Origin of the sequence: Terrimonas alba, from assembly GCF_042434975.1 — a bacterium.
Taxonomy (GTDB): domain Bacteria; phylum Bacteroidota; class Bacteroidia; order Chitinophagales; family Chitinophagaceae; genus Terrimonas_B; species Terrimonas_B alba.
Genome location: NZ_JBHMQM010000006.1, coordinates 62,021 through 117,626 on the forward strand (window position 1 = coordinate 62,021; position 55,606 = coordinate 117,626).

The following is a 55,606-nucleotide window of genomic DNA, read 5'->3' on the forward strand; positions in this document are numbered from 1 at the left end:
GACTGTTAGTAACCAGGCTTCGGATACTTACACATTTACTCCTTCAGCGGGTCAATGTGCCTTATCAGCTACATTTACGGTGACAGTAACGCCGAACGTTACACCGACATTTGGTTTTGGAACAACACTGAGTATTTGTGAAAATGGAACAGTACCAGCATTGACTGCTGCGTCTTCCAACGGAATCAATGGTACATGGAGCCCGGCAACAGTGAGCAACCAGGCTTCAGCTACTTATACATTTAGTCCCGATGCCGGTCAATGTGCATTGCCAGCAACATTTACTGTAACTGTCAATCCTATTGTTACCCCCATATTTGATATGGGTACAGCGCAGACAATTTGTTCCGGCAGCACTGCACCTTCGCTGCCTGCAACATCTTCCAATGGAATCACGGGGACATGGAATCCGGCAACAGCAGATAACCAAACTTCGGGTACGTATACCTTTACTCCCGATGCTGGTCAGTGCGCTGTGACTACGACATTCACGTTAACCGTTACGCCAAGTACAACGCCGCTATTCAGCATTGGTTCTTCTTTGACCATTTGCACCGGTGGCCCTGTGCCCAGCCTGCCAACCACATCGGACAATGGCATCAATGGAACATGGAACCCTGCCGTCATCGACAACCAGGCTTCGGGAACCTATGTGTTCACACCCGACGCCACACCGGAGCAATGTATCAATAAAGTGACGTTTACGGTTACTGTAAAATCAATTCTCACGCCAACATTTAGTTTTGGCACGTCACAAGCAATTTGTAACGGAGCAACAGCACCTGTGTTGCCAGCTACGTCTACGAATGGCATTACCGGTACATGGAACCCTGCTGTTGTCAGCAACCAATCATCAGGTGTTTATAAATTCACTCCGGCAGCGGGACAATGCGCTACGGCCAATACCACCTTCACGGTAACGGTTAACCCCGTACCAACAGTCAGTGTAATGAATGATACCACGGTCAATGATGGAAATCTTTTACCTGTGAACAACCTGGTGGGAACGCCTGCTGATGTCACGTATAAATGGATCAATTCCAACTCATCGATTGGTCTTGCAGCTACAGGTACGGGGAATATTCCAGCTTTCACCGCTATTAACAGGAGCAATGATCCGGTAACGTCAACAATTACTGTTACACCGGTGATCAATGGTTGTGCGGGTACGGATCAAACCTATCACATCACTGTTAAACCGCTGGACAAAGATGTGTTTGTCCCCAACGTATTCACTCCTAATAGAGATGGAAAGAATGATTTGCTATATGTGTATGGAAACTATATCGACAAACTGGATATGCGCATTTTCAATCAATGGGGTGAACAGGTAATGGTGATCAACAACCGTACTACAGGATGGGATGGCACCTATCGCGGAAAGCCCCAACCAGTCGGCGTTTATGTCTATGTCCTACAAGCAACCCTGGCTGATGGCCGGACGGTGAAACTGAAGGGATCAATTACATTAATGCGTTAATCATTTAAGACAATCATAAATAAATATAGAGACAATTGGCAACAAAAATTTTAAATAACAAGTATGCAGATCAGCATTGTCAATTGCTGAATGCTTTCGAATAAAACAGAGCATAGATGAAACGAACCGCATTTTTTACTGCTTTTGTCGTCATGGCATCTATTCACCAATCGGTTGCCCAGACAGATCCTCATTTTACGCAGAACTATACATACCCGATGTATATAAATCCAGCGATGACAGGTGGAAGTGATGGTGATTACCGGGCTTCTGCCATCTATCGCAGTCAATGGGGAAGCATCAGCAATCCTTATCGCACCACTGGCTTGTCGATTGATACCCGAACCAATAAAAATATTTCGCTGGGCCTTAACCTGCTCAACCAGTCAGCTGGTGATGGTGGATTTAATTATTTCAATGCTTATGCCAGTGTTGCCTATACCGGCGTCAAATTCGGAGTCAACAATAACCACCGCATTGTATTGGCGATGCAGGCAGGTGTCATCAACCGGCGGGTAGATCAAAGCAAATTTAAATGGGGCGAACAATGGAACCCGATCACGGGCTACAATGCTGCTAATTCTGTTTCTGAAAGTTTTGCTGCCACCTCCTCTACCACGTTAGACGTTGGCGCCGGAGCTTTGTATTATGATGCCACTCCCGGAAAAAAAGCAAACGCATTTGGTGGTATCTCATTTTATCATTTGAATAAGCCAAAAGATCCAATCATTTCATCACAAGATGTTGCACTCAATACCATCCCCTTGCGATATACCATTCACGGAGGATTGAGCTTTAATCTTACTGAACGTACCCGCATCATACCGCATGCGCTCTATATGCAACAGGGCAATGCAAAAGAACAAATGCTGGGAGTGTACGCTCAATACAATGTAAACGAAGAAACCGACCTGATGATCGGCGGCTATTACCGGGTAAAGGATGCTGTCGCTCCTTTTGTTGGTATTGATTGGAGAAATTTCCTGGTTGGACTTAGTTACGATATCAATACATCGAAGCTGGGTGCAATGACAAAAAATGCAAACAGCTTTGAGCTTAGCCTGTCTTATATCAAACGACAAGGCACTAAAAGCATTTTTGATTTTATCCGTTGTCCGAGATTATAGATGCACAACCTTTTTTTATCAAGCAGATCATGCATATGAATTTTTTATCGATACAAAAAAACAAACCGATACAATTGTCAACGGCTATATCGGGAAGTCTGTTACGTCAAGCCGGGCTGGCAGTCGTCCTGCTGCTACAATTGGTGAACGGATACGGGCAAACCAATAAGAACCTCCTGTTAGCCGACAAATATTTTGCTGCCGGCGATTTTTATACTGCAGCCAGTTTATATGAGCAATATTTAAATCGTGCAGTGAACCAAAAGTCCTACGGCGACTTTCCGTTGAATTCAAGAAAAGGAAAATCGGGTGCTGGCGGAGCAACAACGGATCGGTCTTCGATTCTTTTTAAGCAAGCAGAAAGTTACCGGCTCGCCAATTATTGGCAGCAGGCTGCGATGGCGTATAAAAAGTATTTTGAAGAAGACAGCTCGATGCACGGAAATGGTCTTTATTGGCTTGCTTTTTGCCAGCGAAGCCTGGGCAACTATACCGCTGCAGAAGAAAGTATAAACCGGTTCCTGCGCAATCATTCATCCGGCGATCCGCTGTACAACGATGCAATAACTGAACAACAACGATTGCAATTTGTAAAAACACAATTATCCAAACCCGATTCTTTGCTTTACAGCTTGCAAAAAATGAATACAGCCTTTGGTAAAGAAAAAGGCGCTTTTGCCATTATTGCAAGCAATGAGGATAAATTATTGTTGACAAGTACGAAACAAGACTCCGTGACTAAAACAGGTGTTGATCCCTTTCACAGCCGGTTGTTTAGCTCCACTCTTTCAATCGGAGGCATACAAAACCTGCAACCGGTCAGTATTGAAGGCCTTGATATGTCTTTGAGCCAGGGTACGGCAAGCATAAGTGCCGATGGCAATTATTTATATTTTACCCAATGGAAAAAAGAAAATGGCAAAACTGTTTCGGCCATTTATTATTCCAGGAGAAAAGAAAATGGTTGGGGACAACCTGTACAGCTTTCATCTATTAACTTATCAGGCTATAATAGTAAGCAGCCGTTTTGCACGGCCGATGGAAAGTATTTATTCTTTGCGTCAGACAGGCCAGGCGGTGCAGGTAATTTTGATATCTGGTGGGCAGTTTTACAGGCTGATGGCAATACAAACGAGCCAGCGAATGCCGGCAACACGTTAAATACGGCAGCAAATGAATTGGCCCCGTTCTATCATGAGCAGAGCAAAACATTGGTGTTTGCTTCTGACAGGAATGTTGGTATGGGCGGCTATGATCTGTATAGTGCAAAAGGTGCAACAACGCAATGGAGGAGTATTGAAAATATGGGCTATCCTGTCAACTCTTCCCGTGACGATTTGTACTTTTTCAATTCGCAAAAAATACCCTTGTTACAGTATGCTTTCTTTAGCTCTGACCGTGGTTCTGAATGCTGTCTTGAAGCGTATACGGTAAGCAAGACGGATAAAAAGCAATTTTTAAGTGGCGTTATCCGTGATTGCAGAAACAATGAGCCATTAGCTGATGCAACTGTTACCGTTGCAGACAACTCTGGTAAGCCTCTGCAATTAAAAACAGGTGTTGACGGAAGCTATCAATTCGAAATAAAAAATGAAAAGAGTAACTATCAACTGGCGATCAATAAAGATTTGTTCAAAGAGAAAACCAGTGGCATTTCCGCGGTGAAGAAAGATGACTCGAATTGGCAAAATGAAATTTATTATAATGCCGATATCTGCCTGGAGAAGAAATTAGTAATTAGACTTGAAACAGTAGTAACTATTTATTTTGATTTTGATCAAAGTAAATTAAAGAATCGGGGTATCACGCAATTGGATTCGATCTATAACGTTTTAATGCAAGACACTTCGGCGACCATCCAGATATCTGGTTATACCGATGGCCGCGGTTCGGTGGAGTATAACAAAAAGCTTTCTGACCGGAGAGCAAAAGCCTGCGCTGATTATCTTATCCAAAAAGGCCTCAGTGCTACGAGGATTAGCTTTGAATCATTTGGCGCCTGCTGTCCCGTTGAAATGGAATTGATCAACGGCAGGGACAATCCCGATGGACGTAGTATGAACCGAAGAGCATTAATAAATATTAGCAAAAACTAGTTTTATATTTTTGGTGGTTGATTTTAGGTTAAAGAGAGGCATCCTGGTTGGCATGCCTCTTCTGTTTATTTGATGTCCTTCCAATTAAACAGCCTTTATGGAGATCAGACTACCCTGTTCTCTCCCGGTGCTGATTTCCCGAAATCATCGAGGTTTTTCAGTGTGACCAGGGCAATTTGTGTTAAGGCCTCATCGGTTAAAAATCCCTGGTGGGCAGTAATCAATACATTGGGAAAACTCATTAATCGCATGATGGTATCATCTTCAATAATATTCTCGCTCAGGTCATGAAAAAACAATTTTTCTTCCTGTTCATACACGTCGATGCCTAAATAACCAAGCTGACCTGTTTTAAGCGCTTCGATAGCCGCAGGCGTATCGATCAATCCTCCCCTGCTGGTATTGATCAGCATAGCTCCCCGTTGCATGACTTGTAACGTTTGCTGGTTGATCAAATGTTTTGTTTGCTCAGTTAAGGGGCAATGCAGTGACACCACTTGGCTTTGCTGCAACAACTTTAATAAGGGTAAATATTCTACGCCATCTTTTTCCAGCTCTTTGTTGGCGATCAGATCAAAGGCTACAACTTTACATCCTAAGCCCATCATGATATGCGCAAAGCACTGGCCGATCTTGCCAGTCCCAATTATGCCGACTGTTTTTCCATATAAATCAAAACCAGTTAACCGGTTCAATGCAAAATTGCCTTCCCGCACCCGGTTATAGGCCTTATGTGTTTTTCGGTTTAGCGTCATGATGAGTGCTAAAGCATGTTCAGCCACAGCATGCGGCGAATAGGCGGGCACTCTTACTACTGCAATTGCATTTTCTTTTGCTACCGCTAAATCCACATTATTAAATCCGGCGCAACGCAGTGCAATAATTTTGATACCGGTTTTTGCCAATGCTTCTATAACCTGCTCATCCAGCCGGTCGTTTACAAATACGCAAACTGCGTCACAACCGTTGGCAAGGTTGACTGTTTGTTCGTTTAGTTGTGCATCAAAAAAAAGAATAGAATGCGATTTATTATAGCGGACAAAATATTCCCTGTCGTAAGGTTGTGTAGAAAAAAAAGCGATTTTCATTTGTTGACTTTGATAGGGTTGTTGTTGTTTCAGATGATGAATGTACTGAAGATTATTTTTTTATTATTTGGTAACTTAATAGTCCAAAAAATTACTGTATGAAAAGAAGAATAAAAACCGGAAGCTGTTTATTGGCTTTTGCCTTTGTTGTAATTAGTAATTGCCAGGCGCAACTCTTAACCGATATCAAAACACAATTGATAAAAGATTGGGAGCGGGCAAAAACTTATACCAATGAATATCTTGATGTCATGCCCGCTGACAAGTACTCATTGAAGGCCCATGACAGCACCAGGAGCTTTGCACAGCAAATGCTTCATATTGCACAAGCCAACGTTTTTTTGATGTCCAATGCCACGGATCAGCAGCCTCCTGTCTGGCTGATGTCAAACCCGGAAAAAAGTTCCTCTGCTCAGCAACGGGACTCGGTAAAATATTATGTGCAGAATAGCTATGACTTCTGCATTAATGCGATAAAGAACCTGGATGTCAGCAAGTGGACCGAGAAAAAAAGATCTTCATTTTTGAAGAAACCCGGTTCGCATTAATCAATAAAACTTTTGAACACCAGGGTCACCACCGGGGGCAAACTACTATTTATGTCAGGCTGGCCGGCATAAAACCACCAGAAGAAAAATTATTTTAAATTTAATAAAAGAAAGCCTCTGCCGATGGCAGAGGCCTTTCATAACAGTGGTATTCCTGTACGTTCACACCAAAATCACTTTAATTTTTTAAATTATTAAAATGGGGTATAGTCAAATTTCTGCCCCCCGATGGATGCCTCATACATTAATCCTCCTTTTTCCTGCGTAAATACCATTACCCCATCTTTGTACTTCACGTTAGCTGATGCGCCTTTTGTTACGGCCACGGCAGAAACCTGGGCAGCAAACTCAAATTTGTTTTCTTTAAACCGATCCAGTGCAGCTTTGTTTTCAAAAAAGATTACTTCACGATAGGCCTGGCCGCCAAACTGGAAGCCCACACTTACCTGTTTCATCTTTGCACTGCCAATGGCAGCGCCGTTCTCATACACAATGCCGTTACCGGCTGCTCCTCCCACACCGACGGCGCCTTTCCCCACATTGGGGAATATTACGTACCCATAGGACTTTTCGAACAAATTTTGCATCAGTGCGTCAGACTTTATGAATTGCTCTTTAGCTTCCTTGCTGTCCGCTAAAAGTTTATCCTTTTTGTCCTCCTGTGCCTGTAAACCGGCGGGAACCGCCAATGCCGTGAGTGCCAGCAGAATCGTAGCTGCAGTTAACATTTTAAACTTTTTCATATAATAGTTTTTTGTTTTCATTAATGATCGAATTATTGCAACAACAGGATGATAAACACAAAGACTTTGCCAGTAAGAGGATGTCGAGATTCAAATGCCTCGCTGTATCAATAACATATTTTTTAATCAGTTTAAAGCCGGAGCAACAGATCGATTTCTGTACTGCAATAAGATTAGATATTGAAAGCCGGGAACATCATCAGGAAGTATTTAAGATGTTGAATAGTCCCGGCGGGCAAATGTAGTTTCATGTTTTTTAAAATGAGTCAAGGATAGCCCAGATCCATCTGTGTTGCATCATTTACTTTTTTTCAAAACTATTTATCATTCTGTGCATTAAAAAAATTGGCCGCCGCTTGTGTATTAGATTTTTTTTCGATGAGAAATTGATTTAAATTTTAACAACTAAAACTCCTGGTTATGAAAAAAATACTTTTTATCAGCCTGTTGTTTACTATTCTTTCAGTTGGTATAAATGCTCAAAAACTTACCCTGCTTCCGCAAGCAGGCTTTGAGAATACAAAAACCACACTCAACTTTAATGATCTTTCTACCATTTCGCCCATGAATATGAACTTCACTCCGCACGCAGGCATTCGGTTAGATTACCAGTCCAAAAAAGGTTTTGGTCCTTATATCGGTATTGCCACAACAAGACCGGGAATAAATTTCAGATTTACGGATCCCGAAAATGCTATGAATTCTTTTTCGGCTGTTACAGGTAACATGCAGGTGCGCCTTGAAAGTGGATTACAGTATTCAATAAAACCGATCGCGTTAGGAAAGTCAAAAAATATAAAAAAAATAGCTCAGCCGGCCGGTGAAGGCACAACAATAAGCAGGTGTGGCAAAACTTACTTTTCCAGCCGGTGTGGTAATAAAGCAACTGAAAGCAAGAAGCAACCTACAAATCAGCGCAGTTGGGTTAGTATTCAGCCAGCTCTTGGTTTCGCCTATGTTCCTGCTGCGAAAACAGGAGTCATCTCAAAAACCCAGGGGGGACAAACCATTTACGAATACCGGGCGGGCTATCACAATGCAGCATTCACAGCCGGTGCAGGTTTTGAATTTGGAAAAAATAGCCAACGAATAATGACTGCGACTATTTCTTATTTCAATGGTATCGGCAACCTGAATGAGGAATCCATCACAACTTCAACGGGAATTAAACCAACCACAACCATCATTAAATCGGATGTATCAGGTTGGAACCTGAAAGTAGGTATTCCTTTTACGCTTGCGCAAAAAAAACATAAACCGGTAGTAGAAATAAAACAAAAAAGTACGCAGGAATACAAAGGAAAATGCGGCCAGTACCGGACATTTTATAAATCATATCAGCAATGATAGATATGTTCCCAGCAGAAAAAGAGGCGCCTAAACCGCCTCTTTTTAATAACTGACAATTCAAAAGCCTTGTGGCTTCTTTTGTTTAATTTGTTCCATAAAGTTTAGCACTTGTAGTTCTGCACCTTTTTGCAGCATAACCTTCTTATCAAATAAGTCATTTCTTAAAGCCCGGTAAAGTTTTACGCAACTTTCAAAGGCGTTTAACAATGACATCTTTTCATACTCAGCCAATGTTTCTTTTAAAGCTACCAGGTCCGCCGCGGTGAGCTGTGTTTCTACTTTGCGAACGCCACGGGGAAGATTCCCGTTTTTTATATGCAGCAATGGCCCGAAGACCAGCGTGCGAAGAAAGCCAAGCGAATCATATGCTTCAAAATATTCGCCACGACCAATTTTCAACAAGGCATAGTGTACCCATATCCAAAACCTGTCTTCTATCCATTGATATTCGGGATAGGGAAACTTTGCTTGTGAGTTATCCAGTGCAGCTTGCAATTGGTTATCCGTATCGGCTAAAATGACCGGTGTTTCAATGCGCTTGCCGAATTCTTCAACCGTTAAAAACTTAATGTCCACATGTAGTAAGGGGTTTTTATACAGGCAAATCAAAAGTCGGGGTTCACCTACATGCTCGCCTGTAAATCCGGTAAGCAGTTCTCCAAATTTTTGTGCATAAGAAAGCATCCTGGTTTTATCGCCTGCTACTTTTTCTTTCGTCGCTAAAATAAGATCCAGGTCGGAGTATTCATCCAATTCAGCAGTCAGCCAGGATCCGGCAACGGCCAGCCCGATGACCGACGAATCTGTTTTCACCGTTGCTGCAGCTTTAAGGGCAAATTCCTGTTGTATCATCCTGCTAAAATACCAAGAACTGCGATTAAGGACCAGTCAGATGCTTGTTAAGAGGATACTAATCCCTGCAAATAAAATTTTATTCACTACCGGATGCCCAAACCAGCTTTAAGCGGCGCCAGCTCTTGTCAACATTTTTTCGATCTCTGCATGTCCTTTCTTTTTGGCCCAGGCAATTGGTGTGGACCAGGCGGCGCCGGATTTATTGGGATCAGCACCCTGGGCGAGCAGGAGTTCTACTATTTCGGGATGTCCCCACTTAGTGGCCAGACCCAATGGTGTGGATTGATATTCTTCATCAATTGGGTCGATATCGGCCCCATATTGCAGCAACAACGATGCCTTTACAAGATTTCCCTTCTGTGCCATATCATGCAACAGGGTAACATGATGCCAGCTCATGGTGTTTGGGTTCATTCCTTTTTCCATCATATAGACGGCACCTTCATCATGCTCAAAATAATAGTACTGCGCCCATTTCAAAATATCCGGAATCTTTGCACCATAGCTGATCAACAGATCAATCATGGGGCGGTTGTTTTCTTTAGCCGCAAATGTTAATATTCCTTCACTCCAGAAGAAGGTATTATCCAACGCAAACTCCGGGTGTTCCTTTAATATTTCTTCGGTGCGCTGCAAGTTTCCCTGGTCTATTACCCGCTCAAATTCCTTTTCCAATTCCGTCCGCTCATAAAGAATTTCTCCATTGTCACCTTTATATTTTTGAAGCGTGGGTTGATTGGCGTAGTCCTGCAATAACCAGGCAATATCATCGTGTTCCCGGTCCTGCGCAATTGTTTCCAGGTTTTCCTGGAAGGGGTAAATTTTATAAGTGGGATCGTGAGCACCCTCCTTCAATAAAAAATGAACTATTTCTATATAACCTTCCCGCACGGCAAAATGAATGGGTGGTGTATAATTGTATTGCGCATAAATCAGTTCAGGACATTCTTTTTCTAGTTTTTTTATGGTAGCGAGGTCCCCTTTATAGCTTGCGAGTAATATTTCCCAAACTTTGGCAGTGGATGAAATAACATTATTGGCAAGCACCATGGGCAACGTTAACTTCAGTTCGTTGGGTTGTATCATAACTTTTGTTTTGATTCAACAATAAAGAATGAAGAAAGCCTTATTTTAAATCTGATTTTCCATTCTAAGTCTGCCTAAGCTCAATTATTGTTTATACACCACTCCCGCTTTCATCACAAACACCACTTTGCCAAATGCATTTGCGTCTTTTAATGGATCGCCATCTACGGCTACGATGTCAGCCGTCTTGTTCGCTTCAACACTGCCCAACCTTTCTTTTTCCCCTAATAATTCGGCTGCATTAATAGTAGCTGATTTGATGGCGTCCATGGGTTTCATTCCTGCTTCTATCATATAACCAAATTCGAGCCAGTTCATGCCGTGCCTGAACACTCCGGCATCTGTGCCGAATGCAATTTTCACTCCTTCCTTATGCGCTTTGGCAAATGTCTTTTGTATCTGCGGACCGGTTGACAAGGCTTTTGGTGTAACGATCTCGGTATAATAGCCGGGAATTTTTGCGCTATCTGCGGTCGACTTTCCCGCGGTAATCGTTGGTACATACCAGGTACCATATTGCTTCATTAGTTTTATGCCGTCATCATCCATGAAGGTTCCATGTTCGATGGAGTTTACGCCGCCGCGAATAGCCCTCTTGATACCTTCTGCTCCGTGTGCATGAGCGGCAACCTTAAAGCCATAATCTTTTGCTGCCGATATGATGGCTTTTATTTCTTCTTCGGTAAACTGTGCATTAGCTCCATCCTTAGCCTGGCTGAGAACGCCACCCGTTGCCGTAATTTTGATGAGATCCGCACCATCTTTGTACCGCTGCCGCACCGCCTGGTAAGCATCTTCGGCACCATTGATCACACCTTCTTTGGGTCCGGGGTCACCCATCAGGTCTTTACGATAACCATTGGTGGGATCTGCATGACCGCCTGTTGTGGCAATTGATTTAGCTGCCGTAAAAATCCTTGGTCCTGTTATCCATCCCTTGTTAATCGCATTGCGCAACGAGACATTTACACCACTGCCACCCAGGTCCCTTACGGTTGTAAAACCGGCCATCAGGGTAACATTCGCATATTTGATCGACTCGAAAGCTACATCCGGCGGGTTTAGCATAAAGCGGTCGGCTACATTTCCTTTTTTTGTTTCCGACTCCAGGTGTACATGCATATCGATCCAGCCGGGCGTGACAGTTTTTGTTTTCAAATCAATGCTCTTATCATTGGTACCCGGTTGCGTAAAACCATTTTCAATGGAACTGATCTTATCTTTCTCTACAATAATGGTCATATTTTTCTTTGGTTCATCGGCTATGCCATTAATTAGGGTGCCGCACCAGATATAGGTTTTTTGAGCAGTAATAGTTGAGAAGATAAAAAGACTGCTTAACAGGAAAATGGTTTTACTCATCAGCAATTTGTTTTAGATTTAAAAATAACCACTTTCAACCGATAAATGCTTTGCTCCGCTTGCCACAATTTCTTTAACTTGATCACTCACTATTTAATTATATTAGGCATATGAATATCAATATTGCTTTGCTGCGTGAAAAAGTAAATACCTATAAACAGGTATTAGTGAACACCCGCAACTACCGCCAGGAGTGGAAAGACAAGACCAGGCAGTTTATTAAAAACATGTTGCAGGATATTATTCAACAAACAGAGCTGAAAGCTTCTGTCACGGAAAAAAACAACATCGAAAACCTGGAAGCGGTAATCCTCGACCTTGGCCGGAGCAGCAGTGGTATCGCTGAAAATTTGGAAAACGCCGATATAAAACGGATCATGGTAAAAAATAATGGATCACTGATCTACCAGCAATTATTCAATGGTAAAATCATGGTGATGCTCGTGAGTCCGCACATTGAGGGATATGGTGAGCCTAAGTCTCCAAAGAGCCTGCAAATAATCAGGCCGGATGAAGTAGCGGAGCAGGCAATTTTTCGTCATGTAAAAGATCTGCTGGATGATATTACCGAATGGGAAGACTATGATGATGAGGATCCCAAAACAAAAGTTCCTTTTCAACCCATTGGCTTCCGTCATACGGTTGGCAATGGTGATAATAATGGCGGTGATGTGGCTGATGTAACGAAACAGTGAGGCTATATCTACCTGGGGCTGATATTATGCAGTTTCAAGATTTCAAAAAATCTTTCTTCTTTGCCTCCTTTTTTCATCTCTGCATAAATAATATTAATGATTTTCTCCGCGTCTGTTCTATAAGGGGATTTTTGCTGAATATATAAATTATAGGCCTTGCACATATTATCAAGACCTTTTTCATGATCATTTAAGTAAGCAGTGTATATCTGCCCCTTTCCAAAATAAATTTCCGGATTGTCTTTATCCAGTTCCGCCAGCCTTTCATAAGCTTCGATGGCCTTGTCATACTCTTTTTTAAACCGGTAAACTATCGCAATATTCTGCAAGGGCATGAGCCCCGTCGGATCGATTGACAAAGATTTGTTGTAAGCATCCAATGCTTTATCATATTCACCCAGCTTTCTATACGCTATCCCAATATTGTCCCACGCAAACGCAAATTCAGGGTCAATTTTCACAGCCCTTTCATAATATTTTATAGCTTTTTTGTAATTCTCTTTTTTTGATTCATCAATCCCTTTATAATATAACTCAAGTGCTTCTTCAGAGAAAGATTTTTTATTTTCCTTATCGCTTGAAGAAATTTTTTCTTTAACTGCCTTACAGTTTTCCATTAAATATCTTTCTATTTCATAGTAAGCAGCTTTATACTCCGGCGAGTCTTCATTTCTATTTACTGTAATCTCAATTTGTTTTTTCCCATCTTTTTCTTTTGCTGTTTTAGTCAGGCTATCGACGTTCGCCAGTTGGGAAGTAAGCTGATAAATGTTGGTTTGCAAATCGATGCATCTGTTTATTTCCTTTGCAATTTCCTCCTTAGCCTTATTACTTATTTTGATTGAATCGATGCATTTGCAACTGATTTCTGACAGTTCTGCAAGGAGTTTTTCTTTTTGACAGATTCCTTTTACACAGAACAAAAACAATGCTATAGCGCTTATTACTAATTTCATTTTACTCATAAGGTCTACGAAGGAGGGTATATAATTTTGGTCAGGACGAAAATGAAAAAAGATAATTGAAAAGTGAAATCTTTTTTGCTTTTTTCAGACTTTTAGATTAATTGTTAAAAGAATCTCTATAAAAAACTACGGCGATCAGTTCAACCCATACACATCCTTTGCCAGCCGGAATGTATTGCAATGTGCTTCGACTATCGTACGGATGTCGGGTGAGTAGCCGCCGCCCATAGCTGCGGCGCAGGGAATATGATGTTTTTGGAGTTTACTAAAAACGATCTCATCTCGTTGTTTGCAACCAGCGATGCTGATGTCAAGTTTGCCAAATTTATCCGTCGCCAAAATATCCACACCGGAGAGATAAAAAGCAAAATCGGGCTTTACTTTTTCAATAAGCATATTCAAAGTATCCCTGAGCAAGGGAAGATAGATATCATCATTTGTCCCGTCTTTTAAGCCGATATCGAGATCGCTGGTTTCTTTGCGAAAAGGATAATTGTGCGCCCCGTGCATGCTGAATGTAAAAACCTTTTTATGGTGTTCAAACAATTTTGCTGTACCGTTGCCCTGGTGCACATCCAGGTCGATGATTAATATTTTATTTACTTTTTGACAGTGTAATAAATAGTTGGCTGCCACCCCGAAATCATTCAGCAGGCAAAAACCTTCGCCCCTGTCGGCAAATGCATGATGGGTACCACCAGCCACATTCAACGCTACACCATTTACAAAAGCATGATTACAACAATCAATGGTGCCCTGTGTGATGATCAATTCACGTCGTGTCAGTTCAGCCGATTGGGGAAATCCAATATGCCGTTGCTCTTTGGTGGATAATGTCTGTTGCTTTAATTTATCCAGGTAGTCACGGGTGTGAGTCAATAAAACAATATCATCCGCACAAACAGTGGGAGAAAAAAGATTACCCTTATTGATACTGCCCTCGTATAGCAATTGCCCGGGTATCAACTCATATTTTAACATCGGAAAGCGATGACCTTCCGGCAACGGATGGGCATAAATGGGATCATAAGCAATATGTAAAGCTTTTGGGCTTATTTTGATCAATGTTTTTGAAATAACGGCAAATTTACTAAGGCCGCACAAACCTTAAAAAACAAAAAGCAAGGATCTGCCTCACCGGTTGTAGATTAATTGATATAGCCGCTGATAGGGTTTTGAAATGAATGATGCCCCGATAAAAATGTCAGGTATTTTCTTGTACAAATCGCAACGTATTGCCATCCGCATCAGTTACATAAAACTCCCTGTTGCCCCAACTTTGGTCGAGCGGTCCCTGGTGGACAGGTGAACTTTCTTTATCCGATGTATCGAGTCCCCTGCTTAAATATTTTTCAAACAAGTTGTCTATATCCTGTACCAGCACATTAGCGGCAATTCCAATCTTTTGATCACCTTCCAAACTTGTCAGCATCAATTCCGCATCGCCATTTTTCAAAGCAACCACCCAGTCATCTGGGGATGCGCCGGCTTCTTTTAATTCAAAATCAAGTATAGTAGTGTAAAAATTTATTGCCTGCCACATATTGCGGCAGCGAAAAATCGGAACCATTTTCATGTTGCAATGATTACTTTATTGACAGAAAAATATCATTTTCCTCTTGGCCTGTACACATCAATTTCAAGCACCCTGATGGTAGTCTTTCCAATGTTCTTTGCAGAGTCTGTTAATGGTCCGCCTACCCATCCCTCTCCTGCTTTTAATTCGGCTTCCTTCCTGCCTTCACCCGTAGGATAAAATGCTAATTTACCACCCTGAAGTACATAAATGACATGATCGGGGTGGGCATGTAGTGCTGCAGATTGTCCGGGCTTTAATGCAGCTTCAAAGAATTTTATATTCAGCGTATCATGAAGTTTTTTGGAAAACGACGCACCAACTGTTAACGGATCCAAAGCGGGATCATAGCCCGGCATGGAGGAAGCGCCACTGCCCCGCGGCCTGTATATATCCGCTACCAACATCTTTACTGTAGTATTACCTATGTTTTTGCCGGCATCCACTACTGGTCCACTGATGAACCCGGCGCCTGTTGGCAAATTCATTTCCTGCCGTCCCTTTCCCTGGAACGTAACGGCCAGTTTACCACCTTGCAACAAATAAACTGCATGGTCAGGGTGGCTATGCAGCGCTGCCGAATCTCCGGACTTCATCGTTGCCACATACAATTTTATCCCCAGGCTGTCGTGCAATTTTTGAATCGCATTTCCACCGGTGTTATAAATATCCAGGTTTGGATCATAATCGGACGCAGGAACCGTGTCATTCGTTGCTGTAATCGCCGTTGTATCCTGCGCCGTTGATTCTGATTTTGTATCCGGCCCATTACAGCTCATCAGTAATAAAACTGAAATCATTACAAAAAAGCAAATGCTGTTTTTAACCTGTTGCATGATTTTTTTTTTAATGATGAAGAAATAGATTGCTGCACTATTGGATGCTGTCATGGGAGTTCGTGCATCTTTTTCAAGGGGTAGCAGAACAGGATTGCCCCCGCTATGTGTTGTAAGCCATAGTTAAGTTAACTTTTTTTGTGCAATCCAAAGCAGGATAGCGGGAACGATCAGGCTCCTTACGCTTTTCAAATTTCCTTCTGGATGAAATATATCAGCGTTGAGTCTTTTCTGTGACCGACGCTTCATCACTGTTTACTTAAACATGACTTTAACCTGACTGAGTGTGACACCAAGTGTTTTCAGACAAATAGCATCCAGCTCCTTTTCATCACCGGTAAAATGAAAAACGCTATGCCTGTGCATGAGTGACTGACCCGGTGATAGAAAGGCTGCCGGTGAAACCGATTCGAGTTCATAAAAAGGTCCGAGTTGCCTGCCGTCTTCCAGCGGGCCATCATTGTAAGCATTGACAGCATCACCGCTGAATGGCGGTTTTTTGGTATCCCATTCCATGTTTAAATACCGGCCTGTTGGGTTCACATCAAACAAGGTGATAGTAAGAATCTTTTTATCGGCATCATAGCTACCCGCAATATTTTTCGCTGAGCCAGGAGGAACACCCAATTTACTCCGCAACTTTCCATCTGCTTTAAAGAAGATGGTATTATCCGCATACTTTATCCTGCTTACAGGTATTTCACCAAAATAGTTTGTATTGGCGGGTTTTGAAATGCTGTCTTGCTTATTATACGGAATGATGACTGTTGTGTTGGGCGAAGGCGGAAACATATCGAGTATCCAGATGCAGGGCATACCGGTTGAATCGGTCCACGGCCGTTCTCCCGTATTGGCCAGGCTGTTTTCGGTAACATAGCCCACCGTCCTTATACCGGCGCCATATTGAATGCCGAGCAGTTGTTTGATGCCGGAATTGTCAAGCACTCCTATTTTCCGGTTAACCGAGAGAGATAATTCGGTACCGGAATAATTCACCAGCTTCATATCTTTTTTGATAGTCGCCGCCGTATCCGATGCCGATAGAAGTTCCCAGGGTTCGGTATCAAAAGCAGCCGGTATTTTCCAGTTGCCAAAGTCCATCACAAACCCTCTTGGAAAAAAAAGCGAGAAGGGTCCGCCTTCCGGTCCGAGCCAGATGCGGTTCTCGCCGCCATAAGCATTCATGTGCGGGTCGGGAGGCGCATCAAAGGCCTGGTAATTGATCCAGCCAAAACTGGAGCCGTCGCCTGTGGTGGAGGTAAAGACTTTTGCCTGGTATTTGGGAGAAACGACTACTTTGGACTCGCCACGGGTAAGAACAACAACGCTGTCATATTTCTCCAAAAAATCCAGGTCCTTTTGAAAAGGAGTTTCTGATACATGACAGGAAAATAGGCTACTAATGCTGACCAATAAAAAAGCTAATCTTTGGCTGTTCATACAATCTGCTGAGGGTTGGTGGAACCGTCCTTGGTAATGTCGATTTTTCAGACATCAAATATAACAATATACAGCCGGGAGTATTGCTTCCGCCTGTCAGCATTGCCTTTAATACCAGGCAATGTTTAACCGGTATCATTCGGGTGGCTAGCTTTAATCATTTGGCCGGCTGTGGTGCTACTATAATGCTTCGGTTGCGTCGCACTCTTCATCGTTCGGTAATGCTATTCAACAATTATCGAATACTCCTCATTGTCCCATGGGGGACATCTATTGGGGTAGCCCAATAATCATGAATTTCAAAAACGTTTCATCGGAACGTTCGGTGCAATCCGCAATCCGAAACATAGCACCATTCGTTCCTATGGAACGCAACGAAAAAACGATTCGTTGTTCTACCACCATTAGCCCCTATGGGGCGTTCACTGGCCCTTTTAACCAAGGTCATTCTGTTGATGTGTTGCTTGTTTTCCCTCCTATATACTTAGGGGAAAGCTAGTTAAATGATTGTCTGAATTCTAATGGTGAAAGGTTAGTTTTTCGTTTGAATAATTTATTAAATGATTGCGGATGTTCAAAGCCCAACATATAAGCTATTTCTGCAACCGACAAATTGCTGGTGGAAAGAATCTCCTTAGCTTTTTCAATGAGTTTATTGTGGATATGCTGTTGTGCATTTTGTCCTGTTAAAGTGCGTAGCATATCGCTTAAATAATGTGGCGAAACATTCAATTGTTCTGCAAGATATTGCACTGTAGGCAGGCCTTTTGTTAAAGCAGTTTCGTTGTTAAAGTAATCGTTCAACAGGTTTTCTAATGCTGCCAGCAAATCATTACTCACTGCTTTGCGGGTAATAAACTGGCGCTTATAAAAACGATTGCTATAGTTTAAAAGCAACTCAATTTGCGATACAATCACATCCTGGCTAAAATCATCTATGGTTGATTGTAGTTCATCCTCAATATTCTTTAAAATACCGAGGATGATCCCTTTTTCTTTTTCAGACAGATATAATGCTTCATTGGCAGCATAGGAAAAGAAACCAAAGTTTTTAATATTTCTTCCTAATGGGTAATTTATGATGAAATCAGGATGAAAGAGTAACGTATAACCATAGTATTCCGTGTCATCGGTAATTGCCAGCACCTGATTGGGAGATGTGAAAACCAAACCACCTTCGTCAAAATCATAATAGTGTTGACCATATCTTAATTTTCCTGCAGGACCTTTTTTATATGAGACCTTATAAAAATTGAGCAGGAAGGAGCCGGGCAGTTGGTCTTTATCCACTGCTATCTGCGAATTATCAACCAGGCTTACCAGCGGGTGAAGCGGCTTTGGTAAGCCCATCACCCGGTGTAAGTCGGATATAGAGTTGAATTGATGTGGTACCTTTTCTTCTCTTTTCATTGTATAAAGTTAGTGATCTAGCTTGCAAGGATCGTTTGTTCCATATGCTTTCTGAATTCCTCGTCGCCCACCTGCAAACGTTGTGCATACATCGCTTTCGCATCTTCACCTGCTACATATCTTAATTTGTTGTTTCCATCGGTAGCGGCTTCATAAACCACGGCAGCAATTTGTTCTGCAGGTGTGAAATGGTTTTCGTTAATACCCGCAAACATTTTTTCTACCCATTGCTGGTAGGCAGGATGTGAAGACATGTCGGCAGAACGGCTCAAGAAATCGGTTTTAATGCCGCCGGGTGAAACAGTTTTAATACCAACGCCGATTTTTTTCAGCTCAAAAGCCATGCTTTCACTCCAGCCTTCGAGTGCCCATTTTGTTGCATGATACACCGAAGCGAATGGAAAAGTGATCAACCCGCCTATTGAAGTAGTGGTTATAAAAAGCCCCTGTTGTTTTTCTCTGAAGTAAGGAATAAATGCCTGTGTAACACGAATAACGCCTAATACGTTTGTATTCAGCTGACGCACCAGTTGCTCATCGGTGATGGGTTCCAGGGGCCCCATCAAACCATAGCCTGCATTATTGAACACCACATCAACAGGGCCAAGGGCAATGGCTTGTTGAGTTGTTTCCTTGATCTGAGCAGGGTTGGTAACATCTAACGGCAACAAGGTAATGTTGTTGATCAAAGTGAGCTCTTTTTCATTTTCGGGTTTACGCATGGTAGCGATCACCTTCCAGCCTTTGGCTGCAAATAATTTTGCTGTTGCTTTTCCCAGGCCTGTTGAGGCGCCGGTGATAAAAATTGTCTTCATTGTCTTTTTTGATTTGAAGAACAAAATTCTATCACCTGTTTTTTAGGCATGTATCCAAACAGGAGATTATTGTAGTCAAAATGGAAATTATCAGTTTGTTGCTAAGGGAAGCAAACAAATATGTGGCAAGTTGGCTGGTGAAGCGTCTACTGGAGGAAGGAATTACCTTTCACGCCATGGTAAGGAATCTGGAAGATATTTAGTTTTCCGACATTGCTGTTATTTTTCAATGACAATTCAGAAACCCGTGGAAGGGAGAGCCGATTCTAATCGGGTTGTTGGAACTTAGTTCAACAGTTTTTTTAATTCCAAATCATCGTTAGCTAATTGCCGCAAATAGAGGTTTGCTTCTTTACGCAGCGTCAGTATATCAGCTCCTGCTTTCAGCAGCAATTTTAAACAGGCCACCTGGTGAAAGCTATTAACCTTGTCGTCTATGAGCAACGGTTGAATTGCCCAGGCAATCGGAGTACAGTTATAGGAAGTGTCACGCAGGTCAATCATTGCTTTTTCCCCAATCAGCCTTTCAACTAACTTATCTCTTCCACAATAAGCGGCCCAATGCAATGCCGTAGCGCCATCACGCCTGCCCTTATAATGAATATCCGCTCCCTTATCAATATAGAAAATGCCTAGTTGCTCTGCATGAAGGCTGGCGGCGGCCAGCAACGGTGTGTCCTCATTTTCTTTAATCGTAGCGCCATTGATATCAGCTCCACCGTCTAAAAAGATTGTGGCAATTTGAATGGCTTCCTGGTCAGTAATTTTTTTCGCAAACACCGCATCACAAATCCGGTGCAGGGGATGTGCTTTTATGACAGACTCATTATCGTAGGGTATGGTGATGCCTTCATTGGCAAGATTTGGATCGCTGGTCAGCAACTGGCTTATTCCTTCATAATCTTTATTCTCGATAAGTTTTTTTATATCTGGTTTCATCGCACTGATTTTTTTTGAAGTATTTAAAAGTTGCTCACTAATAGAATCCCAACTGTACAAGAAATCGACGCAATTGAAGCTTAATGATGTTACTAAACTAAAACTTAGTTCGTAATTATTTTCTCATCTTAAGCATCAATTTTAATAATCACATTCCCAATTTTCTGATGAGTTCCTACATAGGTAAATGCTTCAGCTATTTTTTCAAGCGGGTATGTTCTGTCTATCACGGGGCGGAAACGGCCTTCTTCAACCAGCTTTTTGATAAAGGCAAGATTGCCCTTTATGTCCTTGGGAACAATGAATAAAACTTTTTTTCCTCCGGTTATCTTAGTAATGAGTGCCCATGCCATGTACTCAAATCCGCCGGATGAAGTATAAATTCCATTCTTCTTCAATAGTCGTTTGCATTTGAGAAAACCGGTTTTGTCAACCGCATCAAAGACATAATCATATTTCTCTTCATCTTTTGTAAAATCCTGCGTTTTGTAATCTATTACTTTATCGGCTCCTAATGATCTTACAAGATCGGCGTTCTCACCGCCACATACCGCGGTAACATACACACCATAATATTTCAAAAACTGAACATCGGCCGAACCAATAGCACCCGTTGCACCATACACCAATGCTTTTTGTCCGGACGCTGGTTTCAGGTGATTAATACCGGCAGCAGAATAATAAGTGCCCTCCAAACAAGCTGCTGCCTGTTCATAAGTTATATTGCCGGGCATTGATACTATTCCTTTGCTTTCAGGAAATGTTATGTACTCTGTATGCGAACCAATACAGAATACACCTCCAAAGCCCATTACTTTATCACCCACTTTAAAAGTTTTTACAGCCGGGCCAATTGCTTCAACCTGTCCGGCAAAATCCGAACCTGTAATCGTTAACCCCGGTTTGAATAATCCTGTAAAGAACCGCATGAAAAATGGCGTACCGGTCAGTACATGATAGTCGGTCCTGTTGGCACTGGCCGCATATACCCTTATCAATACTTCATCATCCTTTGGAGTTGGCTTATCGATTTCTTTTATACTCAGTACTTCTTTTGGTGGGCCATATTTGACACGGACGGCGGCTTTCATTTTATATTATTTAATGATTGTACTTCATCTCAAACATACTACTATATAGACTGTGTAGTGTCCTTAGTGGTTCGTCGTGATCTTTGTGTTCCAGTTTTTTTGTAGCACTAAGAACACAACGTGTGACACCAAGAACACAACGTGTGACACCAAGAACACAAAAGATGATCAGGTTCATTTTAACAATAACGCATGATCTTTATATAGTGATCACTATTTTTCCTTTATGCTCTGCTCTTTCAAAATGCTTGAATGCTTCAGGAACCTGATCTAAACGTAAGGCCCATCTATCACTGGTTTTGTTTTACCGGTTTCAAAAAGTTCATTCATATAAGCCAGATCTTTGTTTGTCTTGAGCGCAACAATGTGTATATGTTTTTTCCGGAACATCCTGATCCACGGCGCCAGTAATAAACCCTGTAGTAGCCGGGACATAGAACCCCCAACTGTCACATAAACTCCATTGCGGCATAATGCACGGGCATAAGCAAACATTGAACGATTTGTTTTTACATCAAGAATCAGATCATAACACTGGCCATTTTTTGTGAAATCTTCATTTGTATAATCAATGACATGATCAAAACCCATCGCACGCATCATTTCGAGTTTACCCGTGCTGTCAACACCCGTTACTTCAGCTCCGTATAATTTGGCGATCTGCACTCCAAAAGTGCCGACACCTCCGCCAGCTCCATTGATCAACAATTTTTGTCCCTGTTTAATTTTTCCTTTGTCAATAAGGCCCTGTACCGCCAGCATGGCCGCCTGTGGTATGGCCGCTGCCTGTTCAAAGCTCATGGCTGCAGGTTTCAGCGCTAATGCTTTTTCAGGAGCACAGACATACTCAGCAAAACCTCCCCACTGGCCGCTTAGATCACCATACACGCCATCGCCGGGTTTGAATTGTTTTACATTTTTACCAACTGCTTCAATTCGCCCTGCTATATCGGAGCCAAGAATTTGCCTTTTTGGTTTCCGAAGACCGTTCAACATACGATTTACAAAGTCACCATGTAACAGGCCCCAATCCCAATCATTAATTGATACGGCATGAACTTTTATCAACACTTCATCATCCTTAGGAAAAGGCTTTTCTATTTCTTTGAGCTGCAGAACTTCGGGGCCTCCGTATTGTGTGTAAATAATTGCCTTCAATTTATTAAGATTTATTTTTCAAAATCAAACACAGCGTTCGTGTATTGCGAAGGCTGCAATTCAGTGAATATCCCGCCCGGTACAAATGCCCGATTGAAGATATGCTATTATTAAAATAAAGGGTTATTGTCAGGGCATTTCGAGTAATGCAAAATGAGCTGCATCGCCACCCCTGTTTTTCAGCGAAAATGAGTGTCTTCCCTTAATCTCAAAAAAACTTCCGGGTTCCAGTGTTTGATCCCGTGTTTCCCCATTGTGCTTCGTTTGCACCAGGACAGTATCCAATGTTACCAAAATCAAAGAACGTTTCTTATCCCTGAGAATAAAATCATTCTCGGCAGATAATGTCAGCCGGTATGCCCTTACCCAGGCGGTGTCTATCGCTAATTGCAGTCCCGGAAGGGTCAACGGTCGTTGGACAAAGCCTGAATCTTTCGATAGCAGTTCCAGGTCCATAACATGAAAAGTGTCTTTATCCATATTCCAGACGCGATGCACACGCAAATGAGGCGCCGCCAGGTTTTCAAAGATGATGCTGCCAGCAACAGATGTACTGGTTGAAGCGGTAGCACCCTGTAATTGCGAACCGGTAGTAGTACTGGTAAAAAAGATAAATACCGATGGCGTGTGATGGATATGATATTGCGTGGTGTCGCCCGGAGGCAGCAGCACATTCAGGATACGAACCTGGCGGTTTTGAAAAACCGGGCGGTGTCGCGGTTCTTCATGAACAAGTACTTGTGCCTGTAGATTGCTAAACTCAAATAGCAAAACAAGAAAGCATAGTACGCGGCGTAAGCCTGATTTTAGCTGATTCATTTGTCGCGAGTCTTTCCACTTAAAGAGAAAGCTAATTTATCTATTCCTTTCATCATACTCCAAATTGTGTCAAATGATGATTAAGATGTTTGGAAAACATGGTATTCCATTCTTTCGCAGACATCTTTCCAAAAGAAAGATTTTCCAAACCATCAAAATGTTTTTCACCCAATTGTTGTGTCCTGGTGATGTTTTGAATTAATTTTTCTTTTTCCATTTCAAAGTTTCGTTCGTCTGCAATAATGAAGTCAGGCGCCGTCCTGCCATTTTGTTTGTATGGATTTGGGCCTACTATATACTTTTTTACAACATTTTTTAAAATGAAGCGCATAAAGAAATTGGGCCTTTTGAATTTTTCCGGTTCGTAGGTATATGCAAACGTAACGTTGCAATGCGCCAACATTTGAGCAACTGTCATTTTACCCCAAAGTGGCCTTGAATTTGGGCTCAATTTATTAATACGATTAGTTATTCCGGCTGTATCTTCTTCCAGGAAAATATTTTTCATTCTTAGTGGATTTACTTTTTGAATGTGGTTATTAAAAATAACACTAAGATTGATATATAATACGAACAAGTTTTACGTGCCAGTGATTATTGCTACTCATCAATTTGCCTTTCGTATTGTCGGATAGAAAATGCATTTTTTGTAACAACCACTTTTTCAATCCATATATCGTCAATCTAATAACAACTGAGTCACAGGCGCAGGCTTGTGACTCAGTGATGATAGCTTTGTATTTTTTTAACCTCCGGAGTTAATTTAAAGCTTATTGCTTAAGATTTAATAAAAGCCAGCAGGTCCGCATTTATTTTGGCGGCTTCTGTGGTGGGCATGCCATGCGGAAAACCCGGATAGGAAATGAGTTTTCCATTCTTCAGCAATTTTACCGCCTTTACTGCAGTGAGTTCAAAGGGAACTATCTGGTCATCTTCGCCGTGCATTACAAGCACAGGAATATCCACGCTTTTAAGATCTTCCGTAAAATCCGTTTCAGAAAAAACCTTAATGCAATCGTAATGTGCTTTTATTGCACCCATCATTCCCTGGCGCCACCAATTATCTCTGACAGCTTGCGATACTTTTGCTCCTTCCCGGTTATAGCCAAAAAATGGTATGGTAAAATCCCGGAAATATTGGGGACGTTGTGTAGCGGTGCCAACACGTATTTCATCAAACACCGACATAGGAATACCGTCGGGATTATTTTCTGTTTTTACCATTAATGGCGTGACCGCACTTATCAATACAGCTTTGGCTACACGGACTTTGCCATGTTTTGCAACGTAACGAATAACCTCACCACCGCCGGTTGAGTGGCCAATGTGTACCGCATTTTTTAAATCCAGTGCCTGGGTAAGCTCGGCCACATCTGCTGCATAGGTATCCATATCATGTCCAATTGCCGTTTGGGAAGATCTTCCATGTCCCCGGCGATCGTGCGCAATAACTCTAAATCCCTGGTTTAGGAAAAACATCATTTGTGCATCCCAATCATCGCCGGATAAAGGCCAGCCGTGATGAAAAACCAGTGGTTGTCCCGTTCCCCAATCCTTGTAGTAGATTTCGGTACCGTCTTTTACTGTAATCTTGCTCATGTTTTTTTGTTTTAGTTTTTGTTAATAGATTTTTGCAGGTATACTTTTATCTGATTCGAAAAAAATTGAATCGGCATAGTTGATTTCATTTTTTTTATCAGGCAACAATGTTGACGGCTTGCTATATTGGTAGTGTATGTCTCACCGCCCCGCAACAGTGGCCGGCCTGCAGGTGGTAGGTTGATGATGAAGTTAACAACAAAAACAGGAAAGAGTTCTGTTAAACCAGGTGATCGCCTACACAAATTCGCCTTTTTGTATTGCCGGATAAGCATGGCAAATCTCCTGATGAATGATCAATGTTTTTATTGTGCTGAATAGTGAACAGAACGTACAAGTGTGCGACCCACCTGCCGGCGGGCAGGCGCAACGAAGCTGATAGTAGCACTCTGCTGGTTACATAAAACTAAATATTTCCCTTCTTCAACTCTCCTACCGCATAATCACAAGCCCTTGCCGTAAGTGCCATATAGGTCAACGACGGGTTCAGACAGGAACCTGATGTCATACAGGAACCATCGGTGATAAATACATTGGGCACTTCGTGCATTTGATTGTATTGATTCAGCACAGAGGTCTTTTTATCACGGCCCATACGGGCAATACCCATTTCATGATTGGCATTGCCGGGAAAGGAAATACTGCCATTCGCTTTTACATTTTTAAAGCCAGCTGCCTCCAGCATTTCAACACCGGTGGCCTTTACATCTTCGTGCATGGTTTTTTCATTTTCTCGAAATGTACAATCTATCGCCAGCAGCGGCCGTCCCCATTGATCTTTTTTCGAGGTGTCGAGTGTAATGCGGTTATCCGCATAGGGAAGACATTCACCAAAAGCAAAGAGTCGCATTTTCCACGGGCCTGGCTCGCTGATGGCTTCTTTGAAATCGACGCCAATACCTTCGCCCTGTTGCCGGCGCCGGTAAGCACTGCCACCAAAATGATACCCGCGGATAAAGCCGGGATGTTTTTCCTGCACATTCCGAAAGCGGGGAACATAAATGCTGTTGGGCCGGCGGCCATAATAATACATCTCTTCAAATCCTTCCACATCAGCAGTGATGGAAAGTCCCTTGTGATGATCCATCAGGTTGCGGCCCACCTGGTCGCTACCATTCCCCAGCCCATTGGGAAAACGATTAGAAATGGAGTTGAGTAATATAAACGCCGTGCCAACGGTGGATGCATTCAGGAAAATGATCTTCGCAAAAAACTCTTCGGTTTGTTTGCTTTCCGTGTCGATGATCTCTACACCACTTGCCTGTTGGTTTTGTTCATCGTACAATACTTTATTTACCAGTGAGTGAGCCCTGACCGTTAAGTTGCCTGTAGCAAATGCCGCCGGCATGGTACTGGCATTGGTACTGAAATAAGCGCCATAGGGACAACCCCGGTGACAAAGATTACGGGCCTGGCATTGTCCCCTGCCCTTTACCGGTTGTGTAAGATTGGCCGTGCGCCCCATGATGACTTTGCGGTCGTGATAACTGGTTTCAACTTTCTGTTTGAAAAATTTTTCAACGCTGTTCATTTCAAAGGGCGGTTGAAAAACACCATCGGGTATAACGGGTATCCCATCACGATTACCACTTACGCCAATGAATGATTCGACATAATCATACCATGGCGCCAGGTCTTTATAACGAATGGGCCAGTCGACTCCATATCCGTCGCGAAGATTGGCTTCAAAATCCAAATCGCTCCAGCGGTAGCAGGCCCTTGCCCATAGCAACGAACGGCCACCGACAATATCTCCTCTTATCCAGTCGAAACGTTTTGTTTCAGTATAGGGATTCTCCAGGTCATTTATATAAAAATGTTTGTTGTCTTCCGCAAAGGAATAGTGGCGGCTTTGTATGAAGTGTTGCTGTTTGTCCTGCTGCGTGAGTGAATTGCGGTGAGGAAAATCCCAACTGTTCATGGTAGCAGTGGGATAATTGGGATGTTCGATCGGGCGACCCCTTTCGAGCATTAATACTTTTAATCCTTTTTCACAAAGTTCCTTGGCTGCCCAGCCCCCGCTGATGCCGGAGCCAACAACGATGACATCGTAGGTGTTTTTTTGCTTTGCTTTTGTATTTATTTGCGGAGGATCACCGGGCATGATAGTTTCAGGGTTTGATGTTTGAGATTTAACGTCTCACTTTTCACTTTTCACCACTCACTTTTTCCCTTCTTCACTTTTTGAAATGCTTTTTCATCGCCAGCGGATAATCGGCTAAGGCGATTTCCGGTTCTAATAATTCGGGATGCCAGAGCTTTTCCCATTCAAAACTAAAATAGCCTTTGTAGTTATCCTTTGCCAACACATCAATGGCTTCGAAGATAGGCACTTCTCCCTGTCCCAATAAAACGTATTGCGGTTTTCCATCCACCAGCTTTGCATCTTTGATATGCGTGTGATGAATATATTTCTTCAATTGTTTATACATAGCTATCGGCGATTCCTTCGTAACCGTCCACATGTTGCAGGGATCCCATACCAGGCCTACATGCGAATGAGAAGCCGCTTGCATAATACTGGCCAGGTCTTCTGTCTTTACTACTTCCCCATGTGTTTCCATCAACACTTTTACATTGTGGGCTTTTCCATACTCGCCTAACTCCAGCAATCCTTTTGCAATGAGATCCATGGTTTGTTGTTTCTCCTGGTCTTTGGGAAAATTATTAGGATACACTCTAATAAAAGGACAATTGATCTGCTGAGCGAGATCGATGAATTTGCGGCCATCATCCAAATTCTTTTTTCGATCTGCCTCGTTGGCGAAATGCAAAGTAGCTGATGAGCCCAGGTTGACAAATACCAGTCCTTTTTCTTTCATCATGGCCATTGTTACCGCTCTTTTTTCAGCCGTAGCAAAAGGTTCGGCTTTGGTAAGATCAATCTGTCTGAGCAGGCCTCTTATCTCCAAACCTTTGAACCCGTGCTTGACGGCGAAATCGGTGATCTGTTCGAATGTCCAGTCAGGACAACCTAATGTTGAAAACGAAAGCAACGGGTTATATTTTTTTGTGTCGAACGAACTACCTAGTAATGCAGCAGCGGCAAGCGTAGCGGATGTTTGCAGAAACTGCCGGCGGGTTGATAAATGCATCGGGTATTTATTTATGATAATGAATAGGGTTCAATTTAAGGCAAACTGGTAAAACTTTTTCGGGCATGATGAAATAGTGAAAAATGTTTTTATGCAACTGCCCGAAAATATTGACGGATTTAACATTGCTGTTAATGATATCTTCGGTTCGAATGATCGGTTGGCTGTGGAAGCTTACCACCAGGGAATAGTTTTCGTTTTCTATCGAACAAAGCGGTTTATTAACTTAATACTTTTCTTTTGTCCAAACTTCATCAATCGGATCGCCTTTCGAACTTTTGCCGGAGTGATTCCAAACACCATCCTTCACTTCTCCGTCGAAGGATAAGGAAGCCCCTACCCTGGTGTTGTCGCGGGAAAAGAATTCGATGTGTTCGGTATATTTTCCATCGGCAAACGTGTAGGTACCGCCGCCGGTGCCGAAAAATTCTTTGGTGGCCGGGTTGATAGCCATCCATTGAAAACGTGTTGACGAAAGAAGTTTAAGCGTTTTGCGATCACCTCTTTTCATTTCATTCATCTTGCCATCGACCATGCGACCGGTGATGCGCCATACTCCTGCCAGTTTATCATTACCGCCGTCGAGTCTTGCCCAAACCTGGCTTTGCCCGTTGATATCAGCCGTTAATTTATCATTGCTGATTGCGTGGCTATATTTTTTGTCTGTGCCAATATTTTCTTTGACGCGGCTGTCGAATTCGATTTTGAAATGTAACTCTTTGCCGGTTGTTTTATAAATGCCACCGTAAGTGCCGATGAATTTCTTGTTGCCTTTGTCAAAAATAGAATGGGAGAAATAACCGTCTTCAAAAACCAGCACTTCTTCAACAGTACCTTGTTGTAAACGCCAGGCCCCTGTCAATGCAGGTGATGGGGATTGGAAACTTTGCAGCGATAAAACAATACCGCTAAGAAGCAGGATAGCAAACATTCGAAGTTTCATAAATAACGGGTTGATGAATGTTAAAGTTAAGAAGAAGCAAGTAGGGTTTTATTGCTTAAATCAAGGAAAGATTTCCCGCAACGAAATGAAGACACAACGAAAAGGCCTTCCGTTGAAAGAAGGCTTTAGTTTATTTCCCAATAATCCAGGTAATCGTTTAAACCTGCCTGCCGGCAGGCAAGTCATGGTTCAGACATTCTCAATCACCATGGCACTCGCTCCGCCGCCACCATTGCAAATCCCTGCTGCACCATATCGGGCTTTATTTTGTTTCAAGACGTTGATCAGTGTTACAATGATCCTGGCACCGCTTGCACCCAATGGATGACCGAGTGATACAGCGCCACCGTGTACATTTACTTTAGCAGGATCCAGTTTCATCCGTTTAGTGTTTTCGATACCTACTACAGCAAAGGCTTCGTTCAATTCCCAGTAACTGATATCCTCCATTGTTAGTCCCGCTTTCTTCACGGCTTTGGGTACGGCCACCGCAGGTGTAGTGGTAAACCACTCGGGCGCCTGTTCTGCATCCGCATACGAAAGAATTTTTGCGATGGGTTTTAACCCCAGTTCTTCTGCTTTTTCTTTGCTCATCAGCACCAGGGCAGCTGCGCCATCATTCATCGTACTGGCATTGGCGGCAGTTACTGTTCCTTCTTTTACAAAAGCCGGACTCAGCGATGGAATTTTATCAAACTTTACATTAAATGGTTCTTCGTCTTTTGCGAATACAACAGGATCACCTTTGCGCTGTGGTATTTCAACGGGAATCACTTCATCAACAAAAGCGCCTTTTTCCCAGGCGGCCTGCGAACGTTTATAGCTTTCAATAGCAAATGCATCCTGCTCTTCACGACTAATACCGCATTCTTTTGCACAAAGCTCGGCCGCATTGCCCATCGCTTTTCCGTCATATACGTCGGTGAGTCCATCTTTGGCAAGCCCGTCGATAAGGGATGAGTTGCCATACTTATTACCCCAGCGCAAGGCTTCGGCATAAAAGGGAACATTGGTCATACTTTCCATACCTCCCGCTACCACAATATCCGCATCACCCAATGCAATACTTTGTGCAGCCTGCGATATGGCTTTCATGCCACTGGCACAAACTTTATTGACCGTGGTACAATTCACTTCGTTGGGGAGACCGGCAAACTTTGCCGCCTGCCGGGCGGGTGCCTGGCCAAGATTGGCCTGCAGCACACAGCCCATCAAAACATCCTGGACCTGTTCCGGCTGAATTCCTGCTTTTTGCAAAGCCATTTTGATAGCTGCTGCACCGAGTTGTGTAGCAGATAAACTTTTTAAACTTCCGCCAAAACTACCCATAGGTGTACGAACGGCGGAAATAATATAAACTTCCTTCATATGGTTTTCAAAATTGAGGGGCAAAGATAACGATTGTTAGTATAGCAATTAGCCGACAGCAGGTCCGTTATGCCAGCTATTTTTACGCATACAGAATGAAAATTTCAATAGTTCTCAATAAATGCTGGCAAACCTATCCCCAACTTATGGCAAATAAACTGTCTCCGATATTGTGCATCATCACCTGTCACAATAATTACGGAATGATGATTTTTTTTCACAGCCGGCCTGTATGAATCATCAATAGTGGCTTACAAATTCATATTAAAATAAAGCCGTAATTTAACTGTGTCTTAGTGAACTCGCGGTCCCGATCCCGTCCTAAACTATCCGGCAAAACAAGTTTATTCCGGGTGGCATAATTTTTTAAGGTATCTATTAAAACAGCAATCATGGAAAAGAAAGTTGTTCCTCCCAATCACAAAAAAGATAAAACACCTGGCGGCGCAGGTCCAAAAGGACGAATTGAAGAAGATATTGATGACCTGGTGCATTCTCCTGATCATGAAATACCATCCGATCAAAATGAAGATCCCGATGACCTGGTACATCGCATGAAAAAGCGTCCGGACCCCGATGCTGAAAGTTTAGAAGATCCTGATGATCTTGTTCATGACGCCCCGGATGAGGAAGATGATGAAAGATAGACCAGCAACGAATGCAGGATATTTTTTTTCATTATTGTATCACTATAATGCTCAGCAAAGTTTGTTGATCCAGCCTTCGTGTTGTGGATATTGTTTTATCAATTCATCTTTCTTTGCCATTTCAAAATCCGCAAAATCAAAACCCGGTGCAACAGTGCACCCAACGAAAGAGAATCCATTTTCATCAATGGGTTTGGAAGCAAACCAACAACCAGCAGGTACAGCCTGTTGAAAGGAATATCCATTTACCAAATCATCGCCAAGTTTCAATAATTCTCCCCTGCCATCAGGATGCAATAAATAAATATGCAGACCAACTCCGTGATAAAAATGCCAGAGCTCATCACTTTTTATCCGGTGAAATGCTGAAAATTGTTTCCCGGCCAATAAAAAATAGATGGCGGTTGAGAAATAACGATTACCATTAAAGCGGGCAGGTAATGCGTCAAGAGATATCAGCTCCGTGCTGCAGTAGGTCTGCAGGTAATGCCCTCCTTCGGGGTGAGACTGCAATTCATATCTTTCAATCAATTCCTGTGCTGTGATCATACCTTTTATTTTTATTTTTTCAAGATAGCGGAATTATCGGTCTGGTCGATGACAGGATAGCAATAAACAAAATGGATTTTTAAAAGTGCGCTTTGTTTCTAATGACTCTTGTTTTTGTTTTCTTTTTCCTTGCTCAATTTTTTTAATGCACGCCGAACTTTATTGATGGTTGTATGCAAATCTTTTTCTTGTTTTAAAAGAAGACTCCTGGTAGTATCAGCGGCTTTATCAAAATATCGATTGGCTTCTGACAGATGTATATTAAACTCCCCGGCTTGCCTGTCCAACCTTTCGAGTAATTCCCAAAAAGTCTCTTTCTTTTTCATAGATGCCGTTTAATGCCAACCAGCAAATTCTACGCCGATAAATTTTTAGGTTATACTTCTGCCACTGTAAACCAATAATCGAGAAATGTTTCAATCTTTTTCTTTGTTGCGGCAATGTTGGATGGTTTTATAATATAGGTATTCGCTCCTGCCCTATAAAATTGCCGCACATATTCCGGTGTGGTGATTTCGCCGAGTACGACAATCGGAATATGATCCAGTTGTGCATCGGCTTTCAATAACCGAACCACGCTAATAGCACGATGACGATGATTATTGCTATTGACCAGGATAACTGTTGGCAGTCCCAACCCGGCAACGGTATGATTCAATTGTTTGACAGTACTGACAAATTGCATTGGGATTTTCTGCGGCATTTCCAGCAAAATGGACTCTGTCAAAAACCGGTCGTCTTCATCAGCCTGTAACATCAAAGCGTAGGATTGCATGTTTTTGAATTGAAGTGGATTAAAATTACAGCAAATAACTCTCTAAAAGCGATCAATAGATAGAATTTGCCGGCCCGATCTCAAACGAAAACACTGGCACACTATTAGAACTGATAACTAAAACAATCTTATGCGAAATGCACTCGTTATACTGATATTGTCGTGCCTGGGCGCCTGCGCCAATAATGACACCGGAAAAAATACAGTTCCTGAACAAAAGGAAAAAGAAAGGGAAGAAATTGATAAGTCTTACTCTTACCATAACAATGACGGTTGCTACTGGAAAATAGCCGGGCAGGATACCATAGTGGCCTGGCTGGTGCAAACAGAAAATACTGTTACCGGCAAGCTCAGTTTTGACAACTATCAAAAAGATGGCAGTACCGGACCGGTTCATGGCACAATACATGGAAATACGATCAAGCTTTGGTATGAGTTTGAATCTGAAGGAATGAAAAGTGTAATGGAAGTTTGGTTTGAACGTCGCGGAAATGCATTGGTACGGGGAGTTGGGCCAACGGGTGTCAGGAAAGATAGCAGTTATTTTACCGATACTGCAGCTGTCAGGTTTGATGAGAAGCAGTCGCTACAAAAAACAGATTGCAGCGCCATACCAGCTAAATATAAATAATCAATCCCAGCATAAAAAAAGCTGAAGGAATTGGTCCTACAGCCTTTTTTATCGCTATACAAAATTGCTAGACGGCTACTGCTTCTTTATTGTATTTTTTCCTGTACTCCAGGGGCGACAAACCAGTGATTTTTCTAAAAATAGTTCTGAATGCTTTTACATCCGAATACCCCACGTCGTACATTACTTCATTGATATTTTTTCTGCCTGTTTCCAAATTTTTTTTCGCCGCTTCTACCTTCACCCTTTGCAGGTATTCAGTGATCGTATTACAGGTTGCACTTTTAAATCGGCGTTCGAGACTTCTTCTTCCTACTGCCAGCATACTGGCAAGCTGATCCACAGTAATTTTTTCTTCGAAATTTTTTTCAATAAACTCCTGTGCTTTTTTTACCGACTCATCTTCATGTCTCTTTTGTCCCTGGAACATGATAAAAGGCGACTGGCTGTGACGGTCGATATCAATCATGAATGATTTTGAAATGCGAATAGCTGTTTCACGGCCTGCATGTTTTTCGATCAGGTATACCAGCAGGTTCAAATAGGAATAGGCGCCGCCGCTCGTATAAATGCCATCTTCTTCCGTCATAATTCTGTCGTCCACCAGGTTTACGTCCGGGAACATTTTCCTGAAATCATTGGCAAATGCCCAATGCGTGGCGGATCTCTTTCCCTTTAACAATCCGGTTGCAGCCAAAAAAAATGAACCGATGCAAAAGCTGGCCAGTTCTGCTCCCTGCTCATATTGGTGGATGATCCAGGGAATAAATGCCTTGTTCCTTTCCAATGCCTGTTTGGGATCGCCGAATAATGCAGGAACGATGATAAGGTCGGTTTTTTTTACATCACCAATCAAACACTCGGGGATTACAGTGAAAAGCCCATTGCGCTGGCTGGATTCTTTTGCGATACCAACTAATTGTACTTTGAATAATGGCTCATCTCCTTTCTCTTCTAAATACTTATTTGTTTCAGCAAAGATCTGGTGTGTGCCATCAATATTGGCTAAGCTTGTATTTCCTAACGGAACAATAATGGATACATGTTTCATATGTGATAGGTTATCGTTTTTGACCGGTCAATTGGTAAAATGAGAAACCAAATGTAGCCAAATTCATTGTCGTAATCAACCCCCGCAATTGCCGTATTTACACCCCGGATTAAATCCTGCACCGAAATAGATTTGTATCAGCAAATTAAAGCGGTGGTCTAAAATAGTTTTCTATGACACAAATTTGCCTCGGCGGTGACATGACCATGCAAACCATTGCTGCTGCGGTTCAGTGCCAGAATTATGATAAAAACAAAAAACGATAAAAACTAACATATGAAAATCTTATTTAAAATTATCCTCGGTGTTGTAATCCTGGTGGGCATACTTTTAATTGTTGCCCTGTTTGTAAAAAAAGATTATTCTGTTGAACGGGAAATAACCATAAACAAGCCCAAAAGCCAGGTATTTGACTACATAAAATACCTGAAGAACCAGGATAACTATAGTGTATGGGCAAGGATGGACCCTAAGATGAAAAAAGAATACCGTGGCACAGATGGAACAGCGGGCTTTGTGTCTGCCTGGGAAAGTGATGATAATAAAGTAGGCAAAGGCGAACAACAGATTGATAAAATTTCGGAGGGCGACAGGATTGATCTCGACCTGCATTTTATAGAGCCATTTGAAGGACTAGCTGATGCCCGCATGGTTACGGAAACAGTGTCTGACAACCAAACAAGAGTAAAATGGGGGTTTGACAGCAGGATGAAGTACCCGATGAACATTATGCTACTCTTTATGAACATGGATAAAATGATTGGCAATGATTTACAAACCGGGTTGGATACACTTAAATCAATTCTTGAAAAGCAGTAGTACACCATGCGAAAGATAATTGTATCCAATTTGATAACACTTGATGGCTTTTTTGAAGGACCCAGGCAGGAACTGGATTGGTTTGTGGTAGAGGAAGAATTTTTTGAATATGTGAAAGAGCTCTTCAAATCGGTTGATACGATTTTATATGGCCGGGTCACTTTTTTACAAATGGCCGGCTATTGGCCCACACCAGCGTCGGATAAAAATGATCCGGTCATTACCGGGGGCATGAACTCTATGCAAAAAATCGTGTTTTCAACCACCTTAACGGATCGGGATGTAGCGACGACTGGCTGGAACAATTCAACGCTGATCAATAAAAATATAGTTGAAGAAGTAAAGAAAATGAAGCAAGAGGCCGGAAAGGATATGGTGATTTTTGGAAGCGGAAAACTAATCAACAGTTTTGCCGCTGAAGGATTAATTGATGAATACCGGCTTATTCTAAACCCTGTGATCTTAGGTAAAGGCAACCCACTGTTCAAGCCAGGCAGCGAACGGAAAGATTTGAAGTTATTGAGCACAAAAACACTTGGCTCGGGTGTTGTGATTCTTGTTTATGCGACCAAATAGCCGTGCCTGCTTTGATCATTGGTATGAATGGCCTGATTAATGTAATGAAATGAGAAAGTTGGTTTTATCAACCCATGTAACCTTAGATGGTTTTGCATCGGGCCCCGATGGAGAATTAGATTGGCATTTTTCACATTGGAATGATGAAATGGAAGAAGCGGTAGCCGAACAGTTGAGTACCGTTGATACCATTCTTGCAGGACGGGTTACTTATGAAGCTATGGCTGACTACTGGCCTGCCGCTGCAGCCGACCCTGAGGGAAGGAGAAAAGATATACAGTTTGCAGAATGGATGAACCGGGTCGGTAAAATCGTTTTCTCGAGAAAGCTGTCGCTCTTTGATGTGGAGGCCATGCACTGGAATAATACAAGATTAATAAAAAGCGACATTGTTGAGAAAATTGAAGCATTGAAAAAGGAGCAGGGACGGGATATGATCATTTGGGGCGGTGTCAGCATCATTCAAACGTTTATAGAATCGGGTATTGTGGATGAGTATAATATTTGGATTGCGCCGGTAATTCTCGGCGAGGGTAAGCCACTGTTTAATGATCCGGCGGCTCTTGAACTGGAGTTGATCAGGACAAAGACTTTTCGTAGCGGTGTGACATTGGTTTGTTACCGGCCAAAAAAACACGAGCAGATAAATAACACTAAAACATTCGCAGCAGCAAATAATCATTGTAGTTATGCAACACATAGGATTAAATAAAAAAGCATTGCTGAAACAATTTGAGGAAACAGAACGGGTGTTTTATAATATTCTTGCCTCCTTTACACAAGAGCAATTAAATGAAGTGCCGTTTGAAGGAAGCTGGACAGCGGCACAGGTAGCTGATCACCTGCTGAAATCAAAATCAGGCATACCGGGATTGCTGAGAGGGCCATCCAGGCCTACGGTAAGAGAACCGGATGAAATGGTGGAAGCAATCAATGAAATCTTTCTTGATTTCACGACCAAGTTAAAGTCGCCTGACTTTATCATTCCAACTGACGAGCCGGCCATTAAAGAAGAATTATTACAGTCATTGAGCCGTGTAAAAGGAAATATTAAGAAAGCGTCAGCAGTTGCCGACTTATCAGCAACCATTACCAGTTTCCCCTTCCCGGGCTTGGGAGAGTTTACAGGTTATGAATGGATCTATTTTTTGGTTTGCCATACCAGGAGGCATACACACCAGTTAAAAAACATTTTTTGGATACTGGCAAAACCATGGTAGAAGTTTTCAAAACAGATGTTTGTGATCCGGTGGATGCCAGCATTCTTATCGACGCTATAAGAAAAGTATTCCCCGGGTATAAAGTTAATTTTGACTTGCAGGATTGTGATCAGATACTTCGTATTGAATCTTGTGCGAATGTTATACAGATCGATTGCATCATCCAGTTGATAAGTCAATTCGGTTATACTGCTGAAGTATTGCCAGATGAAATTCCATTGCGTAGTAACTAAAAAAGCAACCAACAATATGACCATTAAAAACAATAAAAAATAAACAGATGAAAAAAACATGTCAATTTTTGTTAGTTACCATTGCACTGATGTCAGTTGTTCGTTCACAAGCACAATCAGAATGGGCATTGGATACGAATCATTCCAACCTGCGGTTTTCAATCTCGTTAATGATGCTGTCTGAAGTGGATGGCACTTTTAAGATGAAAGAAGCTACCATCAAAGCATCCAAAGATGATTTTTCGGATGCCACCGTTACCATGGTTGCCGATGTAAAGTCGGTAGACACCGATGTAGATGCCCGTGATCAGCACCTTCGCACCGCCGATTTTTTTGATGCGGAGAAATTTCCGGCGATCACCTTCAAAAGCAGGTCGGTTAAAAAAGTAGCTGATAAAAGGTACAAAGTCGAAGGTGATTTGACCATGCATGGAATTACCAAACCCGTGGCGCTGGATGCCATTGCAAACAGCGGCACTCATCCTGTTACTAAAAAAACAATAGCTGGTTTTAAAATAACCGGTACGATAAAAAGGCTGGATTTTGGTATATCTCCCGCTACCCCACCGGCCATGTTGAGTGATGAAGTAGCTATTGTGGCGAATGCGCAGTTTGAAAAAAAGTAATAAAAAAAGGCGTCAGCCCTTATTCAGGCTGTATCCGTCGGTCTGAAATTTGTACCCAACGAAATCATGAATGATCAGTTGGAGAAAATAAAGGAATATGCCGCAAAAGCCCACAACGGTCAACGGCGAAAGTTTGCTGATGAACCCTATATCAAACACCCGGTTAGGGTAATGAATATTTGTCAACAATATTCACAAAAGACGTCAATACTGGCTGCGGCACTGCTGCATGATGTGCTGGAAGATACGGCTGTGACAACCGAAGAGTTAAGTCAGTTTCTGCAGTCGGTGCTGGATAACACAACTGCCAACGAAACAATGAAACTGGTGGTGGAGATGACTGACATCTATACAAAGCAGCAATATCCCCAATGGAACCGGCGAAAACGAAAAGCGATGGAAGTGGAAAGAATGCAAAAGGCCAGTCCTGATGCACAGACGATCAAATATGCAGACATCATTGACAACTGCCTGGATCTGAAAAATGCAGAGCCCGATTTTGCCAGGCTGTTTTTATTTGAATGCAGGGCCCTGTTGAAAGCGATGAATGATGGAAATGATGAACTGCGCCAAATTGCTGTCAAGACTGTAGACGAATGTATCAAGACAGCCGGGAAATCATGACCGGGCTTTTACTGCCTGCTATTTTGGGGGCCCACCCTGGTTTACCAGATCTCTATAGGTTACCAGTTTCAATTTGCCTTTCTTGATCATGTTCTGGAATCTGTTCCGGCCCGGAGTCTCCCGTGGCGGGGCTTTGTGTGCGGTAGGGACTCCGGGCAGCTAAGATGAGATGAATGTAATGTATCAAGGCAGCCAGGAAATCATGACCGGTCTTTTTACTGCCTGCTATTTTGGGGGCCATCTTGGTTTACCAGATCTCTATAGGTTACCAGTTTCAGTTTGCCTTTCTTGATCATGTCCTGGAATTCCGCAGATAATAATGTTTTTAATTCTGCATTCCGGTGCAAGGCGACCAGAGGTTTTGTTTCGGAATGCTGATCCTGGTTGTTCATATCGACCAGTGCATTCATTTCCGGCGTCGCCTCAGCCACATGCATTACGAATAGGTTCACCTTGTCGGCTGAAAGTTGTTGCATTTGTTTCAAAAAAGCATTTTTCTTTTGCTCTATTGGTGTATCAAACATCGTGTGATAGTTCTCGCCAAAATATCTTGAAATACCCAGTTTGTATTTCTGTGCGAGTTTTTCCACGATGGCCCGAAGTTCAGGTGTAGCAGTCGCTGTACCCATGTGATAATCGACATAGTCGATTGATAAACCGGATCGGATGGCTCGGTTAATTTGCGCATCCAGCTCCTTCTCTACTTCTTCCAGTTTATAATTGCTTTGCAGAAAAGCAGCAGTGGATGGATGAAAATAACCATTACTGTCAACCAGGCTCGCTACCGCTGTTTGACCCAGCACCGGACCCCATCGGAAATATTTCCATTCGCTATTTAAGGTCAGGTGAACACCTACCGATACCTTCGGATATTTTTTTAAAACAGCAACTGCCTCCTGGTACCAGGGGCAGGCAAACATGACAGAGGTTGAAAAAGGAATGCCCGTAGCTGCCACCTGCTCAATAGCTTTTGTTACAGCATGGTTCATTCCATTATCATCCAGGCGAAGCAATAGCCGGGGACTGTTTTTTTGTGAAAACACAGACAGTTGAAGAAACAATACTATTCCTGTTAACAAAAAATATTTTTTCATCTGCTCTTATTTTAAACCTAACTTTTATCTATCTCTTTTACTAAAGTAATACGCCCATCAGATATTCATCATAATATTTTCCCGTATCACTTCGCTTATAGCTGTTTCGTACCTGTCCTTCAATTTCAAACCCCGCCTTTTTATACAAGCTGATGGCGGCTGCATTGTGTATATCCACCGTTAATTCAATTCTTGACTTTCCTGAGTCAATCAGGTAAGCCTTGATATGATCGAGTATTTGTTTACCATAACCCCTGCCCTGCCGGTCTTTTCGTATGGTGAAACCTCCGAGGTAGACAGTATGCGCCTGCCTGTCGGTTTTGGAAATGAGACGATATGTGGCTATAATCTCTTTATTTTCTTCCGCCACAAAAAGGGTATCTGTTTTAAGGAGCTTTTTATAGAGTGACTCAAAATCTGTCTCATTCATATAATCATAAGTCAGGAAAGGATTGGCCGATTCTTCCATGTATAGCTGGTAAATGATTTGCCTGTCTTTTGTGTTAGCTGGCCGGTATTTCATGACTTCATTTAATGATTTATAGATTGAATCAACAAAATTAAAATCTTGCCGGAGTATTTTTCATATAAGTTCTGGACATATATTTCTATTCCTTCTGTTTAACTTGTACCAAAATAAAATGCTGATGATGCTCCGCAATTGCCGCTTTTATTTTCGATGGACTTACCTAATTGCCGTTTTGATTGTCGCCGCCTGTGGCGCTAAGCAGTCAAAACCAACATTGGTTTCCATGAAAGTATTGGACAATTATCCTTCCGGATCGGGATTACAGCCATTCAACGACAAAATCTACCTGGTTGGTGATGATGCAAGCCACCTTCTGATAATCAATAAAGAGTTCGGTATACTTGATAGTATAAAATTGTTCGAAACGCCGGGATCACGAATTCCCAAGGAGACAAAACCGGATATTGAATCCATCACTCAGGTGAAACAGAATGACTCACCGCTTTTATTACTAACCGGTTCCGGCTCTTTATCGCCTTATCGTAATGCATGCTGGCTTGTCAATCCGGTAACAAAGGAAACCAGGCAATACCAGCTCGATACCTTTTTTCAGCGACTAAAAAATGCCGGAGTCACCGATCTTAATATTGAAGGAGCCACTACAACACCCGTAGGAATTGTATTGGCCAGCCGGGGCAATAAATCATTTCGGAAAAATTTTCTGATTATCACTTCTCCCCGCTTTTGGGAAAAACAATCAGTGGCAGATATAAAAATTATCAAGGCGGGTGCAAACACCGACACTTCTTTCTTTCATGGGATCTCTGGCATGGATTATTCTTCAAAAACTGACCAGTTGTTGTTGACAATTAGCTCCGAAAATACCTACACCAGTTATGATGATGGCGCCATTGGAAAAAGTTATTTGTGGGTGATCAATGATATTTCTTCCAAAAGAAAATTAGCGGCCATCAATCCTGATCGTATTATCGATCTTGAATCAATAGATAACCGGTTTAAGGCCCAGAAGATCGAGTCCGTTTGCATTATAGCAGAAGAGAAAAAACAAAAGCAGCTGGTATTAGCTGCCGATGATGACAAGGGTCATACTGTTTTGTTCAGCATGACTCTTGAGTAGTATGTGTAACGAATTGTTTACTTAAAACTTTTGGCCATTACTTTTTGTAATCCCGCACCTGTCCAGCCACCGGGAACAATGATGCGGCGAACGCTGTACAACGGATCATTTTCATCGCGGGCTGCAGCTAACTGGAATACGGCTTTGAAGTCATGGTCCTTCAATTTGGCGATGGCTTCTTTATTCCATAACCCAAAAGGATAGGCAAAATATTCAACCGGTTTGCCGGTTATTGTTTGCAATTGCTTGGAGGGAGCTTGTATTTGTTCCACCCAATCATCTACTACGTATTGCTTTACATTTTTATGATCGTACGTATGTGAACCAATCGTATGTCCTTCGTCGGCCAATTGTTTCACCTGTTCACGGCTCATATATCCCGGTTTTCCCAGTGCCACTGTCATAATAAAAAACACGCCTTTGTAGCCATGTTTATTTAATTCAGGCAAAGCAGCGGTGTATTGATCAAGCCGGGTGTCATCAAATGTGATCATTACTGGTTTCGCGGGAAGCTGTTTTCCACTTACGAGATAATCATAAAGCTCGTCTGGTAATATGGCATGGTAACCGCTATCCGCCAATGATTGCATTTGTTCGCGGAAACTGGCTACCGGAACGATATAGTCGCGGGCAGTTTTCGAATCGGAGGCCTTGTAATCCCTGATTTGATGATAACACAGGATGGGAACTTGCTGGCGGCTTAAAATGGTAGCTGCATCCGCAACAACAGGAGCGACAGGTGTGGGAGCTTTCTCCGGTTCCGGAGAGGTAGCAACGGCTATGGCTGTCTCCACTTTTGCTGGCTGGGTTTTTCCCTCGCAACCGGAATTTATTAACAGGCCCAGGATGGGCACAATAAGCAAACTGATCTTTTGTACAGTTAGTTTCGGACAGTTTTTCATAGTTTGGATATTAAACCTTAAATAGTAACGCAAAATAGGGAAGCTTTATTTTTCAATGGCATCCGGCATAATGCGATAAGACTATAGGATTCAAATATAATGTGAATCAGAGTAACTTTATAGGTCCTTTTTACCTCGTGGTGCTACGTTTTTTCGTAAATGAACCAATATCCGGATCACCTAATACCCAGATAGTATAAAACACTTACTTTCATTATACCTTTTTTCTATGTCGACTGCAAGCAACGATCTGTTTTACTCCCGCCTGCCGGTCAATGAAATTCCGCTGAGCGAACTTTTAGCAGAGGAACATCTTTTTTACAAAATTCCCAGCAACTGGCATGTTGTAATCACCGATATAAAGAATTCGACAAAAGCGATTGAACGGGGCGTACATGAAACGGTAAACTTACTGGCAACAGGCAGCATTGTAGCTGTGTTAAACATTGCTTACAAAGCCCATATTTCAATTCCATTCTTTTTTGGTGGAGATGGAGCCAGTTTCATCGTTCCGCCTTCGATAGTTGAGCCTGTTTTGAAAGCCCTCAGTTTACACAGGCAAAACACAGTCGACAATTTTGGTCTTGACCTGCGGGTGGGCACAGTGCCGGTAGCCGATATTTACCAGGAAGGCCATCTGCTCCAGATCAGCAAGCTGCGCAGTACGCAATTCTTTATTATCCCTGTTGTACTGGGTGATGGATTGGCCTATGCCGAAAAAATTATAAAAGGTGAGGATTACAAGCTGCTACAAGTAAGCAGGGAGCCGGAGGAATTAGATCTGACCGGTATGCAATGTCGTTGGGACAAGATAAAACCACCAGCAAACTATGATGAAGTAGTGAGTCTTTTGGTAACTGCACGCAATAGCGGGCAGCAGGCGGATGCTTTCAAAAAAGTAATTGACCTGCTGGATAATATCTACGGCGAACCCGAAAGACGGAAACCTATATCCATTCCGATGCTGAAGTTAAAGGCCACTATTGGAAAGATAGGGCTTGAAATGAGAACAAGGTTTGGCCGGCTCAAACCTGTGTACTTATTCAGCAACTGGATCAAAATGTTGCTGGCCCAGTTCTATTTCCGCACCCGGAAAGGAAAAGAATATTTGCGACAACTCGTGGCGCTGTCTGACACATTGGTTATTGATGGAAAAGTGAACACTGTTATATCCGGCACTACTATGCAGCGGGAGAAATTGCAGGCCGCATTGAATCAACTGGAACAGCAAGGTGAAATCAATTATGGCCTGTATGTAAGTCGTGAATCGGTAATGAGCTGTTATGTGCGCAACCTTAATGAGGAGCATATTCATTTTGTAGATGGAGCCGAAGGTGGTTATACTAAAGCAGCAGGAATGCTGAAACGCAAAATGGTACACCCAATTTAAGTTTAATGGTAAAACTCTCTCCACCCGACAGCTATAAACTCCAATCATAGTCAAAACAATCCACCTGTCACTCTTATCAGCTGAGGAGTCAAATTATTTCAAACGGCGTGCAACATTCTCCGATTATCTTTTACTTTATATAAAACCAAATACCTGGAGCTCAGAGTCACAATACCTTCTGCTGATACACTGGTAGCACAATGCATCGGGGGCGATATGTCGGCTTACCGGTTACTCTATGACCGGTATTCAAAAGCTATGTATAATACAGCTCTTCGTATTACCGCCAACAAGGCTGATGCTGAAGATATACTGCAGGATTCCTTTACAGATGCTTTTTTGCAACTCCATTCTTTTGAAAACAAGGCGAGTTTCGGGGCCTGGTTAAAACAAATTGTTGTGTTCAAAAGCGTGGCACTATTAAAGAAGAGGCGTTTGATCTTCACAGGTATTGAACATGAAACCGAAGAGCTTGCCGAAGAAAATACACCAGACGAGCAGGAACTTGAGTTTACCGTGGCTGGTATTAAAAAGGCGATGAACCAACTACCCCATGGATACAGAGCCGTTTTATCGCTTTATCTATTGGAAGGCTATGACCATGAGGAGATCGCCGATATTTTACAAATAAGCCATTCAACAGCCCGGACGCAATACAAACGGGGTAAACAAAAACTTTTACAACTGCTGCAAAAAGAGGAAAAGATATGAGCAAGAGTCTTAAAAATTTTATAGAAGAAAACCGGCGGGAGTTTGATGATGAGCTTCCTCACTCCGGGGTTTGGCGCCAGGTGGAACGATCCATCGATGCTAACAAGCCGCCAAAGAAAGTATATGTCAGGGATCTTTATAAATGGGGTGCTGTTGCGGCCGCTTCCCTGCTCATTATTTCCGGCATTTATTTTTTGACTGCCAATAAGCACAACAACGAAAAACCAGTCGTCAACGACGTTGCACAAAAAAAAGGCACATACGATATCAGCAAAATCGCACCTGAGTATGCAACTGAAGCTTCTAAAATATATGAGTCAATAGAAACACAGCAACAGCAGCTAAAAGCTATCGCCAAAGAGCAACCTGAATTGTATTCACAGTTTGCGGAAGACCTTGCGGCACTGGATAGTTCATACCGGGTGCTCAAAACACAGGCCATACAAACTCCTAACCGGGAAGTCATCATAAAAGCTATGCTTCAAAATCTGCAACTGCAGGCGGAATTGTTGAGCAAGCAATTAGGCATCATTCACGAATTTAAAAACAACAAACCATTGAAAAATGAAAAAGATACTCATCCCCGCATTTAGTATTTCGCTACTATTATGCGCCATCATCGGCCAGGCCCAGGAGGAAAAACAAAAAGAACGACAAAAGTTTGAATTTGTCAAACAAAGAGATATTTCAAAAACCTATCCTGCTTCCGGAAATAAATTATCTATCAACAACCACTTTGGCAATGTAAAATTTATTGGCTGGGATAAGAATGAAATTAAAGTAGATGTACATATCGAAGCAAGTTCGAACCAGCAGGACTTTGCCCAAAAGATATTTGATGCGATTAGTGTTTCCGATAAACAACAGGGAAATGAAATACAATTTAAAACGACGATTGACAATAAAGATGGCAAAAATGACAACTGTAAAAATTGCAAATCCAGCATGAGCATTGACTACGAAGTGCACCTGCCTATATCTGTTGTCCTATCTGTTGAAAACAATTTTGGTAATACGGAAATTCCCGATTATACCGGAGCTGTGTCTATAAAAAATAAATTCGGCAACCTGGCTGCGGGCTCATTAAGTAATGCAAAAGATATCGTAGTAGAGTTTGGAAAAGCAAACATAAAAAATGTTTCAAATGTTGATGCGACATTCAAATTTTCCAAGGTTGGGATTGCAAATTTATCCGGCAACAATGAAATAAACCTTGAGTTTTGTGACGATACGAAGATCAGCCTTGATAATAACTTGTCTTCACTAAAAATGAACGAGTCCTACAGCACCGTGAATCTTAAACCGGGCAATCTTTCTGCCAGCTATAATATTGCTACCAGCTTTGGCAGTGTAATCGACCGTAGCAATGCAGCTATAAAACGAACCGATACACCTGACAAATATGGTCCCGATTCAAATAAAAGTTATGAAGGAAAATCGGGTAGCGGCTCAGCCAAAATTGAGATCAAATCCAGCTTCGGAAAAATTATTGTCGGCGAACCCACGGCAGAAGATATGAAGGACAACAGCAATAAAAATAAGAACAAGAATAAGTCAAAAGGTGGCGTCGTTCATTTGTAAGCTAACCAGTTTCTTTAATAGAGAGGCCCGGGTGTTTCCCGGGCTTTTTATTTATCACTTGTGGCACTTCAGTCAGCCTTTTTTGCAATTCAGGCAAACCGGCTTTGACATGCTTCAGTTACACAATTAGCTTCGGGGAAAATAATATAAAATGAAAAAAATAGTTTTATCGTTGCTTATAACGCTACTAACCGGTATTGGTCTTTATGCACAAGAAACAAAACCTGAGGCCGACAAACAATTCATGCAAATCAACACAGTTGAGTCTGTAGTGGCCGGTGGCCTGGGCCGTTCTAAAATGATTGTAACAAATCCCGATGGATCACAAAAGGAATCGGATTTGGAAAACCTCTTCAGTATGACGGGAATCAACTTTAAAAACATAAAGGAGAATGAAGATAAACTCGTAAGAACGTTGAAACAATATACGGATGATGGCTGGAAACTCGATCATGTGACCTCTTTAACACTCAGCCAGAACGATAGTGGCGCCGGTGGCATCTTTATGACCCGTTATCTTCTGTCAAAGCCCCTGGAGAAAAAAGCTTTTTGATCAGCAATATTATTCCTTAACATCTGCAAACAATAATGGGTGTGCTTACCCGTTCAGGATAGCCCCACCCATTATTTTTTAAATGCTTTATTAAACTAATTATTCGTAGCTGAACTAAAGAAACCCTGGTCAGCCAAAACATTTTCCGGCGTGGTATAATTGAGAAGACTGTTTTGGATGATACCGGCCAACTCGTCGCGGTTCATACAAAATGCAGCATTGATCAGGGAAAGTTTGTAAGAATTGATCTTTAGAAAAGCTAAACGGGAAGTTTGTGTAATATGATCGTCTGTGAAATGAAACTCATCGGCAATATGCGCCTGGTCATTGGGGTAAAGATTGCTCATAAAACAGATATTGGTTTTACAAATATTGGATATTTTCTAAACGGAAGATAGGATAAAAAATTGTTCGGCGTGAAAATAATGAATGAATTATTGTGGCTAGCTGATTGAAAATCTTTTATTTAGGGCAAAATTCAAAAGTCCAAAACTAAATTTGGATCAATAAAACAAGCTCAGTCAACCTTATTGGCGATAGCCAGCTCATTGGTCTTTTTTATACTTAGCTTATACCGGAGAACAATATCATCGTTGTATAAAATGTACAACCATTGAATGGCTGATGAGTTAACGATGTACGTGTAAGAAGTTATATGTCCCATTCCGTTTAATGGTGTTAACAATGCCGATGTAGCGGTTGAATAGAGAGTTGTGTCCAGAAAAGGATCACTGCTTACACCCTGGTCCTTTATTACGTCTGATGTTTCCAGTTGTAACTGAAGTGTATCCCCCAGCGATGCTTCGATTACACCCTTTTCCGGCAGGTAGGCTATTATCTGGTACTTGGAAAATGATTTTTGCCTAAATGGTGAGTGGCGAAACTCCGGCATTAGCGGTGGGTCATCCATCAATGTCCACCGAAGATCATCCGGGTAGTGCTCACGAATGAATTGTTCTGGCGTTGATAAAAAATATTGTTCGTCCAGTTGGCGAACAAACTCATTACCGTGCCAGCTGATATAACCGCTTGCCCAGGTCACGTCCAGCAATTTCCATACGCTGTCGATCAGCACTGCATTCCAGGAGTGATTGGGCCTGAATCGCTGAATGCGTTTGGTAGACTCCGTGCGGGCATATCCATGAATCACCTCGGCCTTTACGCCGCTATAGCTGCAAAGGGTTTTAAACAGCCGGGCATAACCGTCACACACGGCGACCTTTTCATCCAATACATTTTCAGCTACCCTTTCATCCAATGGTTTTAGTGCGGCGGTATCATTGCCATCATCCTCAATAACCGGTATTGATGTCCTTCTACGGAAGCGTGAAGGAACGGATGGCTTCGTTCTATAATCAATATTGGCGGTGATCCAGTAAAAAATGGCTTTTACTTTTTCCAGATCGGTGGTACAGCTTAGTGTCAACTCCTGGGCTAGTTCGGCAGGAGTAGTCATCGTATTTGGTTTCTTTTTTTCTTTTCCATTCTTATCCTGCAGACTCTGTGAAAAGGCAGAATAGGAAATAAGGATAAGACCAAAAAAGATGCTTCGCTTCATAAACCAGGAGTGACCACTATAAAGTTACACTTTATCAGCATCTTCAACTATAGCGAAGCCCGGTCATTTATTTTTTCCTGGCTCTGTCTATCACATCCAGCAAGCCGCCCGCAGGAATATCAAGCGTTAACTCCCAAAACATAATGCCTTTTAAGCCCTTGTCAATAGCGTACTTTGTTTTGGCTTCGATAGAAACCGGATCGTCAAAGGTGGCAAATGTTTTTTTAGGCGTGTTATACGCATATGCTGACCCTGAAATTGTATCCCGGTAAAAAACAAAACCGTCCTGTTTAGAAAGACGGCTATTAAACTGCCGGTATGAAATAAAGCTTTTGAATTTACCTGGTTGATATAAGCCATTATTCACCGAATCTACTTTTTCCCAGGTGCGGGCATAAAAGGCGGCGCCGATCACGATTTTATTAGCCGGCACTCCTACGGATGTCAGGTAAGTTATTGCGTTATCAGCAGACTCTACCTGTTCAGGAGTTGAATACAGGGGTGTGTGGTGCCCGGTTTTTGTACTATATCCATTCACCAGGTCATAGCTCATCAGGTTTACGTAATCCACTACCGGCATCACTTCCTTCCATTCGATCGACTCCTGTAAAAATTTTGGAAAACCTCCGGCCGCAAAACTGATGTCATGTTTGTTTCCCAAACTATTCCGCAACTCCTTTACAAGAGCCGTAAAATTGGCTTTATCTTCTAACTTAAAAGCATGTCCCGGATGGCCTTCTATCGCCGGGTATTCCCAATCAAGATCAATACCATCTGTTTTAAAATAATTATTTACTTCTTTAACGGAACGGGCAAATGCTTTTCTTCCTTCATCGGTCGAGAAAACCGGTGAACAAAATTCACAACCTCCCCAACCCCCGAGAGATAACAAGACCCTCAATTGGGCGTTCTTTTTTTTCAATGAAACCAGTTTCCTGATTGTTGCTGAATCACCTTTGTTGTCAACATTTAATCGGTTTCCCTTGAGATGACAGAAACTATAAATAATATGCGTCAGTTTTTCTACGGGATAATTGTCAATTGTCTTGTTGTCACCCGAATAATAGGCAATTACAGCCAATTCACTTTTGTTATCACCCGGTGAATTTTTAATAAAGGCAAAAAGGAAAAGCGATATAAACATCAATACCGTCAGGCAATAGACGATCTTTTTCATCTGTATATTTTTATTAGATTATAGCCAGCTGATTCGCCAAATAATCATCCCGGTTGATGATCCGCCGCGGCGGATCATGGCTCATTTCATCCGTACAGTTTTATTGAAGCCAATTTAACTCAAAAACCAGCTATTAGTTCGGAAAATATTTTTTTACAAGGGTAACCGGTGCAACGGTTTTCCATGCGGTTGTCAATGCGTCAACCAGCATTGCCTTTTTAACCTTTTTTAAATTGATCATCGTCCAACCCTGGCGGCCCCAGCCGCCCGGAACAGGATAAATGACTGTTGCGTCAAAGGCGCAAAAAACCGATTGTTCAACCAGGGAAAGCTTTATCACCATAACGTGTTTGTCGACGTGCAGGACTGCCAGTACTTTCTTCCTGATACGAAAATCAGGCTTTTCAAAATGAGATTTTTCTTCCACTTCGGGAAGAGAAAGAGCAATCTGCCTGGCAGAGTCAAGTGTAATCATTGGTAGTTAATTAAATTATCCTGATTGAAAGAAAGCCTCTTCGACTCATCGCGGCTGAATCCCATTTTGCCTTAAAACTTTTACCAATTCTTTGCTAATGTCAAATAAGTTTGTTTCGGGATTTAGTTCACGACGCCAGATTATCTTCTCTGCAAAAATCTCGTTAAGGGAAATATTCATCTGCTTTAGCTTTTTAACCAGCAATGAATCCACTAGTGGATCGGGAAAAGCATCTGTACCAACAAAAATTGTAAGCTTCTTCCCGTCCCCATCAATTTTAACCCGGTATCCATCGATAAAACCAGCTAACCTTTTATCAGCGAAAAAAAACTTGTGCTGTGAAGCTGTAAGTTCTTCGTTAAATCCGGCAGATTTAAGATGATCAAAAGGCTGTGAGTTAAATAACAGCGATTTCCTTCTGAATCCCGAAAATCCATATATAAGGAGCAGCAAAAAACTTAGGAAAACAACGCCGGCTGAGACTGCAATGTTGATTAATAAAATTTGCATAGTCAGATTAGCCCGAAGCAAGACAACCAAAGTGAATACCGAAAAAAGAAAAAACCAGGATATCGCCATACCCAGCCATTTATTCTTATTTAATCTCCAATATTGAAGCATAATTTTTCCTGTATTCCAATATAATCAGAGAAACTTTTATCTACAAACGAAGAATTACCCACGCCTGGTTAGCTTATAAATCTTTATGGCGGACATGAGCAGCACGACAAAAAGAATCAACCCCAATAATCCCCAAACAAAACTGAGATTTTGCTTAACCACAACAAGCATCACAACTACAACCAAAAATATGGTAGCTACTTCATTCCATATCCGCAATTGCTGTGAACTGTACCTGAACTTTCCCTCCCTCTGTTGTTTATAAATTGCATGTAATGAAAAATGATAAACATATAAGCCAAGGACAAAACAAAGTTTGATCAACAACCATTGGGGGAACGAATCAAACAAATAAAGCAACCAACCGCCGAAAACAAGTGTAAGGATTGCCGAAGGCCACGTGATGCCAAACCATAACCTTTTTATCATTATTGCAAACTGCTTTTGCAAAATACTTTTTTCGGGTTCAGTCTTTTCATTAGCCTCGGTGTTATAAATAAACAATCTCACGAGGTAAAACATTCCGCTAAACCAGGTAACAATAAAAATAATATGCAGAGCTTTTATGTATAGATACATGCAAGAAGTTTAAAGTTAAAAGTTCAGGGTTTAAAGTCAGTCGGTGTTGAAGTTTGTGCTGACGCAGACACAATTTTAAACTATTAAACTTAAACCCGTAAACTCATCAGGCTAACAACATGTCCGTTTTACCGCTATTGATTTCCTCCATCCAATTCTTCAATGTGGCAACCCATAACGGATGTGTATTTAGACAAGGGATCATTTTGTAAGACTCACCACCAGCCTGTATGAAAGTCTCTTTGCCTCTTTCCTCTATTTCCTCCAATGTTTCCAGGCAATCGCTCACAAAAGCGGGGCATAGTATCAGTAATTTTTTTATCCCTTCTTTCGGCATTTGTTCCAGGCGAATATCTGTAAAGGGCTCCAGCCATCCTTTTCCCAACCGGGATTGAAACGAAATGCTGTATTTGTCAGCAGGCACAGTTAACTGTTGCATCACCAATTTGGTTGTTTTAAAAACTTGCCGCTTATAACATGTATTGTATCCTGCCGATCCCGGAACACACTCTCCGTTCGTAGCAAGGCATTTTTGTAACGAGACGGGATCATTTCTGTGAATATGACGGGCCGGAATGCCATGATAGCTGAATAAGATATGATCATAGGGCTGGTCAAGATAAAGCCTGATATTTTCTGCTAACGCATGGATGTAAGCAGGTGCATCAAAAAAAGGTTTGATAAACCGAAGACTAAACGGATATTTTTTTTCGCGGTGCGTTTTTTTGGCGTGTTCGACAGCAGTTTCGAAAGAAGACATGGCATAATGCGGATACAACGGCACAGCTATTACCTCTTCCAATGCCGGTTCTCTTTTGAGCAATTCATCAAATCCCCTGGCAGGTGTCAGGCTGCCATACCGCATCGCAATTTCTACAGGCTCACTGATCTGCTGCTGCAGTGCCTGCTGTAATTGTTTGGTGAGTACTACCAATGGTGATCCTTCTTTTGTCCAGATAGTTTTATACGCTTCTGCAGACTTAGCCGCCCTGAAAGGTGTGATGATTCCCTTAACCAACAACAAACGCAACAACCACGGTTTATCGATGACTCTTTCATCCATCAGGAATTCATCCAGGTAACGTTTTACATCTTTTACTTCTGTTGAATCCGGGGAACCTAAATTCATTAATAGTATCGCTCTCTTCATAATTCTAAACCTGTTATAGGTGGGCAAAGGTAATTACTCTGCTTAAACAGTGAGTTGTGGAAAGCGAATAGCAAAGAATATTTTTCCATTGCGACAGGCAACGGTGCATTTGCTATTTTCGTTTATACTCCGCAATTCACTTCCCTGATTTTGCGAAATAATTCATACGATAATTGTCAGCCCTCATCCTGATTTTTATCAATTCATGGCTAAAATGACATTGCAATGACAGTATAATTCGCAAATTGGGGACGCCAACGGTATTTTTGTACAACCATTTAAGCGACATAAGATAATGACTGCACACCGGGCCACTGACATATCAAAGTTTTATGCGATAGGGATCAACTACAAGAAGAGTAATGCAACCACCCGTGGTTTATTTGCTATCAGCCCTGAACAATATGCGGCTGTACTTGAGATGGCCCCCGGGCATGGGCTGAATGAGTTATTTATCCTTTCTACCTGCAATCGTACCGAGGTTTATGGTTTTGCCGAAAATGCACAGCAACTTATCAACCTGCTTTGCGCACAAACAAAAGGAGATTCCAATACGTTTAATGAACTGGCTTATATCAAACATGGTAAACAGGCTATCCAGCATTTATTTGATGTAAGCGCTGGTCTCGATTCGCAGATATTGGGTGATTATGAAATTGTGGGACAGATCAAAGCTGCGGTGAAGTTTGCAAAGCAACACGGCTTTATCGGAACATTTTTGGAGCGATTATTCAATGCCGTATTGCAATCATCGAAAGCGATAAAAAATGAAACCGCCATCAGCGGTGGCACTATTTCCGTTTCGTTTGCTGCTGTTCAATATATCCGGGAAAAAGTATTGGATGTTGCCGGCAAAAAAATAATGTTGCTGGGCACAGGCAAGATTGGTCGTAACACCTGCAAAAACCTGGTAGACTACCTGGATACAAAAAAGATTACACTTGTTAACCGCACCGAAGAGAAAGCAGCCGAACTCGCTGTTGAGCTGGGGCTCCGGCATGCCCCGGTTGATGAATTAGCGCAGCAAATCGAAAATTCAGATATTATCCTGGTTGCCACCAATGCATCGACGCCTACTATTCTTCGCTCACATTTGGAAGGCAAAGGCGAAAAGTTGATCATCGATCTTTCTGTTCCTTACAATGTTGAAGATGCTGCACAGGAATTGCCCAATGTTCACCTGGTTAATATTGATGACCTGTCGAAAATCAATGACGAAACACTGGCAAAACGTAAGGCGGAAGTGCCAAAAGCAAAAAGCATTATCACGAAACATATGGCTGAATTCGCGGACTGGCTGATGATGCGCAAACATGCTCCAATTTTAAAAGCGGTTAAAATAAAGCTGAAAGAAATTCATACTTCTCCATTATTTTCCAACTACACTACAACTGCTAATTTTGCGGGAAAAGATCCCGACGAAAAGATTCAACGGGTGATAAATGGAATGGCATCAAAAATTCGTCTCCAAAATCAGGGTGGCTGTAATTATATTGAAGCAATCAATGAATTTATAGCTTCCGAGGCAAGCTGAAATGACAAATAAGATTATTCGTATTGGCACAAGGGAAAGTCAATTAGCTGTATGGCAAGCCACACAGGTTAAATCGCTTTTGGAAAAATATGGGTTTGCGTCTGAACTGGTGTATATAAAAAGCGAAGGTGACCTTGACCTTAAAACGCCTTTGTATGAAATGGGTGTACAAGGTATTTTCACCCGAAGCCTGGACGCCGCATTGTTAAATGACAAAATTGATGTAGCTGTTCATTCGATGAAAGATGTGCCCACGCAATTGCCAAAAGGAATAATACAGGCGGCTGTATTAAAACGTGGCCCTGTGAACGATTTGCTGGTTTATAAAACCAACGGTAATTTTCTCAACGACACAACAAACTATGTGGCCAATATTGCAACGAGCAGCTTACGTAGAAAAGCACAATGGTTAAACAGGTATCCGCATCACCAAATACATAATCTTCGCGGCAACGTTAATACAAGACTGCGTAAACTGGGCGAAGAAAATTGGGATGCGGCGATTTTCGCTCAGGCTGGTTTGGAACGAATCAATCTCCGTCCCGAAAACAGCGGGGTAATTGAATGGATGCTTCCCGCTCCGGCACAGGGAGCCGTCATGGTTGTTTGCCGAAACGAAGATGAGTATACTTATAAGGCCTGCCATCATTTTAATGATGAAATGACGGCTTTATGTGCGAAAATTGAAAGGGATTTTTTGCGGACATTAATGGGCGGCTGCTCCACTCCCATCAGTGCATTAGCTGTTGTGACAGACAACCATATATCTTTCAAGGGAAATATTTTATCACTGGATGGAAGTCAGAAAAAGGAAATAGAAAAAATTGCAATAATTAGCGATGCTGGTGATTTGGGCAATTTGGCCGGAAAGGAATTATTAGTCAATGGCGGCCGGAAAATACTGGAGGAGATACAGAATGCCGTCAATTAAACCTTCCATATTATGTACCGGTCCGGTTGATCAATCAGCCACGCAAATGGCGGAAAGTAATGACGTTGATATCGACGTTATTCCATTTACCGAAATAAAATCCTATCCGCCGCAAACGATTCAACCCCAAATTCAATCCATATTGCAACAAAAAGCGGTGGTGGTATTCACCAGCGGTAATGCGATAAAACCTGTTGTTCAGTTACTGGATGGTTTTATTCCTGCCTGGACTATTTATTGCATCGGCTATTCTACGTATGAATTGGCCAAACAATATTTTGGCGAAGAAAATATTAAAGGCACTGCTGGTAATGCGGCGACTCTTGCAGCAAAGATCATTGCCGGTCGCAATACCAATGAAGTAATATTTTTTTGCGGCAATCTTCGTCGAAACGACTTGCCAGCTGCCCTGGTACAACAAAATATAGCCGTTAAGGAAATTACAGTTTATCACACAACGCTGGTACCAAAACCGATAGAAAAAGACTATGATGCAATTCTTTTTTTTAGTCCCAGTGCCGCAGAAAGTTTTTTTATTGCCAATGACCTTCCTCCAAAAACGGTGCTGTTCGTCATGGGTCACACTACCGCTGTTGAAATAAAAAAATTTTCCGCCAATAAAATCATCAGGAGTGATGAACCCATCAAGAATAAACTTGTTATGAAGGCAGTGGAATTTGTGAAGAACAATTCTTCTGCTGTTAAACAGGATTCATAAACTTATAGCTAATAAAACATGAGCACTTTAAAAAACGATCTCTTGCTTCGGACATTGAAAGGTGAAACGGTAGAACGTCCCCCCGTGTGGATGATGCGGCAGGCAGGCCGGTATTTGCCCGAGTATATGGTATTGAGGGAGAAGTATGGATTCTTCGAACGTTGTCAAACACCAGAACTGGCATGTGAGATAACGCTGCAGCCTGTTGATATTATCGGTGTGGATGCCGCCATCTTGTTTTCGGACATTTTGGTAGTGCCACAGGCCATGGGGTTGGAAGTTCAGTTGATAGAAAGTAAAGGGCCTATTTTACCTCACCCGATAAAAAGCATCGAAGATCTTGCCCGGTTAAAAGTGCCTGATGTAAATGAGACGCTGCCCTATGTTTTTGATGCCATTAAACTGATCAAACAGGAATTAAATGGCCGCGTGCCACTGATCGGTTTTGCCGGCGCTCCCTGGACATTATTGTGCTATATGGTGCAGGGTAAAGGCTCCAAAACATTTGATGAGGCCAAGATATTTTGTTATACGCAACCCGAAACAGCGCATCGCCTGTTGCAAATGATCACAGATACTACCATTGCTTACCTGCGCAGGCAAATTGAATCGGGTGCTGATGTAGTGCAGATTTTTGATTCATGGGGTGGATTGTTAGGCCCGGCAGACTTTGAAGAATTTTCATTGAAATACATCCGGCAAATCGTCAGGGCTGTAAAGGATATGGCTCCTGTAATTGTTTTTGCAAAAGGAGCCTGGCATAGTTTGGAAGCCATGTCAGCAACTGGTG

The 55,606-nt window shown here is 42.1% G+C and carries 62 protein-coding genes (1 of these 62 only partly in view); 26 read left to right on the top strand and 36 right to left on the bottom strand.

Going from position 1 to position 55,606, the window contains the following annotated elements:
* From ACFEL9_RS17385 to ACFEL9_RS17395, 3 genes are all read left to right on the top strand, one after another.
* On the top strand, positions 1-1,480 hold a 1,480-nt coding region (locus ACFEL9_RS17385; RefSeq protein ID WP_385892766.1), incomplete at its 5' end, for a T9SS type B sorting domain-containing protein.
* Positions 1,481-1,596: 116 nt separating this feature from the next.
* Complete coding sequence (locus ACFEL9_RS17390) at positions 1,597-2,607, top strand: PorP/SprF family type IX secretion system membrane protein (protein WP_385892768.1); 1,011 nt, start codon at positions 1,597-1,599, stop codon at positions 2,605-2,607.
* A 74-nt stretch (positions 2,608-2,681) separates the two neighbouring features.
* On the top strand, positions 2,682-4,703 hold the full coding sequence (locus ACFEL9_RS17395) for an OmpA family protein (protein WP_385892770.1): 2,022 nt from the start codon (positions 2,682-2,684) through the stop codon (positions 4,701-4,703).
* A gap of 104 nt (positions 4,704-4,807) precedes the next feature.
* Here the strand turns inward: ACFEL9_RS17395 and ACFEL9_RS17400 are convergent, their stop codons facing one another.
* Entirely contained in the window at positions 4,808-5,791 is a 984-nt protein-coding gene (locus tag ACFEL9_RS17400; protein ID WP_385892773.1) for a 2-hydroxyacid dehydrogenase, read from the bottom strand.
* Between the two features lie 98 nt (positions 5,792-5,889).
* Here ACFEL9_RS17400 and ACFEL9_RS17405 point away from each other — a divergent pair, with 98 nt between their 5' ends.
* Together ACFEL9_RS17405 and ACFEL9_RS17410 are read left to right on the top strand one after the other, a co-directional pair.
* Entirely contained in the window at positions 5,890-6,339 is a 450-nt protein-coding gene (locus ACFEL9_RS17405; protein ID WP_385892776.1) for a DinB family protein, read from the top strand.
* On the top strand, positions 6,288-6,437 hold the full coding sequence (locus ACFEL9_RS17410; RefSeq protein WP_385892777.1) for a DinB family protein: 150 nt from the start codon (positions 6,288-6,290) through the stop codon (positions 6,435-6,437). The genes ACFEL9_RS17405 and ACFEL9_RS17410 overlap by 52 nt, the downstream gene beginning before the upstream one ends.
* 96 nt (positions 6,438-6,533) lie before the next feature.
* On the opposite strand, the gene ACFEL9_RS17415 is transcribed toward ACFEL9_RS17410, so the two are convergent.
* Positions 6,534-7,082: a lipid-binding SYLF domain-containing protein gene (locus ACFEL9_RS17415; protein WP_385892780.1), complete on the bottom strand. Its 549-nt coding sequence runs from the start codon at positions 7,080-7,082 to the stop codon at positions 6,534-6,536.
* Positions 7,083-7,502: 420 nt separating this feature from the next.
* Between ACFEL9_RS17415 and ACFEL9_RS17420 the strand changes: the two genes are divergently transcribed.
* On the top strand, positions 7,503-8,429 hold the full coding sequence (locus tag ACFEL9_RS17420; RefSeq protein WP_385892782.1) for a hypothetical protein: 927 nt from the start codon (positions 7,503-7,505) through the stop codon (positions 8,427-8,429).
* Positions 8,430-8,489: 60 nt separating this feature from the next.
* Here ACFEL9_RS17420 and ACFEL9_RS17425 read toward each other — a convergent pair whose 3' ends face one another.
* The 3 genes from ACFEL9_RS17425 to ACFEL9_RS17435 form a co-directional block, all read right to left on the bottom strand.
* Positions 8,490-9,284, bottom strand: a complete 795-nt coding sequence (locus ACFEL9_RS17425; protein ID WP_385892785.1) for a nucleotidyltransferase domain-containing protein — start codon at positions 9,282-9,284, stop codon at positions 8,490-8,492.
* A gap of 108 nt (positions 9,285-9,392) precedes the next feature.
* Positions 9,393-10,373 (bottom strand): ankyrin repeat domain-containing protein, encoded by a 981-nt coding sequence (locus tag ACFEL9_RS17430; protein WP_385892788.1) that lies wholly within the window; start codon positions 10,371-10,373, stop codon positions 9,393-9,395.
* A gap of 84 nt (positions 10,374-10,457) precedes the next feature.
* Positions 10,458-11,735 (bottom strand): metal-dependent hydrolase family protein, encoded by a 1,278-nt coding sequence (locus ACFEL9_RS17435; protein WP_385892791.1) that lies wholly within the window; start codon positions 11,733-11,735, stop codon positions 10,458-10,460.
* Positions 11,736-11,845: 110 nt separating this feature from the next.
* Between ACFEL9_RS17435 and ACFEL9_RS17440 the strand changes: the two genes are divergently transcribed.
* On the top strand, positions 11,846-12,430 hold the full coding sequence (locus ACFEL9_RS17440) for a hypothetical protein (protein WP_385892794.1): 585 nt from the start codon (positions 11,846-11,848) through the stop codon (positions 12,428-12,430).
* An 8-nt stretch (positions 12,431-12,438) separates the two neighbouring features.
* On the opposite strand, the gene ACFEL9_RS17445 is transcribed toward ACFEL9_RS17440, so the two are convergent.
* The 17 genes from ACFEL9_RS17445 to ACFEL9_RS17525 all read right to left on the bottom strand — a co-directional run bounded on the left by ACFEL9_RS17445 (position 12,439) and on the right by ACFEL9_RS17525 (position 30,484).
* The gene (locus tag ACFEL9_RS17445) at positions 12,439-13,386 is read right to left on the bottom strand and encodes a tetratricopeptide repeat protein (protein ID WP_385892797.1); all 948 of its coding nucleotides are present in this window, start codon (positions 13,384-13,386) and stop codon (positions 12,439-12,441) included.
* A gap of 144 nt (positions 13,387-13,530) precedes the next feature.
* On the bottom strand, positions 13,531-14,460 hold the full coding sequence (locus tag ACFEL9_RS17450) for a histone deacetylase family protein (RefSeq protein ID WP_385892799.1): 930 nt from the start codon (positions 14,458-14,460) through the stop codon (positions 13,531-13,533).
* A gap of 139 nt (positions 14,461-14,599) precedes the next feature.
* On the bottom strand, positions 14,600-14,971 hold the full coding sequence (locus tag ACFEL9_RS17455; RefSeq protein ID WP_385892802.1) for a DUF8817 family protein: 372 nt from the start codon (positions 14,969-14,971) through the stop codon (positions 14,600-14,602).
* A gap of 32 nt (positions 14,972-15,003) precedes the next feature.
* Entirely contained in the window at positions 15,004-15,807 is an 804-nt protein-coding gene (locus tag ACFEL9_RS17460) for a hypothetical protein (RefSeq protein WP_385892813.1), read from the bottom strand.
* 255 nt (positions 15,808-16,062) lie between these two features.
* The gene (locus tag ACFEL9_RS17465; RefSeq protein WP_385892816.1) at positions 16,063-17,247 is read right to left on the bottom strand and encodes a DUF6786 family protein; all 1,185 of its coding nucleotides are present in this window, start codon (positions 17,245-17,247) and stop codon (positions 16,063-16,065) included.
* A gap of 495 nt (positions 17,248-17,742) precedes the next feature.
* Positions 17,743-18,657, bottom strand: a complete 915-nt coding sequence (locus ACFEL9_RS17470) for a helix-turn-helix domain-containing protein (RefSeq protein ID WP_385892819.1) — start codon at positions 18,655-18,657, stop codon at positions 17,743-17,745.
* A 17-nt stretch (positions 18,658-18,674) separates the two neighbouring features.
* Positions 18,675-19,472, bottom strand: a complete 798-nt coding sequence (locus ACFEL9_RS17475) for an SDR family oxidoreductase (protein ID WP_385892822.1) — start codon at positions 19,470-19,472, stop codon at positions 18,675-18,677.
* Positions 19,473-19,757: 285 nt separating this feature from the next.
* Positions 19,758-20,411, bottom strand: a complete 654-nt coding sequence (locus tag ACFEL9_RS17480; protein WP_385892825.1) for an ankyrin repeat domain-containing protein — start codon at positions 20,409-20,411, stop codon at positions 19,758-19,760.
* Positions 20,412-20,539: 128 nt separating this feature from the next.
* Positions 20,540-21,502 carry an NAD(P)-dependent alcohol dehydrogenase gene (locus ACFEL9_RS17485; RefSeq protein WP_385892828.1) on the bottom strand — a complete coding sequence of 321 codons (963 nt, stop codon included), beginning with the start codon at positions 21,500-21,502 and terminating at the stop codon, positions 20,540-20,542.
* Positions 21,503-21,772: 270 nt separating this feature from the next.
* Positions 21,773-22,660, bottom strand: coding sequence for an NAD(P)-dependent alcohol dehydrogenase (locus tag ACFEL9_RS17490; RefSeq protein WP_385892831.1), 888 nt, complete (start codon positions 22,658-22,660; stop codon positions 21,773-21,775).
* 129 nt (positions 22,661-22,789) lie between these two features.
* Positions 22,790-23,479 (bottom strand): hypothetical protein, encoded by a 690-nt coding sequence (locus tag ACFEL9_RS17495; protein ID WP_385892833.1) that lies wholly within the window; start codon positions 23,477-23,479, stop codon positions 22,790-22,792.
* A 52-nt stretch (positions 23,480-23,531) separates the two neighbouring features.
* Complete coding sequence (locus ACFEL9_RS17500; RefSeq protein ID WP_385892836.1) at positions 23,532-23,987, bottom strand: DUF1569 domain-containing protein; 456 nt, start codon at positions 23,985-23,987, stop codon at positions 23,532-23,534.
* A 269-nt stretch (positions 23,988-24,256) separates the two neighbouring features.
* Positions 24,257-25,078, bottom strand: coding sequence for an alpha/beta fold hydrolase (locus ACFEL9_RS17505; RefSeq protein ID WP_385892838.1), 822 nt, complete (start codon positions 25,076-25,078; stop codon positions 24,257-24,259).
* A 406-nt stretch (positions 25,079-25,484) separates the two neighbouring features.
* Positions 25,485-27,182: a GMC oxidoreductase gene (locus tag ACFEL9_RS17510; RefSeq protein ID WP_385892840.1), complete on the bottom strand. Its 1,698-nt coding sequence runs from the start codon at positions 27,180-27,182 to the stop codon at positions 25,485-25,487.
* Positions 27,183-27,255: 73 nt separating this feature from the next.
* The gene (locus tag ACFEL9_RS17515; protein WP_385892842.1) at positions 27,256-28,173 is read right to left on the bottom strand and encodes a sugar phosphate isomerase/epimerase family protein; all 918 of its coding nucleotides are present in this window, start codon (positions 28,171-28,173) and stop codon (positions 27,256-27,258) included.
* Between the two features lie 226 nt (positions 28,174-28,399).
* On the bottom strand, positions 28,400-29,116 hold the full coding sequence (locus tag ACFEL9_RS17520; protein WP_385892844.1) for a hypothetical protein: 717 nt from the start codon (positions 29,114-29,116) through the stop codon (positions 28,400-28,402).
* A 189-nt stretch (positions 29,117-29,305) separates the two neighbouring features.
* The gene (locus ACFEL9_RS17525; protein ID WP_385892846.1) at positions 29,306-30,484 is read right to left on the bottom strand and encodes a thiolase family protein; all 1,179 of its coding nucleotides are present in this window, start codon (positions 30,482-30,484) and stop codon (positions 29,306-29,308) included.
* 392 nt (positions 30,485-30,876) lie between these two features.
* Between ACFEL9_RS17525 and ACFEL9_RS17530 the strand changes: the two genes are divergently transcribed.
* Positions 30,877-31,131 carry a hypothetical protein gene (locus tag ACFEL9_RS17530; protein ID WP_385892848.1) on the top strand — a complete coding sequence of 85 codons (255 nt, stop codon included), beginning with the start codon at positions 30,877-30,879 and terminating at the stop codon, positions 31,129-31,131.
* A gap of 51 nt (positions 31,132-31,182) precedes the next feature.
* Here the strand turns inward: ACFEL9_RS17530 and ACFEL9_RS17535 are convergent, their stop codons facing one another.
* From ACFEL9_RS17535 to ACFEL9_RS17545, 3 genes are all read right to left on the bottom strand, one after another.
* Positions 31,183-31,680 carry a cupin domain-containing protein gene (locus tag ACFEL9_RS17535; RefSeq protein ID WP_385892851.1) on the bottom strand — a complete coding sequence of 166 codons (498 nt, stop codon included), beginning with the start codon at positions 31,678-31,680 and terminating at the stop codon, positions 31,183-31,185.
* 98 nt (positions 31,681-31,778) lie between these two features.
* Positions 31,779-32,006 (bottom strand): hypothetical protein, encoded by a 228-nt coding sequence (locus ACFEL9_RS17540; protein WP_385892853.1) that lies wholly within the window; start codon positions 32,004-32,006, stop codon positions 31,779-31,781.
* A gap of 50 nt (positions 32,007-32,056) precedes the next feature.
* Positions 32,057-32,455 (bottom strand): response regulator, encoded by a 399-nt coding sequence (locus ACFEL9_RS17545; RefSeq protein ID WP_385892854.1) that lies wholly within the window; start codon positions 32,453-32,455, stop codon positions 32,057-32,059.
* 130 nt (positions 32,456-32,585) lie between these two features.
* Here ACFEL9_RS17545 and ACFEL9_RS17550 point away from each other — a divergent pair, with 130 nt between their 5' ends.
* Positions 32,586-33,086, top strand: coding sequence for a hypothetical protein (locus ACFEL9_RS17550; RefSeq protein WP_385892857.1), 501 nt, complete (start codon positions 32,586-32,588; stop codon positions 33,084-33,086).
* Between the two features lie 67 nt (positions 33,087-33,153).
* Here ACFEL9_RS17550 and ACFEL9_RS17555 read toward each other — a convergent pair whose 3' ends face one another.
* Positions 33,154-34,137: a GlxA family transcriptional regulator gene (locus tag ACFEL9_RS17555; RefSeq protein WP_385892859.1), complete on the bottom strand. Its 984-nt coding sequence runs from the start codon at positions 34,135-34,137 to the stop codon at positions 33,154-33,156.
* Positions 34,138-34,413: 276 nt separating this feature from the next.
* Here ACFEL9_RS17555 and ACFEL9_RS17560 point away from each other — a divergent pair, with 276 nt between their 5' ends.
* The 7 genes from ACFEL9_RS17560 (at position 34,414) to ACFEL9_RS17590 (ending at position 38,235) form a co-directional block, all read left to right on the top strand.
* The gene (locus ACFEL9_RS17560; protein ID WP_385892861.1) at positions 34,414-34,956 is read left to right on the top strand and encodes an SRPBCC family protein; all 543 of its coding nucleotides are present in this window, start codon (positions 34,414-34,416) and stop codon (positions 34,954-34,956) included.
* Positions 34,957-34,962: 6 nt separating this feature from the next.
* Positions 34,963-35,532, top strand: coding sequence for a dihydrofolate reductase family protein (locus tag ACFEL9_RS17565; protein WP_385892862.1), 570 nt, complete (start codon positions 34,963-34,965; stop codon positions 35,530-35,532).
* A 49-nt stretch (positions 35,533-35,581) separates the two neighbouring features.
* Positions 35,582-36,244, top strand: coding sequence for a dihydrofolate reductase family protein (locus tag ACFEL9_RS17570; protein WP_385892865.1), 663 nt, complete (start codon positions 35,582-35,584; stop codon positions 36,242-36,244).
* Positions 36,222-36,752 (top strand): DinB family protein, encoded by a 531-nt coding sequence (locus ACFEL9_RS17575; RefSeq protein ID WP_385892868.1) that lies wholly within the window; start codon positions 36,222-36,224, stop codon positions 36,750-36,752. The genes ACFEL9_RS17570 and ACFEL9_RS17575 overlap by 23 nt, the downstream gene beginning before the upstream one ends.
* Positions 36,746-36,985, top strand: coding sequence for a hypothetical protein (locus ACFEL9_RS17580; RefSeq protein WP_385892870.1), 240 nt, complete (start codon positions 36,746-36,748; stop codon positions 36,983-36,985). The genes ACFEL9_RS17575 and ACFEL9_RS17580 overlap by 7 nt, the downstream gene beginning before the upstream one ends.
* 47 nt (positions 36,986-37,032) lie before the next feature.
* A complete protein-coding gene (locus ACFEL9_RS17585; RefSeq protein WP_385892872.1) occupies positions 37,033-37,611 on the top strand; it encodes a YceI family protein in 579 nt (192 codons plus the stop codon).
* A gap of 66 nt (positions 37,612-37,677) precedes the next feature.
* The gene (locus ACFEL9_RS17590; protein WP_385892875.1) at positions 37,678-38,235 is read left to right on the top strand and encodes an HD domain-containing protein; all 558 of its coding nucleotides are present in this window, start codon (positions 37,678-37,680) and stop codon (positions 38,233-38,235) included.
* A gap of 215 nt (positions 38,236-38,450) precedes the next feature.
* Here the strand turns inward: ACFEL9_RS17590 and ACFEL9_RS17595 are convergent, their stop codons facing one another.
* Both ACFEL9_RS17595 and ACFEL9_RS17600 read right to left on the bottom strand, forming a co-directional pair.
* Positions 38,451-39,329 (bottom strand): ChbG/HpnK family deacetylase, encoded by an 879-nt coding sequence (locus ACFEL9_RS17595; protein WP_385892878.1) that lies wholly within the window; start codon positions 39,327-39,329, stop codon positions 38,451-38,453.
* Between the two features lie 40 nt (positions 39,330-39,369).
* Positions 39,370-39,852 (bottom strand): GNAT family N-acetyltransferase, encoded by a 483-nt coding sequence (locus tag ACFEL9_RS17600; RefSeq protein WP_385892881.1) that lies wholly within the window; start codon positions 39,850-39,852, stop codon positions 39,370-39,372.
* A 127-nt stretch (positions 39,853-39,979) separates the two neighbouring features.
* Between ACFEL9_RS17600 and ACFEL9_RS17605 the strand changes: the two genes are divergently transcribed.
* A complete protein-coding gene (locus tag ACFEL9_RS17605; protein WP_385892884.1) occupies positions 39,980-40,936 on the top strand; it encodes a DUF6929 family protein in 957 nt (318 codons plus the stop codon).
* Between the two features lie 17 nt (positions 40,937-40,953).
* Here the strand turns inward: ACFEL9_RS17605 and ACFEL9_RS17610 are convergent, their stop codons facing one another.
* Positions 40,954-41,838 (bottom strand): polysaccharide deacetylase family protein, encoded by an 885-nt coding sequence (locus ACFEL9_RS17610; RefSeq protein WP_385892886.1) that lies wholly within the window; start codon positions 41,836-41,838, stop codon positions 40,954-40,956.
* Between the two features lie 229 nt (positions 41,839-42,067).
* Here ACFEL9_RS17610 and ACFEL9_RS17615 point away from each other — a divergent pair, with 229 nt between their 5' ends.
* The 5 genes from ACFEL9_RS17615 (at position 42,068) to ACFEL9_RS17635 (ending at position 46,073) form a co-directional block, all read left to right on the top strand.
* Positions 42,068-43,228: a DUF3095 domain-containing protein gene (locus ACFEL9_RS17615; RefSeq protein ID WP_385892888.1), complete on the top strand. Its 1,161-nt coding sequence runs from the start codon at positions 42,068-42,070 to the stop codon at positions 43,226-43,228.
* A gap of 204 nt (positions 43,229-43,432) precedes the next feature.
* Positions 43,433-43,939 carry an RNA polymerase sigma factor gene (locus ACFEL9_RS17620; RefSeq protein ID WP_385893675.1) on the top strand — a complete coding sequence of 169 codons (507 nt, stop codon included), beginning with the start codon at positions 43,433-43,435 and terminating at the stop codon, positions 43,937-43,939.
* Entirely contained in the window at positions 43,936-44,532 is a 597-nt protein-coding gene (locus ACFEL9_RS17625) for a hypothetical protein (RefSeq protein WP_385892891.1), read from the top strand. Before ACFEL9_RS17620 ends, ACFEL9_RS17625 begins: the two co-directional genes overlap by 4 nt.
* Positions 44,504-45,520, top strand: a complete 1,017-nt coding sequence (locus tag ACFEL9_RS17630) for a DUF4097 family beta strand repeat-containing protein (protein WP_385892894.1) — start codon at positions 44,504-44,506, stop codon at positions 45,518-45,520. Before ACFEL9_RS17625 ends, ACFEL9_RS17630 begins: the two co-directional genes overlap by 29 nt.
* Positions 45,521-45,671: 151 nt before the next feature.
* Positions 45,672-46,073, top strand: a complete 402-nt coding sequence (locus tag ACFEL9_RS17635) for a hypothetical protein (RefSeq protein WP_385892897.1) — start codon at positions 45,672-45,674, stop codon at positions 46,071-46,073.
* Between the two features lie 95 nt (positions 46,074-46,168).
* Here ACFEL9_RS17635 and ACFEL9_RS17640 read toward each other — a convergent pair whose 3' ends face one another.
* The 7 genes from ACFEL9_RS17640 to hemH all read right to left on the bottom strand — a co-directional run bounded on the left by ACFEL9_RS17640 (position 46,169) and on the right by hemH (position 51,633).
* Positions 46,169-46,420, bottom strand: a complete 252-nt coding sequence (locus tag ACFEL9_RS17640) for a hypothetical protein (RefSeq protein WP_385892900.1) — start codon at positions 46,418-46,420, stop codon at positions 46,169-46,171.
* Between the two features lie 170 nt (positions 46,421-46,590).
* Positions 46,591-47,631 (bottom strand): transglutaminase domain-containing protein, encoded by a 1,041-nt coding sequence (locus ACFEL9_RS17645; protein WP_385892903.1) that lies wholly within the window; start codon positions 47,629-47,631, stop codon positions 46,591-46,593.
* Positions 47,632-47,698: 67 nt separating this feature from the next.
* On the bottom strand, positions 47,699-48,808 hold the full coding sequence (locus ACFEL9_RS17650) for a glycoside hydrolase family 18 protein (RefSeq protein ID WP_385892906.1): 1,110 nt from the start codon (positions 48,806-48,808) through the stop codon (positions 47,699-47,701).
* A gap of 133 nt (positions 48,809-48,941) precedes the next feature.
* Positions 48,942-49,283 carry an MmcQ/YjbR family DNA-binding protein gene (locus tag ACFEL9_RS17655; protein ID WP_385892908.1) on the bottom strand — a complete coding sequence of 114 codons (342 nt, stop codon included), beginning with the start codon at positions 49,281-49,283 and terminating at the stop codon, positions 48,942-48,944.
* A gap of 45 nt (positions 49,284-49,328) precedes the next feature.
* Entirely contained in the window at positions 49,329-49,904 is a 576-nt protein-coding gene (locus tag ACFEL9_RS17660) for a hypothetical protein (protein ID WP_385892911.1), read from the bottom strand.
* A gap of 54 nt (positions 49,905-49,958) precedes the next feature.
* The gene (locus ACFEL9_RS17665) at positions 49,959-50,483 is read right to left on the bottom strand and encodes a CopD family protein (protein ID WP_385892914.1); all 525 of its coding nucleotides are present in this window, start codon (positions 50,481-50,483) and stop codon (positions 49,959-49,961) included.
* A 106-nt stretch (positions 50,484-50,589) separates the two neighbouring features.
* Entirely contained in the window at positions 50,590-51,633 is a 1,044-nt protein-coding gene (gene hemH / locus ACFEL9_RS17670) for a ferrochelatase (RefSeq protein WP_385892917.1), read from the bottom strand.
* 295 nt (positions 51,634-51,928) lie between these two features.
* On the opposite strand from hemH, the gene hemA reads away from it, so the two are divergent.
* The 4 genes in view from hemA to hemE are tightly spaced (at most 18 nt apart) and all read left to right on the top strand, a layout consistent with a single transcriptional unit that may run on beyond the window.
* Positions 51,929-53,167, top strand: coding sequence for a glutamyl-tRNA reductase (hemA, locus tag ACFEL9_RS17675; protein WP_385892920.1), 1,239 nt, complete (start codon positions 51,929-51,931; stop codon positions 53,165-53,167).
* Between the two features lies 1 nt (position 53,168).
* Positions 53,169-54,098, top strand: coding sequence for a hydroxymethylbilane synthase (hemC, locus tag ACFEL9_RS17680; protein ID WP_385892923.1), 930 nt, complete (start codon positions 53,169-53,171; stop codon positions 54,096-54,098).
* On the top strand, positions 54,085-54,816 hold the full coding sequence (locus tag ACFEL9_RS17685; protein WP_385892925.1) for a uroporphyrinogen-III synthase: 732 nt from the start codon (positions 54,085-54,087) through the stop codon (positions 54,814-54,816). The genes hemC and ACFEL9_RS17685 overlap by 14 nt, the downstream gene beginning before the upstream one ends.
* 18 nt (positions 54,817-54,834) lie before the next feature.
* On the top strand, positions 54,835-55,606 hold the 5' portion of the coding sequence (hemE, locus tag ACFEL9_RS17690) for a uroporphyrinogen decarboxylase (protein WP_385892928.1). The gene runs 281 nt beyond the window's last position; the window shows 772 of its 1,053 coding nt (coding positions 1-772); the start codon lies at positions 54,835-54,837; its stop codon lies beyond the right edge, outside the window.

What these genes read in the sequence shown, in the direction of transcription:
- ACFEL9_RS17590 (WP_385892875.1), top strand. Translation starts at nt 37,678, where the DNA reads ATGAATGATCAGTTGGAGAAAATAAAGGAATATGCCGCAAAAGCCCAC.
- ACFEL9_RS17645 (WP_385892903.1), bottom strand. Translation starts at nt 47,631, where the DNA reads ATGAAGCGAAGCATCTTTTTTGGTCTTATCCTTATTTCCTATTCTGCC.
- ACFEL9_RS17550 (WP_385892857.1), top strand. Translation starts at nt 32,586, where the DNA reads ATGCGAAATGCACTCGTTATACTGATATTGTCGTGCCTGGGCGCCTGC.
- ACFEL9_RS17545 (WP_385892854.1), bottom strand. Translation starts at nt 32,455, where the DNA reads ATGCAATCCTACGCTTTGATGTTACAGGCTGATGAAGACGACCGGTTT.
- ACFEL9_RS17585 (WP_385892872.1), top strand. Translation starts at nt 37,033, where the DNA reads ATGAAAAAAACATGTCAATTTTTGTTAGTTACCATTGCACTGATGTCA.
- ACFEL9_RS17565 (WP_385892862.1), top strand. Translation starts at nt 34,963, where the DNA reads ATGCGAAAGATAATTGTATCCAATTTGATAACACTTGATGGCTTTTTT.
- ACFEL9_RS17535 (WP_385892851.1), bottom strand. Translation starts at nt 31,680, where the DNA reads ATGATCACAGCACAGGAATTGATTGAAAGATATGAATTGCAGTCTCAC.
- ACFEL9_RS17635 (WP_385892897.1), top strand. Translation starts at nt 45,672, where the DNA reads ATGAAAAAAATAGTTTTATCGTTGCTTATAACGCTACTAACCGGTATT.
- ACFEL9_RS17425 (WP_385892785.1), bottom strand. Translation starts at nt 9,284, where the DNA reads ATGATACAACAGGAATTTGCCCTTAAAGCTGCAGCAACGGTGAAAACA.
- ACFEL9_RS17465 (WP_385892816.1), bottom strand. Translation starts at nt 17,247, where the DNA reads ATGAACAGCCAAAGATTAGCTTTTTTATTGGTCAGCATTAGTAGCCTA.
- hemA (WP_385892920.1), top strand. Translation starts at nt 51,929, where the DNA reads ATGACTGCACACCGGGCCACTGACATATCAAAGTTTTATGCGATAGGG.
- ACFEL9_RS17530 (WP_385892848.1), top strand. Translation starts at nt 30,877, where the DNA reads ATGGAAAAGAAAGTTGTTCCTCCCAATCACAAAAAAGATAAAACACCT.
- ACFEL9_RS17430 (WP_385892788.1), bottom strand. Translation starts at nt 10,373, where the DNA reads ATGATACAACCCAACGAACTGAAGTTAACGTTGCCCATGGTGCTTGCC.
- ACFEL9_RS17470 (WP_385892819.1), bottom strand. Translation starts at nt 18,657, where the DNA reads ATGAAAAGAGAAGAAAAGGTACCACATCAATTCAACTCTATATCCGAC.
- ACFEL9_RS17575 (WP_385892868.1), top strand. Translation starts at nt 36,222, where the DNA reads ATGCAACACATAGGATTAAATAAAAAAGCATTGCTGAAACAATTTGAG.
- ACFEL9_RS17685 (WP_385892925.1), top strand. Translation starts at nt 54,085, where the DNA reads ATGCCGTCAATTAAACCTTCCATATTATGTACCGGTCCGGTTGATCAA.
- ACFEL9_RS17580 (WP_385892870.1), top strand. Translation starts at nt 36,746, where the DNA reads ATGGTAGAAGTTTTCAAAACAGATGTTTGTGATCCGGTGGATGCCAGC.
- ACFEL9_RS17640 (WP_385892900.1), bottom strand. Translation starts at nt 46,420, where the DNA reads ATGAGCAATCTTTACCCCAATGACCAGGCGCATATTGCCGATGAGTTT.
- ACFEL9_RS17480 (WP_385892825.1), bottom strand. Translation starts at nt 20,411, where the DNA reads ATGAAACCAGATATAAAAAAACTTATCGAGAATAAAGATTATGAAGGA.
- ACFEL9_RS17605 (WP_385892884.1), top strand. Translation starts at nt 39,980, where the DNA reads ATGCTCCGCAATTGCCGCTTTTATTTTCGATGGACTTACCTAATTGCC.
- ACFEL9_RS17405 (WP_385892776.1), top strand. Translation starts at nt 5,890, where the DNA reads ATGAAAAGAAGAATAAAAACCGGAAGCTGTTTATTGGCTTTTGCCTTT.
- ACFEL9_RS17660 (WP_385892911.1), bottom strand. Translation starts at nt 49,904, where the DNA reads ATGCTTCAATATTGGAGATTAAATAAGAATAAATGGCTGGGTATGGCG.
- ACFEL9_RS17510 (WP_385892840.1), bottom strand. Translation starts at nt 27,182, where the DNA reads ATGCCCGGTGATCCTCCGCAAATAAATACAAAAGCAAAGCAAAAAAAC.
- ACFEL9_RS17390 (WP_385892768.1), top strand. Translation starts at nt 1,597, where the DNA reads ATGAAACGAACCGCATTTTTTACTGCTTTTGTCGTCATGGCATCTATT.
- ACFEL9_RS17520 (WP_385892844.1), bottom strand. Translation starts at nt 29,116, where the DNA reads ATGAAACTTCGAATGTTTGCTATCCTGCTTCTTAGCGGTATTGTTTTA.
- ACFEL9_RS17595 (WP_385892878.1), bottom strand. Translation starts at nt 39,329, where the DNA reads ATGAAAAAATATTTTTTGTTAACAGGAATAGTATTGTTTCTTCAACTG.
- ACFEL9_RS17415 (WP_385892780.1), bottom strand. Translation starts at nt 7,082, where the DNA reads ATGAAAAAGTTTAAAATGTTAACTGCAGCTACGATTCTGCTGGCACTC.
- ACFEL9_RS17515 (WP_385892842.1), bottom strand. Translation starts at nt 28,173, where the DNA reads ATGCATTTATCAACCCGCCGGCAGTTTCTGCAAACATCCGCTACGCTT.
- ACFEL9_RS17505 (WP_385892838.1), bottom strand. Translation starts at nt 25,078, where the DNA reads ATGAGCAAGATTACAGTAAAAGACGGTACCGAAATCTACTACAAGGAT.
- ACFEL9_RS17655 (WP_385892908.1), bottom strand. Translation starts at nt 49,283, where the DNA reads ATGATTACACTTGACTCTGCCAGGCAGATTGCTCTTTCTCTTCCCGAA.
- ACFEL9_RS17650 (WP_385892906.1), bottom strand. Translation starts at nt 48,808, where the DNA reads ATGAAAAAGATCGTCTATTGCCTGACGGTATTGATGTTTATATCGCTT.
- ACFEL9_RS17555 (WP_385892859.1), bottom strand. Translation starts at nt 34,137, where the DNA reads ATGAAACATGTATCCATTATTGTTCCGTTAGGAAATACAAGCTTAGCC.
- ACFEL9_RS17560 (WP_385892861.1), top strand. Translation starts at nt 34,414, where the DNA reads ATGAAAATCTTATTTAAAATTATCCTCGGTGTTGTAATCCTGGTGGGC.
- ACFEL9_RS17440 (WP_385892794.1), top strand. Translation starts at nt 11,846, where the DNA reads ATGAATATCAATATTGCTTTGCTGCGTGAAAAAGTAAATACCTATAAA.
- ACFEL9_RS17455 (WP_385892802.1), bottom strand. Translation starts at nt 14,971, where the DNA reads ATGAAAATGGTTCCGATTTTTCGCTGCCGCAATATGTGGCAGGCAATA.
- ACFEL9_RS17495 (WP_385892833.1), bottom strand. Translation starts at nt 23,479, where the DNA reads ATGAATCAGCTAAAATCAGGCTTACGCCGCGTACTATGCTTTCTTGTT.
- ACFEL9_RS17500 (WP_385892836.1), bottom strand. Translation starts at nt 23,987, where the DNA reads ATGAAAAATATTTTCCTGGAAGAAGATACAGCCGGAATAACTAATCGT.
- ACFEL9_RS17540 (WP_385892853.1), bottom strand. Translation starts at nt 32,006, where the DNA reads ATGAAAAAGAAAGAGACTTTTTGGGAATTACTCGAAAGGTTGGACAGG.
- hemH (WP_385892917.1), bottom strand. Translation starts at nt 51,633, where the DNA reads ATGAAGAGAGCGATACTATTAATGAATTTAGGTTCCCCGGATTCAACA.
- ACFEL9_RS17610 (WP_385892886.1), bottom strand. Translation starts at nt 41,838, where the DNA reads ATGAAAAACTGTCCGAAACTAACTGTACAAAAGATCAGTTTGCTTATT.
- hemC (WP_385892923.1), top strand. Translation starts at nt 53,169, where the DNA reads ATGACAAATAAGATTATTCGTATTGGCACAAGGGAAAGTCAATTAGCT.
- ACFEL9_RS17625 (WP_385892891.1), top strand. Translation starts at nt 43,936, where the DNA reads ATGAGCAAGAGTCTTAAAAATTTTATAGAAGAAAACCGGCGGGAGTTT.
- ACFEL9_RS17445 (WP_385892797.1), bottom strand. Translation starts at nt 13,386, where the DNA reads ATGAAATTAGTAATAAGCGCTATAGCATTGTTTTTGTTCTGTGTAAAA.
- ACFEL9_RS17615 (WP_385892888.1), top strand. Translation starts at nt 42,068, where the DNA reads ATGTCGACTGCAAGCAACGATCTGTTTTACTCCCGCCTGCCGGTCAAT.
- ACFEL9_RS17570 (WP_385892865.1), top strand. Translation starts at nt 35,582, where the DNA reads ATGAGAAAGTTGGTTTTATCAACCCATGTAACCTTAGATGGTTTTGCA.
- ACFEL9_RS17665 (WP_385892914.1), bottom strand. Translation starts at nt 50,483, where the DNA reads ATGTATCTATACATAAAAGCTCTGCATATTATTTTTATTGTTACCTGG.
- ACFEL9_RS17630 (WP_385892894.1), top strand. Translation starts at nt 44,504, where the DNA reads ATGAAAAAGATACTCATCCCCGCATTTAGTATTTCGCTACTATTATGC.
- ACFEL9_RS17525 (WP_385892846.1), bottom strand. Translation starts at nt 30,484, where the DNA reads ATGAAGGAAGTTTATATTATTTCCGCCGTTCGTACACCTATGGGTAGT.
- ACFEL9_RS17435 (WP_385892791.1), bottom strand. Translation starts at nt 11,735, where the DNA reads ATGAGTAAAACCATTTTCCTGTTAAGCAGTCTTTTTATCTTCTCAACT.
- ACFEL9_RS17420 (WP_385892782.1), top strand. Translation starts at nt 7,503, where the DNA reads ATGAAAAAAATACTTTTTATCAGCCTGTTGTTTACTATTCTTTCAGTT.
- ACFEL9_RS17460 (WP_385892813.1), bottom strand. Translation starts at nt 15,807, where the DNA reads ATGCAACAGGTTAAAAACAGCATTTGCTTTTTTGTAATGATTTCAGTT.
- ACFEL9_RS17600 (WP_385892881.1), bottom strand. Translation starts at nt 39,852, where the DNA reads ATGAAATACCGGCCAGCTAACACAAAAGACAGGCAAATCATTTACCAG.
- ACFEL9_RS17400 (WP_385892773.1), bottom strand. Translation starts at nt 5,791, where the DNA reads ATGAAAATCGCTTTTTTTTCTACACAACCTTACGACAGGGAATATTTT.
- ACFEL9_RS17475 (WP_385892822.1), bottom strand. Translation starts at nt 19,472, where the DNA reads ATGAAGACAATTTTTATCACCGGCGCCTCAACAGGCCTGGGAAAAGCA.
- ACFEL9_RS17485 (WP_385892828.1), bottom strand. Translation starts at nt 21,502, where the DNA reads ATGAAAGCCGCCGTCCGTGTCAAATATGGCCCACCAAAAGAAGTACTG.